General features: G+C 41.0%; 56 protein-coding genes, 7 tRNA genes and 1 pseudogene (1 of these 64 running past the window's edge). 24 read left to right on the top strand and 40 right to left on the bottom strand.

Annotated elements, in window-relative coordinates; all coding sequences use genetic code 11:
• Both cysK and H5158_RS11345 read left to right on the top strand, forming a co-directional pair.
• Window positions 1-384, top strand: partial view of a cysteine synthase A gene (cysK, locus tag H5158_RS11350; RefSeq protein ID WP_149982968.1) — the final stretch only. Its footprint begins 585 nt before the window's first position; the window shows 384 of its 969 coding nt (coding positions 586-969); the start codon falls outside the window, past its left edge; the stop codon is at window positions 382-384.
• Window positions 385-526: 142 nt separating this feature from the next.
• Entirely contained in the window at window positions 527-967 is a 441-nt protein-coding gene (locus H5158_RS11345) for a hypothetical protein (RefSeq protein ID WP_182717977.1), read from the top strand.
• A gap of 68 nt (window positions 968-1,035) precedes the next feature.
• Here the strand turns inward: H5158_RS11345 and H5158_RS11340 are convergent, their stop codons facing one another.
• Window positions 1,036-3,312, bottom strand: coding sequence for an acyl-CoA dehydrogenase (locus tag H5158_RS11340; protein ID WP_182717976.1), 2,277 nt, complete (start codon window positions 3,310-3,312; stop codon window positions 1,036-1,038).
• A 180-nt stretch (window positions 3,313-3,492) separates the two neighbouring features.
• Here H5158_RS11340 and H5158_RS11335 point away from each other — a divergent pair, with 180 nt between their 5' ends.
• Window positions 3,493-5,337: a M2 family metallopeptidase gene (locus H5158_RS11335; protein ID WP_149982965.1), complete on the top strand. Its 1,845-nt coding sequence runs from the start codon at window positions 3,493-3,495 to the stop codon at window positions 5,335-5,337.
• 84 nt (window positions 5,338-5,421) lie between these two features.
• Here H5158_RS11335 and H5158_RS11330 read toward each other — a convergent pair whose 3' ends face one another.
• The 13 genes from H5158_RS11330 to H5158_RS11270 form a co-directional block, all read right to left on the bottom strand.
• Window positions 5,422-6,216, bottom strand: coding sequence for a putative porin (locus tag H5158_RS11330; RefSeq protein WP_182740047.1), 795 nt, complete (start codon window positions 6,214-6,216; stop codon window positions 5,422-5,424).
• A 216-nt stretch (window positions 6,217-6,432) separates the two neighbouring features.
• Complete coding sequence (locus tag H5158_RS11325; protein WP_145242310.1) at window positions 6,433-6,807, bottom strand: PH domain-containing protein; 375 nt, start codon at window positions 6,805-6,807, stop codon at window positions 6,433-6,435.
• Window positions 6,807-7,721, bottom strand: a complete 915-nt coding sequence (locus H5158_RS11320; protein WP_182717974.1) for an ABC transporter ATP-binding protein — start codon at window positions 7,719-7,721, stop codon at window positions 6,807-6,809. Before H5158_RS11320 ends, H5158_RS11325 begins: the two co-directional genes overlap by 1 nt.
• The gene (locus tag H5158_RS11315) at window positions 7,718-8,536 is read right to left on the bottom strand and encodes an ABC transporter permease subunit (RefSeq protein ID WP_149982961.1); all 819 of its coding nucleotides are present in this window, start codon (window positions 8,534-8,536) and stop codon (window positions 7,718-7,720) included. The genes H5158_RS11320 and H5158_RS11315 overlap by 4 nt, the downstream gene beginning before the upstream one ends.
• 123 nt (window positions 8,537-8,659) lie before the next feature.
• Complete coding sequence (locus H5158_RS11310; RefSeq protein ID WP_182740049.1) at window positions 8,660-9,841, bottom strand: cystathionine beta-lyase; 1,182 nt, start codon at window positions 9,839-9,841, stop codon at window positions 8,660-8,662.
• Between the two features lie 45 nt (window positions 9,842-9,886).
• The gene (gene nudC, locus H5158_RS11305) at window positions 9,887-10,810 is read right to left on the bottom strand and encodes an NAD(+) diphosphatase (RefSeq protein ID WP_182740046.1); all 924 of its coding nucleotides are present in this window, start codon (window positions 10,808-10,810) and stop codon (window positions 9,887-9,889) included.
• A gap of 133 nt (window positions 10,811-10,943) precedes the next feature.
• Window positions 10,944-11,738 carry a glucosamine-6-phosphate deaminase gene (gene nagB, locus H5158_RS11300; protein WP_182740045.1) on the bottom strand — a complete coding sequence of 265 codons (795 nt, stop codon included), beginning with the start codon at window positions 11,736-11,738 and terminating at the stop codon, window positions 10,944-10,946.
• A gap of 216 nt (window positions 11,739-11,954) precedes the next feature.
• On the bottom strand, window positions 11,955-13,097 hold the full coding sequence (gene nagX, locus H5158_RS11295; protein WP_145242319.1) for a transmembrane glucosamine N-acetyltransferase NagX: 1,143 nt from the start codon (window positions 13,095-13,097) through the stop codon (window positions 11,955-11,957).
• Window positions 13,098-13,157: 60 nt separating this feature from the next.
• Window positions 13,158-14,276 carry an N-acetylglucosamine-6-phosphate deacetylase gene (gene nagA, locus H5158_RS11290; protein WP_145242321.1) on the bottom strand — a complete coding sequence of 373 codons (1,119 nt, stop codon included), beginning with the start codon at window positions 14,274-14,276 and terminating at the stop codon, window positions 13,158-13,160.
• Entirely contained in the window at window positions 14,276-15,190 is a 915-nt protein-coding gene (gene nagK / locus H5158_RS11285) for an N-acetylglucosamine kinase (protein WP_149982958.1), read from the bottom strand. Before nagK ends, nagA begins: the two co-directional genes overlap by 1 nt.
• Window positions 15,191-15,565: 375 nt before the next feature.
• The gene (locus H5158_RS11280) at window positions 15,566-15,778 is read right to left on the bottom strand and encodes a helix-turn-helix transcriptional regulator (protein WP_149982957.1); all 213 of its coding nucleotides are present in this window, start codon (window positions 15,776-15,778) and stop codon (window positions 15,566-15,568) included.
• A 1-nt stretch (window position 15,779) separates the two neighbouring features.
• Complete coding sequence (locus H5158_RS11275; RefSeq protein WP_149982956.1) at window positions 15,780-16,208, bottom strand: hypothetical protein; 429 nt, start codon at window positions 16,206-16,208, stop codon at window positions 15,780-15,782.
• Window positions 16,209-16,327: 119 nt separating this feature from the next.
• The gene (locus H5158_RS11270) at window positions 16,328-16,834 is read right to left on the bottom strand and encodes an NYN domain-containing protein (RefSeq protein WP_179959226.1); all 507 of its coding nucleotides are present in this window, start codon (window positions 16,832-16,834) and stop codon (window positions 16,328-16,330) included.
• 154 nt (window positions 16,835-16,988) lie between these two features.
• Between H5158_RS11270 and H5158_RS11265 the strand changes: the two genes are divergently transcribed.
• Together H5158_RS11265 and H5158_RS11260 are read left to right on the top strand one after the other, a co-directional pair.
• The gene (locus H5158_RS11265; protein WP_145242329.1) at window positions 16,989-17,618 is read left to right on the top strand and encodes a hypothetical protein; all 630 of its coding nucleotides are present in this window, start codon (window positions 16,989-16,991) and stop codon (window positions 17,616-17,618) included.
• Entirely contained in the window at window positions 17,615-18,361 is a 747-nt protein-coding gene (locus tag H5158_RS11260) for a DUF3307 domain-containing protein (protein ID WP_145242331.1), read from the top strand. The genes H5158_RS11265 and H5158_RS11260 overlap by 4 nt, the downstream gene beginning before the upstream one ends.
• A gap of 56 nt (window positions 18,362-18,417) precedes the next feature.
• Here the strand turns inward: H5158_RS11260 and H5158_RS11255 are convergent, their stop codons facing one another.
• Window positions 18,418-19,821 (bottom strand): DEAD/DEAH box helicase, encoded by a 1,404-nt coding sequence (locus tag H5158_RS11255; RefSeq protein WP_182740044.1) that lies wholly within the window; start codon window positions 19,819-19,821, stop codon window positions 18,418-18,420.
• Window positions 19,822-20,030: 209 nt separating this feature from the next.
• Entirely contained in the window at window positions 20,031-20,870 is an 840-nt protein-coding gene (locus H5158_RS11250) for an isopenicillin N synthase family oxygenase (protein WP_145242335.1), read from the bottom strand.
• 254 nt (window positions 20,871-21,124) lie between these two features.
• On the opposite strand from H5158_RS11250, the gene H5158_RS11245 reads away from it, so the two are divergent.
• Window positions 21,125-22,327, top strand: coding sequence for a bifunctional alpha/beta hydrolase/OsmC family protein (locus tag H5158_RS11245; RefSeq protein ID WP_182740043.1), 1,203 nt, complete (start codon window positions 21,125-21,127; stop codon window positions 22,325-22,327).
• 63 nt (window positions 22,328-22,390) lie between these two features.
• On the opposite strand, the gene H5158_RS11240 is transcribed toward H5158_RS11245, so the two are convergent.
• Together H5158_RS11240 and H5158_RS11235 are read right to left on the bottom strand one after the other, a co-directional pair.
• The gene (locus H5158_RS11240; RefSeq protein ID WP_182740042.1) at window positions 22,391-24,379 is read right to left on the bottom strand and encodes a DUF2207 domain-containing protein; all 1,989 of its coding nucleotides are present in this window, start codon (window positions 24,377-24,379) and stop codon (window positions 22,391-22,393) included.
• A gap of 46 nt (window positions 24,380-24,425) precedes the next feature.
• Complete coding sequence (locus H5158_RS11235) at window positions 24,426-25,163, bottom strand: alpha/beta hydrolase (protein ID WP_182740041.1); 738 nt, start codon at window positions 25,161-25,163, stop codon at window positions 24,426-24,428.
• Window positions 25,164-25,339: 176 nt separating this feature from the next.
• On the opposite strand from H5158_RS11235, the gene H5158_RS11230 reads away from it, so the two are divergent.
• The gene (locus H5158_RS11230; RefSeq protein WP_145242342.1) at window positions 25,340-25,663 is read left to right on the top strand and encodes a hypothetical protein; all 324 of its coding nucleotides are present in this window, start codon (window positions 25,340-25,342) and stop codon (window positions 25,661-25,663) included.
• Between the two features lie 31 nt (window positions 25,664-25,694).
• On the opposite strand, the gene H5158_RS11225 is transcribed toward H5158_RS11230, so the two are convergent.
• The 3 genes from H5158_RS11225 to aspS all read right to left on the bottom strand — a co-directional run bounded on the left by H5158_RS11225 (window position 25,695) and on the right by aspS (window position 28,403).
• The gene (locus H5158_RS11225; protein ID WP_182740040.1) at window positions 25,695-26,285 is read right to left on the bottom strand and encodes a pentapeptide repeat-containing protein; all 591 of its coding nucleotides are present in this window, start codon (window positions 26,283-26,285) and stop codon (window positions 25,695-25,697) included.
• On the bottom strand, window positions 26,278-26,511 hold the full coding sequence (locus H5158_RS11220; protein WP_182740039.1) for a hypothetical protein: 234 nt from the start codon (window positions 26,509-26,511) through the stop codon (window positions 26,278-26,280). The genes H5158_RS11225 and H5158_RS11220 overlap by 8 nt, the downstream gene beginning before the upstream one ends.
• Before the next feature lie 113 nt (window positions 26,512-26,624).
• Window positions 26,625-28,403: an aspartate--tRNA ligase gene (aspS, locus tag H5158_RS11215; protein WP_145242380.1), complete on the bottom strand. Its 1,779-nt coding sequence runs from the start codon at window positions 28,401-28,403 to the stop codon at window positions 26,625-26,627.
• A gap of 203 nt (window positions 28,404-28,606) precedes the next feature.
• Here aspS and H5158_RS11210 point away from each other — a divergent pair, with 203 nt between their 5' ends.
• Entirely contained in the window at window positions 28,607-29,455 is an 849-nt protein-coding gene (locus H5158_RS11210) for a DUF72 domain-containing protein (RefSeq protein ID WP_149982947.1), read from the top strand.
• Between the two features lie 38 nt (window positions 29,456-29,493).
• The gene (locus tag H5158_RS11205; RefSeq protein ID WP_149982946.1) at window positions 29,494-29,991 is read left to right on the top strand and encodes a M48 family metallopeptidase; all 498 of its coding nucleotides are present in this window, start codon (window positions 29,494-29,496) and stop codon (window positions 29,989-29,991) included.
• Between the two features lie 48 nt (window positions 29,992-30,039).
• Here H5158_RS11205 and H5158_RS11200 read toward each other — a convergent pair whose 3' ends face one another.
• Window positions 30,040-30,933: a LysR family transcriptional regulator gene (locus H5158_RS11200; protein ID WP_145242350.1), complete on the bottom strand. Its 894-nt coding sequence runs from the start codon at window positions 30,931-30,933 to the stop codon at window positions 30,040-30,042.
• Between the two features lie 122 nt (window positions 30,934-31,055).
• Between H5158_RS11200 and H5158_RS11195 the strand changes: the two genes are divergently transcribed.
• Window positions 31,056-32,312, top strand: a complete 1,257-nt coding sequence (locus H5158_RS11195; protein WP_182740038.1) for an adenylosuccinate synthase — start codon at window positions 31,056-31,058, stop codon at window positions 32,310-32,312.
• A 162-nt stretch (window positions 32,313-32,474) separates the two neighbouring features.
• Here the strand turns inward: H5158_RS11195 and H5158_RS11190 are convergent, their stop codons facing one another.
• Window positions 32,475-32,927, bottom strand: a complete 453-nt coding sequence (locus H5158_RS11190; RefSeq protein WP_182740037.1) for an Lrp/AsnC family transcriptional regulator — start codon at window positions 32,925-32,927, stop codon at window positions 32,475-32,477.
• Window positions 32,928-33,034: 107 nt separating this feature from the next.
• Here H5158_RS11190 and rarD point away from each other — a divergent pair, with 107 nt between their 5' ends.
• Window positions 33,035-33,934 (top strand): EamA family transporter RarD, encoded by a 900-nt coding sequence (rarD, locus tag H5158_RS11185; protein ID WP_182717959.1) that lies wholly within the window; start codon window positions 33,035-33,037, stop codon window positions 33,932-33,934.
• A 134-nt stretch (window positions 33,935-34,068) separates the two neighbouring features.
• Here the strand turns inward: rarD and H5158_RS11180 are convergent, their stop codons facing one another.
• Complete coding sequence (locus H5158_RS11180) at window positions 34,069-34,758, bottom strand: DUF3334 family protein (RefSeq protein ID WP_145242354.1); 690 nt, start codon at window positions 34,756-34,758, stop codon at window positions 34,069-34,071.
• Between the two features lie 115 nt (window positions 34,759-34,873).
• On the opposite strand from H5158_RS11180, the gene cmoA reads away from it, so the two are divergent.
• The 5 genes from cmoA to H5158_RS11155 all read left to right on the top strand — a co-directional run bounded on the left by cmoA (window position 34,874) and on the right by H5158_RS11155 (window position 39,239).
• On the top strand, window positions 34,874-35,599 hold the full coding sequence (gene cmoA / locus H5158_RS11175; protein ID WP_145242356.1) for a carboxy-S-adenosyl-L-methionine synthase CmoA: 726 nt from the start codon (window positions 34,874-34,876) through the stop codon (window positions 35,597-35,599).
• 20 nt (window positions 35,600-35,619) lie between these two features.
• A complete protein-coding gene (gene cmoB, locus H5158_RS11170; protein WP_182717957.1) occupies window positions 35,620-36,588 on the top strand; it encodes a tRNA 5-methoxyuridine(34)/uridine 5-oxyacetic acid(34) synthase CmoB in 969 nt (322 codons plus the stop codon).
• A gap of 200 nt (window positions 36,589-36,788) precedes the next feature.
• Window positions 36,789-37,841, top strand: coding sequence for a phosphoribosylformylglycinamidine cyclo-ligase (purM, locus tag H5158_RS11165; RefSeq protein ID WP_145242360.1), 1,053 nt, complete (start codon window positions 36,789-36,791; stop codon window positions 37,839-37,841).
• The gene (gene purN, locus H5158_RS11160; protein WP_145242362.1) at window positions 37,841-38,488 is read left to right on the top strand and encodes a phosphoribosylglycinamide formyltransferase; all 648 of its coding nucleotides are present in this window, start codon (window positions 37,841-37,843) and stop codon (window positions 38,486-38,488) included. The genes purM and purN overlap by 1 nt, the downstream gene beginning before the upstream one ends.
• The gene (locus H5158_RS11155; RefSeq protein WP_404699423.1) at window positions 38,442-39,239 is read left to right on the top strand and encodes a DUF3108 domain-containing protein; all 798 of its coding nucleotides are present in this window, start codon (window positions 38,442-38,444) and stop codon (window positions 39,237-39,239) included. The genes purN and H5158_RS11155 overlap by 47 nt, the downstream gene beginning before the upstream one ends.
• 103 nt (window positions 39,240-39,342) lie before the next feature.
• Here H5158_RS11155 and H5158_RS11150 read toward each other — a convergent pair whose 3' ends face one another.
• Window positions 39,343-40,107 carry a class II glutamine amidotransferase gene (locus H5158_RS11150; protein ID WP_149982940.1) on the bottom strand — a complete coding sequence of 255 codons (765 nt, stop codon included), beginning with the start codon at window positions 40,105-40,107 and terminating at the stop codon, window positions 39,343-39,345.
• Window positions 40,108-40,406: 299 nt separating this feature from the next.
• Between H5158_RS11150 and fadE the strand changes: the two genes are divergently transcribed.
• A complete protein-coding gene (gene fadE / locus H5158_RS11145; RefSeq protein ID WP_149982939.1) occupies window positions 40,407-42,863 on the top strand; it encodes an acyl-CoA dehydrogenase FadE in 2,457 nt (818 codons plus the stop codon).
• A gap of 4 nt (window positions 42,864-42,867) precedes the next feature.
• Here the strand turns inward: fadE and H5158_RS11140 are convergent, their stop codons facing one another.
• The gene (locus H5158_RS11140; protein WP_182740035.1) at window positions 42,868-43,983 is read right to left on the bottom strand and encodes a DUF6136 family protein; all 1,116 of its coding nucleotides are present in this window, start codon (window positions 43,981-43,983) and stop codon (window positions 42,868-42,870) included.
• Window positions 43,980-44,570, bottom strand: a complete 591-nt coding sequence (locus tag H5158_RS11135) for an ATP-binding cassette domain-containing protein (RefSeq protein WP_182740034.1) — start codon at window positions 44,568-44,570, stop codon at window positions 43,980-43,982. The genes H5158_RS11140 and H5158_RS11135 overlap by 4 nt, the downstream gene beginning before the upstream one ends.
• A gap of 174 nt (window positions 44,571-44,744) precedes the next feature.
• Between H5158_RS11135 and H5158_RS11130 the strand changes: the two genes are divergently transcribed.
• A complete protein-coding gene (locus H5158_RS11130; RefSeq protein ID WP_182740033.1) occupies window positions 44,745-46,691 on the top strand; it encodes a S9 family peptidase in 1,947 nt (648 codons plus the stop codon).
• A gap of 173 nt (window positions 46,692-46,864) precedes the next feature.
• Here H5158_RS11130 and H5158_RS11125 read toward each other — a convergent pair.
• The 9 genes from H5158_RS11125 to dnaQ form a co-directional block, all read right to left on the bottom strand.
• Window positions 46,865-46,941 (bottom strand) — tRNA-Asp (locus tag H5158_RS11125).
• 54 nt (window positions 46,942-46,995) lie between these two features.
• Window positions 46,996-47,072: transfer RNA gene (locus H5158_RS11120), tRNA-Asp, on the bottom strand.
• A gap of 37 nt (window positions 47,073-47,109) precedes the next feature.
• Window positions 47,110-47,186: transfer RNA gene (locus H5158_RS11115), tRNA-Asp, on the bottom strand.
• Window positions 47,187-47,224: 38 nt separating this feature from the next.
• A tRNA-Asp gene (locus H5158_RS11110) sits at window positions 47,225-47,301 on the bottom strand.
• Window positions 47,302-47,332: 31 nt separating this feature from the next.
• Window positions 47,333-47,409: transfer RNA gene (locus tag H5158_RS11105), tRNA-Asp, on the bottom strand.
• Between the two features lie 41 nt (window positions 47,410-47,450).
• Window positions 47,451-47,527: transfer RNA gene (locus H5158_RS11100), tRNA-Asp, on the bottom strand.
• A 27-nt stretch (window positions 47,528-47,554) separates the two neighbouring features.
• Window positions 47,555-47,631: transfer RNA gene (locus tag H5158_RS11095), tRNA-Asp, on the bottom strand.
• A gap of 98 nt (window positions 47,632-47,729) precedes the next feature.
• Window positions 47,730-49,073, bottom strand: coding sequence for a TIGR03503 family protein (locus H5158_RS11090; protein WP_409076820.1), 1,344 nt, complete (start codon window positions 49,071-49,073; stop codon window positions 47,730-47,732).
• 41 nt (window positions 49,074-49,114) lie between these two features.
• The gene (dnaQ, locus tag H5158_RS11085) at window positions 49,115-49,828 is read right to left on the bottom strand and encodes a DNA polymerase III subunit epsilon (protein WP_149982934.1); all 714 of its coding nucleotides are present in this window, start codon (window positions 49,826-49,828) and stop codon (window positions 49,115-49,117) included.
• Window positions 49,829-49,896: 68 nt separating this feature from the next.
• On the opposite strand from dnaQ, the gene rnhA reads away from it, so the two are divergent.
• Window positions 49,897-50,364, top strand: a complete 468-nt coding sequence (rnhA, locus tag H5158_RS11080; protein ID WP_145241653.1) for a ribonuclease HI — start codon at window positions 49,897-49,899, stop codon at window positions 50,362-50,364.
• A gap of 85 nt (window positions 50,365-50,449) precedes the next feature.
• Window positions 50,450-51,313 carry an MBL fold metallo-hydrolase gene (locus H5158_RS11075; RefSeq protein ID WP_182740031.1) on the top strand — a complete coding sequence of 288 codons (864 nt, stop codon included), beginning with the start codon at window positions 50,450-50,452 and terminating at the stop codon, window positions 51,311-51,313.
• Here the strand turns inward: H5158_RS11075 and H5158_RS11070 are convergent.
• Entirely contained in the window at window positions 51,284-52,042 is a 759-nt protein-coding gene (locus H5158_RS11070; RefSeq protein WP_145241649.1) for a class I SAM-dependent methyltransferase, read from the bottom strand. The genes H5158_RS11075 and H5158_RS11070 overlap by 30 nt on opposite strands.
• Window positions 52,043-52,094: 52 nt before the next feature.
• On the opposite strand from H5158_RS11070, the gene gloB reads away from it, so the two are divergent.
• Both gloB and H5158_RS11060 read left to right on the top strand, forming a co-directional pair.
• Window positions 52,095-52,880 carry a hydroxyacylglutathione hydrolase gene (gene gloB / locus H5158_RS11065; protein WP_182740030.1) on the top strand — a complete coding sequence of 262 codons (786 nt, stop codon included), beginning with the start codon at window positions 52,095-52,097 and terminating at the stop codon, window positions 52,878-52,880.
• 135 nt (window positions 52,881-53,015) lie between these two features.
• A complete protein-coding gene (locus H5158_RS11060; RefSeq protein ID WP_182740029.1) occupies window positions 53,016-54,599 on the top strand; it encodes a LysM peptidoglycan-binding domain-containing protein in 1,584 nt (527 codons plus the stop codon).
• A gap of 50 nt (window positions 54,600-54,649) precedes the next feature.
• Here H5158_RS11060 and H5158_RS11055 read toward each other — a convergent pair whose 3' ends face one another.
• The 3 genes and pseudogenes from H5158_RS11055 to H5158_RS23365 form a co-directional block, all read right to left on the bottom strand.
• A complete protein-coding gene (locus H5158_RS11055; RefSeq protein WP_149982930.1) occupies window positions 54,650-55,099 on the bottom strand; it encodes a flavodoxin in 450 nt (149 codons plus the stop codon).
• A complete protein-coding gene (truC, locus tag H5158_RS11050) occupies window positions 55,099-55,863 on the bottom strand; it encodes a tRNA pseudouridine(65) synthase TruC (protein ID WP_310736236.1) in 765 nt (254 codons plus the stop codon). The genes H5158_RS11055 and truC overlap by 1 nt, the downstream gene beginning before the upstream one ends.
• Window positions 55,864-55,893: 30 nt before the next feature.
• Window positions 55,894-56,181, bottom strand: a pseudogene (locus H5158_RS23365) (YqcC family protein); the annotation flags it as partial.
• Between the two features lie 103 nt (window positions 56,182-56,284).
• On the opposite strand from H5158_RS23365, the gene H5158_RS11045 reads away from it, so the two are divergent.
• A complete protein-coding gene (locus H5158_RS11045) occupies window positions 56,285-57,313 on the top strand; it encodes a DUF3549 family protein (RefSeq protein ID WP_182740028.1) in 1,029 nt (342 codons plus the stop codon).
• Entirely contained in the window at window positions 57,314-57,613 is a 300-nt protein-coding gene (locus H5158_RS11040; RefSeq protein ID WP_169019573.1) for a DUF3301 domain-containing protein, read from the top strand. It abuts the gene before it with no gap.
• Window positions 57,614-57,671 lie beyond the last annotated feature (58 nt).

Raw genomic sequence — 57,671 nt, 5'->3', positions numbered from 1 at the left:
AATGTAAAATCAATCGCTGTTGAACCAACTAATTCGCCAGTGATCAGCCAAACACTCGCGGGTGAAGAAATTAAACCTGGGCCACATAAAATTCAAGGTATTGGCGCAGGCTTTATTCCTGGTAATTTAGATCTATCAATGATCGATGGTGTAGAGCAAGTGTCTAATGAAGAATGTATAGCAATGGCTCATGAGCTGATGAAAAAAGAAGGTATATTAGTTGGTATTTCATCTGGCGCTGCGGTTGTTGCGGCAAAACGCATTGCTGAGTTACCTGAAAATGCAGGTAAAAATGTCGTAGTAATTTTACCTAGTGCAACTGAACGTTATTTATCAAGCCCACTTTTTGCTGAAGAGTTTTCAGAGCAAGAGCTGGTTCAATAAGTTTAAATAGCTTTTGAAAAAGGATGCAAACTGCATCCTTTTTTATTATTTATTGCATTCACATCACTAATTCTTACCGTAAACTTTACATCTGTCGTATTTCGTCACACACTAAATCATCACTAATAAATCTATTTATCTAATGAAATCATTTATAACTCTTTGCACTGCTACATTTTTACTGCTGTTAAGCGGCTGTGGAAATGAAGATTCACCAAAAGGTGAAAAAAATACCCCAGGAAATAGCGCAGCACTATTTTTTGATACACTTTATAACGAACAGGATCTGAGCAAAGCCACTACCATGGCCACACCTAAAATGGCGCGGATCATGAACTCTTATGGCACCTCAAAACAATTTGCCCGCAATTTAGTCAACATGCAATACGATGATGTAGTAATTGAAGTTGATATGACTAATATGAGTTTAAGAGAACAGTATGGCGATACAGCCAATATCAACCTTATTTTCACAGGCCACTTCAATGGTAATAAAGTTGATGATATGCGCAGCGTAAAAATGGTGCGTAAAAAAGGCAATTGGTATGTTGATAAAATCAATGCCGATCCTTTTGCACGCTAACGCTTTATATTAAATATTTAAATAGCTTAACAAGCCTTGCTCGCAGCAAGGCTTGTTAGTTTTCGCTATTACAGTTCACCTGGCTGATAATTATCTACCGCAATAGCCTGTTTGCGTAGGTTATTTGCAGCATGTAGCTTTTCGCCTTGCTCATCAGTTATTAACTGTTTTTCAAGCGCACTGTCGATTGCAGTTGCTATATCAGCATTACGGTTAAGTGTGCCGTCACGTTGCCATTTCTTCAATCGTTTGAAGGCGGAGCTGGTATCATGCATCGCCATAAACGCATTCTCCATCACACCAGTACCCGCTTTATCATCCACATAACATAAATGAGTTAAGCGGTTTCTAAATACCCCAGGTTGGGTCATATGCTCACAAATTGTTTGTGCAAGTTCATCACTTGGGCGCTGATAATGATTACCAAGCGGAAATACAATACGTTTTAAAATGAAGTTAATAACTGGGTTTGAAAAGTTTTTGAAAAAACCGTCAAATGCTTGGCCAATTTCAAACAGTGACAATTCAACCGCATATTTTACGAACGGAAGATCAGCTTGTTGACGCCCCTCGTCTTCAAAACGTTTTAATACACAAGATGCTAAGTATAAGTGGCTTAAGACATCCCCTAAACGCGCTGAAATCATCTCTTTACGTTTAAGCTCACCACCAAGTACTAACATTGCCACATCAGTGCTAAAGGCAAGTCCTCGGCTCATACGCCCTAACTGCTTATAATATGAAGCAGTCTCACCGCAAACGGGCGATTTTGCAAAATAGCTTCGCGTTAATCCATGTATAAAAGCCATACTCGCATTAGTAGCGGCAAATAAAATATGCTGCAGTAATAATGAATCAAATTCTTTTAACGCAAGATCGTCATCTTCCATTGCTGCGGCTTCCATTTCTTTGAGTACAAATGGGTGGCAACGAGTTGCACCTTGACCGAAGATCATCAGATTACGGGTTAAAATATTCGCCCCTTCAACAGTAATTGATACTGGAATGCCCATATAACCGTGCGCTAAATAGTTATTTGGCCCCACTTGGATCCCCTTACCCGAATGAATGTCCATAGCATCATTCATTACCGTACGGCCCATCTCTGTCATATGATATTTGGCAATCGCAGTCACCACTGATGGGCTTAATTTTAAATCAATGGCTCCGGCAGTCATTAAGCGGCATGATTCAAGACTATAGGTTAGTCCACCAATGCGAGCCAGCGCCTCTTGCACGCCTTCAAACTGCCCGATAGAAACACCAAATTGTTGACGTACCATTGCATAGGCCGATGTCATACGGGCACATAAATGCCCTGTTGCACTGCTCAATGCTGGTAATGAAATACCGCGCCCGGCACTTAAGCACTCAACCAACATCCGCCAACCTCGTCCAGCCCCTTTTTGACCGCCAATGATCCAATCAAGAGGAATAAATACATCTTTACCGTAGGTTGTGCCATTCATAAACGCCATATTCAATGGATAATGGCGCTCACCCGTTTCCACACCAGGGTGATCTGTTGGGATCAGCGCACAGGTTATACCTAGCTCTTTATGTTTACCAAGTAATCCATCGGGATCATACATTTTAAAAGCAAGTCCAAGAACCGTTGCTACGGGTGCAAGCGTAATGTAGCGTTTTGACCAATTTAATCGTAAGCCTACAACTTCTTGGCCTTCAAACTCACCCTTACACACTACGCCAGAGTCAGGAATACTGCCAGCATCAGAGCCTGCTTCAGGGCCTGTTAGAGCAAAACACGGCACATCATCCCCTTTCGCAAGTGAAGGTAACCAGCGCTCTTGCTGCTCTTTTGTACCATAATGTAATAGTAATTCACCAGGGCCTAAACTGTTGGGCACCATCACGGTGACTGCAGCTGTTAAGCTTTTAGTGGCGATTTTAGCTACGATGGTTGAGTTTGCAATTGCTGAAAACTGGCGTCCGCCAAATTTCTCGGGAATGATCAGCGCAAAGAAACCTTGGGTCTTTAGGTAATCCCATACTTCTTTTGGCAAGTCTTTATCTTTTTGCACAATATGATAGTCATCAAGCATTGCCAACAGTGTGTCCACTTCATTGTCTAAAAATATTCGCTCTTTTTCGCTCAACTCTGGCTTTGGGTAGCTGTGAAGTAGTTGCCAATCAGGATTGCCACTAAATAGTTCTCCATCCCACCACACGTCGCCCGCTTCCATCGCTTCACGCTCAGTTTGCGAAAGCGGCGGTAATACCTTTTTAAACATTTTAAATGTCGGGCGACTGACGAGATTTAAGCGGATATCTTTAACCGCAAAAATAACTATCACCAACACCAGTAACAAAATAAACACTGACATGGAAACTATCCTTATTAATTAATAAAACAGATTGACTTAATTATGACCGATCCTTTAATAAATACAATGCCACTGTAAACTCGCATTGCCTGAGCTAAAGAGTCGGTTATTGATAAACTTTGCCTAACACATAGACGCTGCTATCATCCTACCCGATAAATAACAAATATAAGGGTTAACATGACTACTCCACATTTTAAGCTCAGTTTGAGCGCAATAATGGTTGCCAGCACATTAGCATTAAGCGGCTGTAACCAAGAAGCCACTAACACAGTAACTCAAGCTGCAAGCCCTGCGCCGGTAACTGCAAAAGACGCGCAAGCCTTTTTAGATACGACAGAGCAAGAGCTCAGTGCTTTATATCTAGAATCAAGTCGCGCGGAATGGATATACGCTAACTTTATAACGCATGATACATCAGCCCTATCAGCTGAAGTAAATCGTAAAATGACCGAAGCGGTGGTTCGCCTTGCTAACGAAGCTGCACAGTTTGACTCTCTCGAACTTGATTATGACGCACGTCGTAAACTCGACAAATTAAAATTGGCACTGACTTTACCTGCCCCACAAGATGCAGAAAAAACAGCAAAACTATCACAGCTTGTGGCTGAACTTGGCGGTATATATGGTAAAGGTAAATATTGTAAAGACGATGGCAGCTGTTTAAGCCTAGGTGATATGACTGCAACAATGGCCACCAGCCGTGATTACAACGAACTGCTTGATTTATGGCAAGGTTGGCGCCAGGTATCAAAACCAATGCGTCCACTGTATGAACAACAAGTTGTATTAACCAATGAAGGCGCTAAAGAGCTTGGTTATGCAGACACTGGTGCAATGTGGCGTAGTAAGTATGATATGCCAGCAGATGATTTTGCCAAAGAACTTGATCGTATTTGGGGGCAAGTAAAACCATTATATGATTCGCTGCATTGTCATGTTCGTGCCAAGTTAGGTGAAAAATACGGTGAAGACAAAGTACCTCAAGACCAACCTATCCCAGCGCATTTATTAGGTAATATGTGGGCGCAATCGTGGGGCAACATTTACGATGTAGTCGCACCTGAAAATGCCGATCCTGGTTATGATGTAACCGCATTATTAGCCGAGCATAACTACGATGAACTTAAAATGGTACGCGGCGCTGAAAAATTTTTCACCTCAATGGGATTTGCACCTTTACCTGACACCTTTTACCAACGTTCGTTATTCACTAAACCTGCCGATCGTGATGTACAGTGCCATGCTTCAGCGTGGAATATAGATAGTAAAGACGACTTACGCATTAAAATGTGTATTCAGCGTACTGGTGAAGAATTCTCAGTTATTCACCATGAGTTAGGTCACAACTTCTACCAACGCGCTTACAATACCCAACCGCTTTATTATCAAGAAAGTGCTAACGACGGTTTCCACGAAGCCATTGGCGATACCATTGCGCTTTCGGTAACACCTGGTTACTTAAAAGAAATTGGTTTATTAGAGCAAGTGCCTGATGAATCGAAAGACATTGGCTTATTAATGAAGATGGCGCTGGATAAAGTTGCCTTTATTCCATTTGGTTTACTTGTGGACCAATGGCGTTGGCAAGTATTTTCAGGTGCAGTAACCCCTGAAAACTACAATAAGGCATGGTGGGAATTACGTGAAAAGTACCAAGGTGTAAAAGCACCTATCGCACGAAGCGAAGCTGACTTTGATCCAGGTGCAAAATATCATGTGCCAGGTAATACACCTTATACACGTTACTTCTTAGCGCATATTTTACAGTTTGATTTCCACCGTAGTTTATGTGAAATAGCAGGTAACAAAGAAGCCATTCATCGCTGCTCAGTATACAACTCTAAAGAAGCAGGTGAAAAACTCAATGCTATGCTAGAAATGGGTTCAAGCCGCCCTTGGCAAGAAGCATTAGCCACCGTAACAGGTAAACCTGAAATGGATGCAACAGCCCTACTTGATTACTTTGCGCCACTGCAAAAATATCTTGATGAGCAAAATAAAGGCCGTCAATGTGGTTGGTAAGTTAACTAGTTAAATAGCAAAATGCAAAAGCCCGCTCAATTGAGCGGGCTTTTTTAGTATTGCAGTACTAAATTTACAGTTTGATTAGAACTGTAAGCTTACATTTGCAAAGTAAGCGTCATAACCAGAATCATCCCAGTTATTACCGTAACCCGCTTTTAAGCCAACATTTTTGTTGAAGAAATGTTGAGCACCAAAAGTGTAATCATCGTTTTTATTAAATGTAACAAACGCTGATGTCGCTTTAGTGAAGTAGTAATTAGAACCTAATTCCCATGAACTACCACTGTCGTCAGTATCTGAAATAGTACCTTCAACTGTTAGGTAGTTACCTTGCTTAAGGTCCATGAAATATTTTGCATTCACTGCACGGTAATCAAACTCATCGTCTGATGTTAAAGTGAAGCCGATGTAATCTGTGCTGTTTAATTGGTGGTTATATGCTAAATCGAACATAAACACATTATCAGCATCTTCAACATCAATAAACGTTGCTTTTAATAATAAATTTGGATTAAAAAAGTAACCTGCTGATACATTAAATACGTCTTTGCTTGAAACAGAATCAACATCAAGGTTGCTATATTGAGCACCTACCACAAAATTTTCAACAAAGTACTCACCACCGATAGTTGTTACATCGCTAAAGTCATTATCAATGTATGAACCATATACGTTGGTTTGCTTGTTAATATACTCAAATTGATCGTAAGGACCTAATGTTGCTTTTGGTGAGAAGTAATATTTTGAATCAACACTAACTGTGTCGTTGCCATCGGTATCCATATATCCTAAATGGCTGATTGACTGATAGTTATCCGCAGCAGTCGCGGCACTAGAAAGAAGAATACTCGAAATAATAACTGCTAATTTTTTCATAAAAAGATTTCCCTATTTTACATTGTTTTATTGCTACAAGGTTTAACGTTTAACCGGTTGGTTAAGACGGGGCACATCCTAACGCGAGTAAACTGAATTGAAACTTAACTAAGTGCTTGTATTTTATTATAAAAATGTAAGTGGATGTAAGGAAGTGTAAAAAAAAGGTAGCGAATAGGAATGTTAATCGCTACCGTTTTAAAAGCTCAATTATGATCAAAGCGCGTACTGGCTGATTATCCGGTACACATCATTGATATTATCACCCGATTTAAAGTCTTTGCTGATCGGTGTTGGATCAGAGCCAACCCAAATTTTTAATTCAGCATCTAAATCAAAATGACCTGCACTTTCTTTACTAAACTTAGTAATTTTTGAATAAGCAATACTGATCATCTCTATTTTTGAGCCAGTGACCCCCTGCTTATCCAACAAAATTAAACGTTTGTTAGTAAAAATAAACATGTCACGTACCACTTTATAGGCCTTTTCAACTTGTTCACCTTCAATCAGTGTATTTGCCAATACTTTTTCTAAATCATTGTCATCAATTTCACTGGCATTACCCATTAAACCACTTAATAAACCCATTATATTTGCTCCTGTTTAAATATTTGATTTTCTAATGTATGGCCGTTTACCAATTGGCGATACCGCCAACCTTGCTGATAACAATGTTGCAGTATGGTGATATCAAATGGTGTCGCCGTTTTTTGGTACTCGATAACATATTCTTTAGCTTGGCTCATATACACTTTAGACACTTCTGCTAAAGCTTGTATTTTCTCTTCAACATCCGGGTAATGCTCGCTCAATAACAATGTAATAAATCCAGACTCTAGTTCGCTATTATCACTGTGCGTTGGATGCTCTGTGAGCTTACCTTTATCAAGGTGCAGTACATGTGAACATAAGCGTTCTAGTTCAGTTAAATCATGCGAACTTAAAATAAAGGTAGCCTCACTGCTAAGATTCGCAACCACTTCGCGTACTTCGCGAGCATGAATAGGATCAAGCCCAGCGGTTGCTTCATCCAGCATGACTATTTGTGGTTTCCCGATCAGCGCTTGACCTATGGTGACACGTTTACGCATTCCATGTGATAAATCATCAGAACGCTGTTTAGCAACGTCAGCTAGTCCGACTAACTCAAGTACGCGGATCGCTTCTGCTTGGCTTTGCTTATTTGACAGCCCTTGTAGCTGGCCATAAAACGCCAGTTGGTGAGCGATACTAAAGCGCGGATCAAGTTGAGCATCTTGCGGTAACGCACTGAGCTTGCCAAACAATTCACTACTGCCGGGGTTATGCCCAATAATATTGAGCGTGCCTTTTGTTGGTAAAATATAACCGCATAACAAACTAAACAAGGTGGTTTTACCAGCACCATTTGGCCCAACCAATGCTACTGGCGCGCCTTGCTGGATCTCAAAACTTACCTGATCAAGGGCTAATTTATTACCATACTGCTTAGTTAAACCCTTCGCGTGTATTAGTGTGCTCATAGAGAACTCCTTGCAAAAATACGCTGAGCAATCGCTAGCATCACGGTAGTTTGTATTAACGCAATGCCAATGCTATTAAATATTCCTGCGTTTTGTCCTGCCATTTGATCAAGTTGTACGCCAGGGAAAACATAATCAAGCATTGCCAAAACGGGGATTTGCCAGCTTAAAATACTGACCACAATATTCCCGCCAGCAAAAAATAATACGGCAAGCACCACAGTTAAACGCGCTGAGCGTGCAAAAGTATTTAACAACGTCATTAGTGCTATAAAGGGCAAAACAGCAATTAATAAATAACAGAACAAAATAAAGCTGCGACTTATGCCACTGACTAATAATGCTGGATCTCTAAATACCATAACTGCAACTGAAGCTACCAAGGTAACAAGTATTAATGCTGCTAAAATAAATACCTGTCCTAAAAAGCGGCCAAATAACATTTCATTTCGGGTAGCTCTAAGAGATAAAAAGCGTAGTGTTCCTCGTTGTTTATCACCAACAAGTTGGTCGCTACATAAAAACAAGCAGAAACTAGGAAAGCTATACAATGCAATTAACCAATACATTGCTAATTCAGCTTCAGGCCAATCGAGTAATTTACTCAGTCCAATAGCACCAAATACTTGTTGTGCTAAATCGGCTATTTGGGGCGAACTAATTAAGCTGACCGCTTGACCTATCGGATAGCGTAAAATCAATAACCAACAAATCGAAAATGCGGCAACAGCAAGTAAGCCGCGCTTGGTTAAAAATAATCTCACTAGTTCAAACTGGGCAATCTTTAATAATCGCTGAGGGTGGAGTTGCGTCACAGATATTCCTTATTAATCTATATACAGCTTACACTAAGGGCAAACGTGTTGAATTACTAGCAAAAAAAAGCCCGTATTAATACGAGCTTTGTAACAAATAATGTAGTCTTACTGATCCGCAAGCTACAAATTCTGCTGGTATATGTCGAGTGCTTGGCTTAAATCAGCGATCAAATCGTCCGCATCTTCAAGGCCTATATGTAAGCGGATCACTGGCCCTTGCGTCCAACCAGTTACTGAGCGTAAACCTTTCATAGTTAAGTTGGCAGTCACTAAACTCTCAAAGCCTCCCCACGAGAAGCCCATTTTAAAATGCTCTAAACTATCTAAAAAGGCATCAATCGCGCTTTGGTTCCCTTGTTTCATAACAAAAGAAAATAAGCCATTACTACCATCAAAATCACGCTTAAAAAACTCATGACCCGGACACGTTGCAAATGCTGGATGACGAATATGGTCAACCAATGGATGCTGCTCTAACCACTTCGCAACTTCAATCGCGGCTTTTTCATGCTGATTTAAACGTACCGCCATAGTGCGCAGGCCTCTTAACGCTAAATAGGCGTCATCAGCCGACGTACATTGACCAAGTAAATATGAATTTTCTCTTAGTGTCGGCCAGTATTTTTTATTGGCCACTGCCACACCCATCATCACGTCCGAATGACCCACAATGTATTTAGTTGCCGCTTGAATACTAATATCCACCCCGTGTTCAAGTGGGCGATAATGCAAGCCATTACCATAGGTGTTATCAAGCATGGTCATTACCTCATGCTCATTGGCAACTGCAACCATGGCTGGTACATCTTGAATTTCCATGGTGATAGAACCTGGCGACTCTAAAAACAGCACTTTGGTGTTGTCTTTGATCAGCGCTTTAATATCTGCTCCAATTGTTGGAGGATAATAAGTCGTCTCAACGCCAAAGCCAGCTAAAATTTTATCGCAAAAATCACGCGTTGGTTCATAAGCATTATCTACCATTAAGATATGATCGCCCGCTTTCAAAAAAGCCAATAGTGTGCTGCTAATGGCCGCTGCACCACATGGATAAAGCGCACATCCCTCACCACCTTCAAGCTCAGTGATCGCCTCTTGTAATGCAAAATGTGTAGTAGTACCACGACGACCATAAAAAAGTGTTTTATCGCCACGTTTTTTTGCCGCTTCTTTAAGCTCTGCCACTGAATCAAAAACAACTGTCGATGCACGTTGCACTACGGGGTTAACCACCCCATGAGTATATGCTTTTTTACGTCCGGTACTTACTAACAGCGTACTTTTATTGCTTTTTGTCGTCATCATTAATCCTTAAAATATTTCGTTAGAACATACTCTGCACTATGCTTAATCTTGCAAATTACACCAATAGTCGATTAAATAGCGCGAGATAGAATCAGCTTTTGGTAGCTTTAAATGCTCCCCCTCTTCGTGCCAATTGCCAAATAGAGCAAGCTCTTCACGGCTAAACCACCGCGCATCGTCTAGTTCGTCTTTATCAACCTGGATATCTTCCGTAACAGCTTCAGCGATAAAGCCCAGCATAATCGATGATGGAAATGGCCACGGCTGCGAGGCAATATACTTAACATTTTCAACCACAATGCCCGCTTCTTCCATCACTTCACGCGCCACCGCTTGCTCTAAGCTTTCGCCCGGATCAACAAAACCAGCTAAAGACGAATACATACCTGCTGCCCACACAGCTTGGCGACCAAGTAAACAGCGTTCAACACCATCAGCAAATGTACGAGTAACCACCATGATCACGGCCGGATCAGTTCGCGGAAACGTTTGGTGTTTACACCCATCATTACTACATAAACGTGAATGACCAGCTTCAACAAGCTCGTTTTCGCTGCCACAACGTCCACAAAAACGATGAGTTGCATGCCAGTAACACAAACCTCGTGCCAGTGCAGCCATTGAGCCTTGCGCGATTTCCACTTGCACCCCAAAGCGGCGAATATCAACAAACTCAGCGTCACCTATCAGCTGACTTAAGACGGCTTCGTCTAGCTTGCTTACATCAAGTGCGAAATGACTGGTTTGCTGCTCATCTAAACCTAAAAAAATCGCTTCGTTTAATGCTAAGTGACCCACATCACTAAAGCTTAAAAAAGTCACAGCAATATTATTTATATCAAATAAAGTGTGATTGTTATTCACCAATAACCAACGGCTTTGCTCATTTATTTGTGCTGCCACCCATTGTTGCTCTTTACGTAGGTTTGATGCACGGTTTAAAGGCATCTGGCTGTAATTAAGCATGCTTATCCTTTTTACTATTTAGATGGCTAAAACTACCATAACACTTACTTAAACCCAATTATTACTCACTGACAAATAGGCAAAAAAAAAGCCCTTACGGACTTTTTTAAACACACAATAAATTCTGTCGTAATTACAATGTAGCTAAATGAGCCTGTAATTTTTGATTTTCAGCTTCAATATGCTGATAAAATTCTAAATCGGCTAATTTACTTGCCGCCGCTTGATCAATTACAATCACTGCATCTTGATGAAGCTGTAGTGCCGACGCTGGACATGCAGCCATCAGTGGCCCTTCAATCATAGCGCGTACCGCATCCGCTTTATTTTCACCCGTTGCAAGTAATACGACTTTTTTCGCCTCTAAAATCGTACCAATTCCCATCGTAATTGATAACTGTGGCTGATATTCATCAGCAGCAAAAAAACGGGCATTATCATCTACCGTTGCTTTTGTGAGTGTTTTTACGCGAGTACGTGAACGCAGACCTGATGAAGGCTCATTAAAGCCGATGTGACCATTACGTCCGATGCCTAATAACTGTACATCAACACCGCCTGCTGCAACTATTTTGTCTTCGTATTCTTTGCATGCTGTAATTGGGTTTAGGGCATCCCCTGGCGGTACAAAGGTATTATCTTTGTTTATATCAATATGGCTAAACAATTGCTCATTCATAAAGTGGCGGTAACTTTGTGGATGATCGCCCGTTAAACCTAAGTATTCATCTAAATTAAACGTTGTTGCTTGTGAAAATGAAATCTCACCCGCTTTATTTTTAGCGATTAATTCTTGATATAACGCAACTGGCGTAGAGCCCGTTGCTAAACCGAGCACTGACGTTGGTTTTTTTTGTAATTGTGTTGCGAAAATATTTGCGCCATATGCTGCTACGGCTGCTGCATCATTTAAAATTACTATTTGCATATTAATTTGCTCAGTTATTAAATTAGTTGATGAAAAAATGGGATCTAAGTCCCAACCCCATGTGCAATCGGATTGGGCCTTAGATCAAACCAAACAGGGATACACTATTTGGTCAATACCATTATGACAACGCTGTCATTATTACCATTCAATTTTAGTTTGTAAAGTAAAAGTGAATAAAAATATACCTTTTTTACTGTGCTGTACATTAGCCAGCTAAACACTGACAAATATTTTGCGCTTATACATCCAATGTAATAAAAGCATTTGCACCAGCAAAAGCGCAACCACGCCAATCAGTGGCTGCCAATCGGTAGCTGCTGCTGCAATAAAGCCACCAAACACGCTATGGCTTATAAACTCCCAATTCACTAAGCTTGATGCCAAATAAATAATGATTGAGTTAGCACCAATAATCACAAACGGATAAGCTAATTTTTGGCCATTGAGAATATCAACCACTGCATAAAACACAGCCAGTAATATTGCGCTCCACCCGACTGTGACTAAAACAAATGAACTGGTCCATAATTCTTTATTAACTGGAAACTGTAAATCCCAAAGCCAACCTAAGCAAACACTCACAACACCTGCAACAAATAATATGCCTGCTGTTTGCCACTCGCCAACCTTACTTGCTCTGGCGATTAGTTGTCCTGCAAATACCCCAAACATGGCATTCACAATAGCTGGTAGACTCGATAACACGCCCTCGGGGTCGACGGCTCTATTTTGATAACTAATACCGGGTAAAAAATGCGAATCAAACCATGCATTCCAACTCCCCTGTGCACTTAAATCACCAGCGTTACCACCTGGTACAGGAATAAAACACATCAAGATCCAATACCCTAGCAGGAGAGCGATTGCTGTAAAAAGCTGTGTGCGAATACTGGTATGCCACACTAGCATTGCACAGAAAAACCATGCAATCGCTATTCGACCAAGTACACTCGCATAGCGTATTTCATCGAAGGCAAGCGGAATACCTGTGCCCCAACCATGGTTATACATCACCCCTAACCCGCACAATAGCAATAACCGCTTTAACGCTTTAGCATAAAAAACTTTTCGCTCTTGCCATGGCAGGTGATCGATGCGTTTTGGTGCTAAGCCCATCGCCACACCTGATAAAAAGATAAATAACGGAAAAATCAAATCGTAAAATGTAAATCCATGCCATGCACTGTGTAGCGTATGCGCTTCAAATACCTGCCAACCAGTCCAACCGGTTAAAACAAATAAAGCGGCAAAAATAGATTGCCCACCTAAAATCCAAAACATATCCATGCCACGTAAAGCATCAAGAGATGCTAAGCGCTTTTTACTCGGCTTTGTGTCTGTATGTGCTGTTGTCATTATTTTTACTCTTAAATAAAAAGCCCCGCGATACAACTGCGGGGTTTTTACAGGGAAACGTTACACTGCATTACCTGCAATATAAGTGGCTTTTACAAACTGATGTTCATCGAGCACCACAAAGTCTGCATCAAAGCCATCAAGTAAACGTCCCTTTTTCTTGAGGTTTAAATATTCTGCTGGATACAGTGCAGCCATGCGTAAACTTTCACTGAGGCTTACATCCAATGTATTAATGGTATTACGCACTGCACTGGCCATGTCTAATACACTGCCTGCTAATTCGCCCGTACTTGAGTTTAATCTATCCCCAGTACGAATTACTTTGCGCCCGTCAAAAAAATCAAATTCCATATCATCGGTACCCACTGGTGGCATTGCGTCAGTGACTAACATAATTTTGCCGCGCTGTTTGGTGCGAATAGCTAATTGTGCAGACAATGGATGTACATGATGCCCATCAACAATTAAGCCACACCAGCTGTTATCATGCCAAAGCGCAGCGCCAACCACGCCTGGTTCACGCGATGTAAACGGCGACATCGCGTTATATAAATGTGTAAACCCATCGGCGCCAGCATTGAGTGCCGCCATTGTCGTTGTATAGTCAGCATTAGTGTGACCTAGTGATACTTTTACACCACACGCCACTAAGCGCTCAATATCAGCAATGCTGACATTTTCTGGCGCTAAGGTAACCATTTTGATACCTAAATCTTGACGCGCATAAATGGCAAATTCTTGTTCGCTAATTGGGCGAATAAACTGCTCACTGTGTGTGCCTTTTTTTGGAAAAGACAAATGCGGACCTTCAAAGTGAATACCTAATACACCCGCGACCCCTTCGCATATTGCTTTTGCTGTTGCATCAGCAGCTGCTTGCATGGTTTCAACTTTATCGGTGATAAGTGTTGGCATCAGTGCCGTTGTACCAAATTGACCATGCGCTTTTGCGATACGATCTAAGCATTGTGTGCTTTGCTCAGCATTAAAAAATGCCCCGCCACCGCCATTAACTTGTACATCGATAAAGCCTGGCGCAACTAAACCATCTAGCTCAATAACACTGCCTGTGGTGGAAGTTTCAAGATGAAAAACGCCATTTTCAACGCTGAATAATGCATTATCTAGAAATTTTTCAGCCGTGAATAAACGTGTCGCGCGATAGAAGGTTTTCATTACAGTGCTACCTTTTGGTCTTGCTCTAATACTGATTGCTGTGCAAAATAAATTGCGCCCATTTCAGGCGGTTGCTTTGGTACTTCAACGAGTTTTGCAATTGCTGGGTCAAGCCATTGATTTAAAGGCTCTGCAAGACCACCGATCATAGATAAACGCGGAGGATTGTTCTCTAATAAACGATGCGCTAACTGACTCACGTATTGCGCTCCGTCTTTTACAATGGCTAAAGCGATTTGATCGCCTTGGTGTGCTGCATCAAATACATAGCGAGCAAGTTTTGCATAGCTACTTGACGGTTGTCCGGCCATTTGCTCTGCAATGCCCATTGCTGTGGTGACATTAAAATGCTCTTTAACCACTGGCGTCATTATCGTGTGAGGACCTAAACCATCTAGCTCCATTAACACCGCTTTAATTGCCTCTAAGCCCATCCATGCGCCACTGCCTTTATCGCCAAGTGCAAAACCATGACCGCCGTAATTCACCGACTGCCCTTTTACATATGAAAAACCACATGAACCAGTACCCGTGATTATCACAGCACCATCACCGCCTTCATGAGCCCCGATACACGCCGTATGTAAGTCAGTAGTTAAAAACATTTGTTTAAATGGGTGCTCCCACTCTGTTATTTTTTCATATAAGTTCGGTAAATTAACACCCGCCAATCCTAAACCGGCATACACTTGATGAATAGACTCTAATGGCAAACCTGCATCGCGCATCGCCAATTGTGTAGATACCATTATTGACTCTAATGTGCGCTCCAACCCATGTAATGGATTCGCAGGGCCACCTAAACCTGTTCCTAATACCCCGTTTTGCACAGAGTATATAGTTGCACGGCACTTAGTTCCGCCACCGTCGATACCAATATACAATTGGTCCTCATTCGCACTCTTAGCCATCATTTAACGACCTCTAACCTTCGTTTTATATTTGTATTAATCGCATGTTTTTTTATTATCTTAATGCGATTCACCCTCAACCAATGTTGAATTAATGTTACACAACAAATGACAGCGTTGTCATTAAGTTTTTTATAAAAAATCTCACATATCCCACATTTATCTCTAATTAACTGAATTAAATAAATAATTAATATCAATTAAATTAGTGTCGACTATCTTTTAACGTAATAATAAGGTTTAAAAATGACATTATTACCTAAAAAAAACAAAAATGGTGATTTATAACACTATTTTCATAACTTAAATGGCCAAAAAACATAAATAAAAATGCAGAATATGCATCCAGCTTACCAAAAATAATAATTTAGTAAAGATTCACTGTCGATATTGGAATATTTTTTCTAGTGGTAGATTAAAAACAATCGCGATCTTAAAAGCGACCTCCAGCGACGGTGAATACCTTGCCGCTTCAATTGCGGCAATTGTTTGACGCGTCACCCCAACGACTTCAGCTAATTGCTGCTGCGTCATTTCATTATGCTGAAACCGTAATGCACGGATCGTGTTAGTAATCGCTAATTTTGCCATTCTAACCTCTATATAATAGCCAAGCTTCGGCCCCAGCGCCGATTATCTCGCTCACCAACGCTGCGATTACTAACTGGTGAACCGGACTAATTGCAAACCCAAAATGTGGGTCAATCAGCATTGCAAACACCGCGTTCACAACGCCTAATTGTAAAATAAGTAGTGCAACACTTTTTGCTTTTAAGGCAATAGCCTGTTCGCGTTCATCTTTCGCTTGATCCGCATATTTAGTATTAAATATCGCTAAGATAATGTGCATCACAATAAGCATTACAACGGTTTGTATCGTAAGTGATATCAACAAGCCACTTGCTAATAACGGATCCATCTGAGCTTCTGGCGTCATTGATAATACTGACTGCAAGTAATTAAACAACACAACCATCGTTATGCACATCTCAAGTAACCGCGATTTTTGTGTATAACTCATATCACCCCCTTATAATAATAAATTTGATGTTAAGTATACTTAACATTAATGACTATAAGAGTGGGCTCACATCATGTCAAATATTTTTAACATGATGTTATGTTTTTAATACATTAGTTTCAAAGTAACAGGGAATCATCAATGCAAAAAAACTGTGCCGCACTTTGTTTTAATGCATCAGCCGTCAGTCTATCAGCGCCATAGACGTCACACGGTACATTATAATGATGCTGTAAATGACCCAGTAATAAGGCAAAATCCCCGTCGCCGGAGAGTAAAATAACTTTGTCGAGGTTTTTACCTTGTTCTAGCATGTCGATGGTGATGCCGACGTCCCAATCGCCTTTTGCGCTGCCATCTTTACGCTGAATAAATGGTTTTAGCTTTACCTCAAAACCAATCGCACGAAGAATATTTTGAAATTGAGATTGCTTTTCGTCCCCGCGATAAATTGCATATGCAATCGCGCAGTCTATATCATAGTCATCACTGATTTTTGCCCAAAAGGCATTGTAATCAAAGTTTTTTCGGTAGCTCTCTCGACAGGTGTAATAAATATTTTGGACATCGACAAAAATCCCCACTCTCGGCTTTTTCGCCGTTGTACTATGTATTTCTTGACTCATGCGTTATCCCTTTTAAATTAATCACGCTACTGTAGCATACCCTGATTAATTTCAAGCCCTTGCATTTAGCTTTCAAGTAACCTAAATTAGTTACATTGAAGCATGTAACCAAAATTGGTTACTTTTCTTTATGTAACTTAAATCAAGGACATTTATGATTGCGGTGATCAGCGGTGATGTGATCAAATCACAACATATTCCAAAGCACGACTACGATGCGATGCTCTACCAGCTCGACCAAAGTTTGCGAGCAATTACTCAACGCCATCTAGGACAAAGTATTATTTATCGAGGCGATGCTTTTCAGGTGCAAATAAATCAACCACCCCAAGTATGCCGTGTCGCAGTGCTGCTTTACTTACATCTTAAAGCCACCGGCTATGAAATTCGCCAAAGCCTTGCCATTGGTGAAATAGATAATGCTAGAGCCGATATTAAAACAGCAACAGGCTCTGCATTTACATTATCGGGGCGCGGTCTTGACGAAATCCATAACCAACGCTTTACTCTTAGCAGTATTGATGAACTCAAAAATGATGGCTTAACCCTTAATCTAGCTTTTATTGACGTGCTCCTGAGCAAAATGACACACAAACAAGCGAATGCCTTATATGTCTATTTAACCGCAGAAAACAATCAACATAGTGAACTTGCTAAACAATTAAAAACCAGTCGTGAGAATGTGACCAAGTTACTTAATCTTGCACATTATCAGTTGATCGAGCGTTTTTTAGACTATGCAGAGCAGGCCATTGCTAATGCCGTGATAGGAGTAAAAAAATGAGTTTTATGTTGTTATTAGTTGCATTATTTATCGGTCATATTATAGCTGATTTTTATTGGCAGCCAATGAGTTGGGTTAATAACCGTAATACACGTCACTTTCGTGCTAAAAAACTGTACTTGCATGTGCTAGTGCACGGTCTAACTACGGCAGCAATTGTCAGCTGGTGGGAGTTTAGTTTTGGCTGGCAAGAGCTCTCGCGTATCGGTATTGCCACAGCTATTGTTATCGTGACCCACTACTTAATTGATTTAGCAAAATCATATTCAAACAAAGGAGTTGTGCCATTTATCATTGATCAACTTGCTCATCTTGTCGTGATACTACTACTGACTGTGTGGTTGAGCGACAACAGTGAATTTATTACCAGCATTTGGCAATGGCTGATAACCCCCACTACATTATGGGTGCTATGTGGCTATTTACTGGTATTGAGTCCCAGTGCTGTGTTCATTCGTATGATGTTAGAGCGTCTCACTACCGGGTTTAGCTCCACAGGAAGTTTACCAGCAGCGGGGCAAAGTATTGGCATGCTTGAGCGAGTATTAATGCTTACATTTATTTTGCTAGATCAGTTGGCTGGCGTTGGCTTTTTATTAGCAGCAAAATCGGTATTTCGCTTTGGCGACTTACGTGCCAGTAAAGATAAAAAACTCACCGAATATGTTATGCTCGGTACACTTTTAAGTGTCACCGTCACCTTATTTATTGGCTTAGCAGTTAATTATCTTAAAGCATTATAGAAATAAAAAGCATAAAAAAACGCGCCAGCTTAGGCGCGTTTTTTATCAAAATATTATTACGTGTTACTCACGCCATCATTACCAGAGCGACGACGTTGACCACTGCCACCAACAGATTGACGCTTAGCCCATGGGTTTTGTGTTTGCTCACCAGCGGCTTTAGCAGCAGGTTTTTTACCTGAGCCACCACGGCGTGGGCCGATGCCATTACCGCCGTTATTATTTGGCTTTTTGCTATCAGACTTAGGTTTAGAAAAAGGCTGACCCGCTTTTTTAGGCTTTTTAGGTTTGATAGGTCGTGCATCAAGCTCTCTTTCAGGCACTCCTTTTGTTGGCTCAAAACCAGCTTCTTTTGCACGTGGGATCAATTCACCGATAAAACGTTCAATACCGTATAAGTCATCAGCATCTTCCGGTGTTACAAATGAAATTGCGTCGCCAGATGCACCCGCACGGCCGGTACGACCAATACGATGCACATAATCTTCATACACATTAGGCAAATCATAGTTAACTACATGTGGCAGTTCAACAATGTCTAAACCACGGGCAACAATATCCGTTGCCACAAGTACGCGTACTTCGCCACTTTTAAAGCCTTCAAGCGCTTTAACACGCGCGCCTTGAGATTTATTACCATGAATTGCAGCGCCAACAATATCATCGCGCTCTAACTGCTTTACTAAACGGTTTGCACCATGTTTAGTGCGGCTAAATACCAACACTTGTTGCCAATCATTAGTACGAATTAAATGACTTAACAAGGCGGTTTTACGTGCTTTATCTACCGCATAAACGCATTGGGTAACACTTTTTGCCGTGGTATTTTTTGCAGCGACTGAAATTTCGACCGGATCATTAATAAGCCCTTTCGCAAGCGCTCTAATATCGTCTGAGAACGTCGCTGAGAACATCAAGTTTTGACGTTTAGCCGGTAACTTGCTGATGATACGTTTAATGTCATGAATAAAGCCCATATCAAGCATACGGTCAGCTTCATCAAGCACCAACACTTCGAGGTTATCGAACTTCAAGGCATTTTGGTTATGCAAATCCATTAAACGACCCGGAGTAGCAACTAAAATATCTACGCCTTTGCGTAAACGCATCATTTGCGGATTAATTTTAACACCACCGTACACAACAAAAGAACTGATATTAGAATGCTTAGCATACTCTTCAACGTTCTCGCTTACTTGTAATGCCAGCTCACGGGTTGGGGTTAAAATTAAAGCACGAACTTGGTTAACCTTGGCTTTTTGGCCTGTTGATAAGCGCTCAATTAACGGTAAAGTGAAACCCGCTGTTTTACCTGTACCAGTTTGCGCTGCAGCCATAACATCACGACCTTCAATGATCGCTGGAATGGCTTGAGCCTGAATTGGTGTTGGCGTTTCATAGCCCTTTTCTAAAACCGCATTAACTAAAGACTGTGATAAACCTAACCCATCAAAACTCATATTTTCTCTCAATAATTTTAAGGCCCAATCGGCCAATGGCGCATTATACCGATCGTACGCAATAATGCATGGTATATTCACGTTTGAAATAGCGTCAGCCAAATTTAACTAGCCACATCACACTATAACTCACTAAAAAAACACAACCTTAAAAAACAAAAAAGCGGCACTGTGGCCGCTGTTGAAAAGCTATCATCACTTGAGTGATGCTATTTAACACCTAACTCACGCAGACGCTCTTGTAAGTAACTGTCAGCAGTATAACGCGCTGATAACACCACATCTGGACGCGGGTGCAAAAATAACGGCAAAGAAATACGTGACTTAGATGACGCTTTGCCAGTAGGGTTAATAACACGGTGAATAGTCGACGGGAAATAACCACCTGACGCTTCTTGCAACATGTCGCCAATGTTAATAATTAAACTGCCAAAATCGCATGGCACATCTAACCAACCGCCATCTGTTTTTTGTACTTGCAAGCCTGGCTCATTTGAAGCAGGTAATACCGTTAATAAATTAATATCACCATGTGCAGCAGCACGAATAGCGCCAGGTTCTTCATCACCTGTCATCGGCGGGTAATGTAATATACGTAATAATGTTTGCTCTGAATCAGCAATCATATCTTTTAAATCGATTGAAAACTTAGCACGCACATCCGCTGGTGCTTCAGCTTGCACCCAGCTTAACAATGTCGCAGCAAACTCATTGGCTAAACGATAATATTCGCGAATATCTGCTTCTAACTGCGCTGGTACACGGCCTTTTGGATAAACATGAAAATATTCTTTAATATCTTTAACTGTAAAGCCTTTTGCAACTTCTGATACCGAAGGCGGAAAGTAGCCATCTTGAGTGTCTTTAGAGAATAAGAATTCATGTTTTTGTTCAGAATTAAAAAAATCCTGCCAATTTTTATAAATTGATTCAACAAGAGACTGTGGAATTGGGTGGTTTTTTAATACACCAAAGCCCGTATTTCTAAGAGACTCAACAAATTGAGCGGCCGCATCGCTCGCTTTATAATCAACGGTAGGTAATTGCATGTTCGTATCCAATGAATTAAGTTGTTAAAAGCCTTTGCTAATCATAGCAGTTGCTCCATTGTAGCGCTTCGCGAGCATAATAAAACGGGCAAAAAAACATAAGGACTTATGTCCTCTTTAGCTGGGTGAGCGTTTATTACTTGATGCAAATCAAAATGTTGCTATTGTGGATAAAACGCCAAAACAACTGTAATTATAAACGCACTTTAATGGTCTATTCTTCACTAACCTCTTTCATTAAGCAAAGGTAACCTATGCGCCAAAAAATTTCGTTCAAAAGTGGTGATTTAACACTCGCCGGTCAGCTTGAAACACCCGCCAGTGATATTAAATTTTATGCCTTGTTTGCCCATTGTTTTACCTGTGGTAAAGATATAGCCGCAGCAAGTCGAATTAGCCGAGCACTCACTCAACAAGGTATTGCGGTATTACGCTTTGATTTTACTGGCCTTGGTAATAGCGACGGTGATTTTGCCAACAGTAATTTCTCATCAAATATCCAAGATTTAATTGCCGCGGCAGATCACTTACGTGAACACTTTAAAGCGCCACAATTATTAATCGGTCATAGTTTAGGGGGCGCAGCGGTACTAGCAGCTGCCGAACACATTGCTGAAGTACAAGCCATTACCACCATAGGCGCACCATCAGATGCGCAACATGTAGCGCATAACTTTGCCGCTCATCTTGATGAAATTAATAGCAAGGGCGAAGCCAAGGTAAATTTAGCAGGGCGAGAATTTACCATTAAAAAACAGTTTGTGGACGACATTGCCAATTACGACCACAGCCATATCAGTAAATTAAAACGTGCTTTATTAGTTATGCACTCCCCTATTGATGCCACAGTAAATATCTCTGAAGCTGAAAAGATTTACGCCGCGGCTAAACATCCAAAAAGCTTTATTAGTCTGGATAACGCCGACCACTTACTCACTAACAAAGACGATGCTGACTACGCAGCAGACGTTATAGCATCATGGGCAAAACGTTATGTGGATTTTGATAAAAACCAGTACAGTGCCAAACTTAGCAGCGGCAATGTATTAGTTGAAGAGAAAGATCATGTCTTTACTCAGCATGTAAGTACCAAGGATCATACTTGGCTGGCTGATGAACCACTAAGTGTTGGCGGTAATAATTTAGGCCCAGACCCTTATCATCACTTACTTGCTGGACTTGGTGCATGCACCGCAATGACTTTACGTATGTATGCAAGTCGTAAAAACTTGCCACTTGAACACGTAAAGATAGAACTGGACCACAGCCGTGATTATCACGCCGATTGCGATAACTGCGAGCAAACCGACAAACTCGAAGCCATCACCCGTAAAATCACCTTAGTAGGCGATTTGAGTGACGCTCAGCGCCAGCGCCTATTAGAAATTGCCGACAAATGCCCTGTGCATAAAACCCTGCATAACAACCCACTGATTGTAAGTGAGCTGGTTGATTAACAACAAACTTCCCGCTTAGGCATTTGATTTATACACCTGAAATTTGGTATTTTTATCATTTGCCTACCAACCACCTCCGCCACCTCCACCTCCTCCTCCGCCAGAAAAACCGCCACTACTGGAGAAGCCTGAACTCGACATAGAGGATGAAACACTTGAGTTTCCCAAAGCTGAATAACTCATTCCATCTACACAATTAAGAAATTCTGTCTGGTCAGAAAAACCACCTGAAAACCACATCGGTGTATATCTATAAGGATTGAGAGATTCTGAAATTTTCTTCTTTTTACGTCTTTTTTGTTTTCTAAATTGTCCTCTTTTAAACCTAAGAACATTATCAAATCGAGCACACCATTCATCATGCAAATCCAGCGAAATTGCATACGGTAAAAATTTCTCATATTCAGTTTCAGTGAGCAAGAGATCGTCTTCAGGCAGTTTTTTAGCGGATATATATTTTCGTATTTGCATTGAACTTACCAGTAATGGCTTCCCGTATTGGGAGGGGCCGCGATTTAAAGATAATGCAGTTATACTAAGTAACAATAAAAAAGCCATCGAGATCGACAACAAGGGTACAAAACTACAAAGAAGCCACATCCAAGGAAGCCAAGTAATACATATAAGTAAGCACTTTTTTTCCCACTGTGGCTCAACATTCTCATCAGTGTCCTCAAAAATACTTTCGTAAATAGCCAACCATATAATGCACACGGGAGCAGTCATAAGAATAACAAGCGGCCCCCACAGAATATCAGTCCAATCTGAAACGCCAAATATCAATTGCAAGCTAACAAATACCGACGACAGAGCAACAGTAAAAAGTGTGTATTTAATATTCCACGTAAAAATACTTGTCGCTTTTAAGTCTTTGCTAATCGCACTAGAAAAAAGTTTAAAGAGTTCTCGATTTTTCTTTCTATTTTCACGGCTAACTTGGTAACTCCCACCCTGTTTAATAACCCAATCGAGAATACATTGTTCATTTTTTGGTAAAGGAGTGTTTGGTAGGTTTGTCTTAAGTGATAATGTTAATGTATGGGTATAAAATGAACCTTCTTTAATACCACTATCAGAGGGGAGGTATTCATATTTTATGCCTAGATAGCCTTTAATAGCTAAGTGAGTGCTGGCAGAAGTTAAATCTCTCATTGTACTATTTGAAAAAATTGCGTGGTTTAATATGTAATTAATTATTGCAGGGCTAATTTCACTGGGCACATCAGTAATATCTGGAGTATCGACATTTTCATCTGGATATATACCAACCTTACGCCAAGACCAATAAACAAAACCACCCACCGTACCCGAAAACGTGATAAGCAAAATCCACTCTAAAAAATCCAGTAAAAATATAAAATAAAATACCGAAGGTTGATCTATTATATCTTTAGGAAGCGCGAGAACAATTGTCATCCCCTCCCCTAAACCTAAGTCTTGCGTAGCAGTAAACCTAAATTGATTTTGTACTGGATTATCAACAATATAATTATCTTCTTTCTCTGTGTAAGAGCCGGTATAGGCTTTGTACTTTAGGACGCTGGTTTGTTCTGGTAGGTTAACTACAACCATTGACTTCTCTATTGAAGTTGCCCATTGATGAGGAATGGCATTAAAATATAACTCATCATAATTTTCAAAAAACCGAATTTCATCTGATAGTTGATAAGTAATAATAAAGCTAGCAGGCCCATAATCTAACTCTTTTTTAGGATCACCTACTTTTATGATTGCGTTGCCATTTGAAATGGTTGCTTGATAAGGTATTGATGTATTATTTAACTGAGCACTTAGCATCTTGAAGCCAGCTAAATATTCACCACCATAACGGCCCTCAAGTAATAATGGGATTCGTCTATAAATACCATGCTTGAATATATAACCACCGGCCGTTATATCAAACTGCTCAGTGACTATTAGATTGCCATTGGGTTTTACATCAATTGTTACATGTAATCCAGCTGTTGAATCAGCCTCCCTTGCTTCTGCATAAGAAGGCATCAACATAATTAAAAGTAAAAAAATTATGCTTCCTTGCAAAAAATATTTCATTGTTAGTTTGATCCTTTTAAACAACACTTATCTTTTCATTAGATGCTTAATATAATAAAAACTCTTTTATATTTTTTTTCATTTCATTTATTAAATCAGCAGGCCCACCATCATACATATCATTATGGCGTGAGTTCTCTATCGAAATCTGCGTAACCGGATACTGTGCTAATTCATCTTCATTGAGTAATACCTGATTATCCGCAGGGTAATCACTGCCACGTAACGTTAAAACCCGAATGTTTTTATTGCGAGGTAACAACATACGCCGATGATCAAGCGTGATAATTTGACTCACTTGCTTGGGATAAATCGCCGCGTAAAGCGCAGCTATATCACCGCCATTAGAATGACCAAATAACGTTAACCGCGTAAAATCATACTCTGGGTAGCGAGAGCTCAACTCGGTCACTAAAAATTTTAGAGTGACCACACCACGATGCCAGTTTTCCATACGAGTGGCCATATAAGGTGGCGTGCGGTTGAGCGCAGGATCGCTGTCTAATTCATGGGCTACAGCAATGGTTAAATAGCCCTTAGCTGTAAATATATCAGCCGCAAACTGATAGTCAGTATGCGCAATACCATATCCGGCATTAATAAATACCACAGGGCATTTTGTTTGTTGGCTACAATGCTCGTTATATGCTGGTAATGAAATACTGATCGGGATCGCGCGGTCACGCGCTTTATCAACAATCATTTCGCTGTTTGTTGCGGAACTGGCGACGGCACTGACTATGAGAAAAAAGAAGCTCACAAGGTACTTAAAAGGTAGTGGCATTAATTTGCTCGACTTATTTTATTTAAATTATAAAGTACTTTAAGCTTTTGAATATTAATTGCAATAAAACGAGGTACCTAAAACAGCAGAAGAGTTTTAAAGAAAAAAATAATTATTATAAATTTATGCGATAATAGTCGTATTGTCCTAACGTCTATTTAGAAAAGAACCTATCCATGAAATCATACAACAGCATCGAACAGCGTATCGATATTTTACAAAGCAGAATTGAAGCGTATCAAGATGAAATCGAAACGCTAGAAACAGAGCCAAAAAATAATAACGAGCGTATTATTTTCAAATTTATCGAAACAGGCAGCACCGGCAAGACTAAAGATTTTGTGCGTGAATTAGGCATAAAATCACCACGCGATAGTTTGTATTCATCAGGTGATGTATCAAAACTCATCAAAGATGGCGCCAGTGATATTTCCCCTGCATTACTTGAAATTGCCCGCGCACTTGCCAGCGCACGAAATAAAAATGGCCCTGCCTGCTAATTAAGCAATTAGATTAGCCGTGTCATAACGGCTAATCCACCAGCTCGATATCTAGACCGCTGAGTAAGTTTAACGCTGCAAAGCGCTCAAACTTAGCCCGACTGACATTATTATTTTTAATATCAATATTAAAATACATCGCACCGACAAAGTTTACTTTACTCAAGTTTGTTTGCTGAAACAGACTATCTCTAAAATCAGTGTTACTAAAATCACTGGTAGCTAAATTAGCCTGTCTAAAATCAACATCTTTGGCAAAACAGTCAGTCATGATCAAGCCTTTTAACTGTAACTCATAAAACGAGCTATGACTAAGTTGGCAATTTTTAAAATTCACCGATGAAGTAAGTGCCAATTGTGGCCAATTTACCTGCGCCCATTGAATACTGTTGAGCTTACAATCAACAAAGCTGACTTCTTCTAACGAACTATAACCCCAATTTAAATCGCTTAAATTACAGTTAATAAATTCGCACTCAATAAAACGACAATTACTAAATTGACTATGACTAAAATCACATTCAATAAACTGGCACTGTTCAAATTCAATGTCACTAAAGTGCTGCGTGCTGGCAACACATTTTGAAAATTGCTGATCGAAATAATCGAACTCTTTAAACACTCGAATGCTTAACCTCTAAATCGTTTTTCAAAGCAAGAACTGCGATATAGATCAACCCAAAAATAGGAATAATCGCTAATAGCCCACCAATTACAGTAACAATAACCGGTGTTGTTGTTTTTCTTTTACCAAGGCGATAACTTATCCACGTAAAAAATGGGATGCATACTATAACTATAAATACCAAAGCCAAAAACCCACCAAGCAAAGTCGCACTAATATTCATTTACTATCCTTAATATATTTTTATTAAACGATTTTGATTACACCATAAAAAAACCCTTAAGCCTACACTTAAGGGTTTTAAATCAATTGCAAGATTAAGTGCTAATTCATCACTTATTCTGCTGATTTTTCAGCTTTTTCAACAACACTAATAGCAAGCTCTGTAAGCGAATCTGCATTTGCTTTACTTGGTGCGTTAGTTAACAAACACGACGCTTGGGTAGTTTTAGGGAAAGCAATCACGTCACGAATATTATCAGTACCACACAGCAACATTGCTAAACGGTCTAAACCGAACGCTAAACCAGCATGTGGTGGCGTACCGTATTTTAACGCTTCAAGTAAGAAACCAAACTTGTCTTGCTGCTCTTGTGCATCAATACCTAGGATTCTAAACGCTGCTTCTTGCATATCTGTATTATGAATACGTACCGAACCACCACCTACTTCGTAGCCATTTAGTACCATATCGTATGCATCTGAAATAGCCGCTGCTGGGTTTGCTTCAAGTTCGCTTGCATTTACATCTTTTGGTGCTGTAAATGGGTGATGAACAGCATGCAATGTACCTTCGTCGTCTTCTTCAAACATTGGGAAGTCAACAACCCAAAGTGGAGCCCAGCTATTTAGATTAGTGATCTCTAAATCAAGGCCAATCTTAATACGTAGCGCGCCCATAGCTTCGTTTACTGTGTTGCGTTTATCAGCACCGAATAAAATGATGTCGCCAGTTTGTGCGTTAGTGCGTGCAAGAAGTTCGTTGATCACCTCTTCATTTAAGAACTTAGCGATTGGCGATTGCACGCCTTCAGCGCCTGCACCGCGGTCGTTTACTTTCATCCACGCAAGCCCTTTCGCGCCATAAATACCGATGAATTTAGTGTAGTCATCTAGTTGCTTACGCGAAAGTGATGCACCGCCTGGTACTGTTAATACAGCAACACGGCCTTTTTCATCATTGGCAGGACCAGAAAAAACTTTAAACTCGACGTCTTTTACTAAATCGGCAACGTCAATTAATGTCATTGGGTTACGTAAATCTGGCTTATCAGAACCATACAGGCTCATTGCCTCAGCGTAAGGCATGATTGGGAACTCGCCTAAATCCACGTCTAGCAATTGCTGCCACATTTCGCGGATCATTTTTTCTGTGATACCACGTACCTGAGCAGAGCTCATGAACGAGGTCTCTATATCGATTTGAGTAAACTCAGGCTGACGGTCAGCACGTAAATCTTCATCACGGAAACATTTAACAATTTGGTAGTAACGGTCAAAACCCGACATCATCAACAATTGCTTGAACAACTGCGGAGACTGCGGTAATGCGTAAAAACTGCCTTTGTGAACACGGCTAGGTACTAAATAATCGCGCGCTCCTTCTGGGGTAGCTTTTGTAAGTACTGGCGTTTCGATATCTAAGAAATTATTTTCATCTAAGAAACGACGCACAAAGCTGCTAGCTTTAGCGCGTAGTTTAATACGGTCACTCATTTCTAAACGGCGAAGGTCTAAGTAACGGTATTTTAAGCGACGCTCTTCAGAGTTTACCTGATTAAAATCAAGTGGTAATGGCTCTGAACGGTTGATGATAGTAAGGCCTGTGCCTAAAATTTCAACTTCACCAGTTGCCATATCTTTGTTGATTTGGCTGTCAGGACGTGCGCGAACTACACCTTTTAATTGTACGCAAAATTCTTGACGTAATGTATTCGCGGTATCCATTAAGCCTTCAACTTCAGGATCGAATACAACTTGTACTAAACCTTCTCTATCGCGTAAATCGACAAAGATAAGTCCACCAAGGTCACGTCGTTTGTTGATCCAACCACATAGTTCAACTTCTTGATCTACGTGAGTTTTATTTAGCTGTCCGCAGTATATAGAGCGCATAGTTTTCCTGTCAGTGTAAAGACGAATAGCCGCTTCCCCTAAGAATTGCTGTTTTTGAGGGAGAATAAGCCACTATTTATAAATCATTTTAGGGGGAGCATTATACCCAAGTTACTTGAAAATGCGAGCTCGACAGCAGCTACTATGCTTTCAATTTATAGATTTGATATACTAACCAAAACACACAATCAGTTAACCGTTTTATGTTGTATTTAGGGTGTCCGCAGTGGTCAAGTACCGCGTGGAAAGGCAATTTATTATCAAGTCACTGCAAAAATGCCGATATGTTGCACGAATACGCACAGGTGTTTAATTCAGTCGAAGGCAATACCAGCTTTTATGCCGATCCTAGTGTTGAATCATTAAATCGCTGGCGTGATGCTGTCGGCAATGACTTTAAATTTACTTTTAAATTCCATCGACGCTTTAGTCATGAATTACAGCTTACTCATATCGATGACGAACTCACTGCATGGTTTAATTTATTCGAGCCAATATTGTCTCATGTTGGGCAGATCATGTTGCAGCTACCAAGTAGTTTTAGCCCCAAACAACTGCCGTTATTAGCACAGTTTATTGCCAAGCTACCGACAGGTTTAAACTACGGCGTTGAAGTTCGCCACCCCGAATTTTTTAAGAAAGGCGCAGCCGAAATTGCCTTTAATCAGCTATTAATAGCAAACAATGTCAACCGTATCTCAATGGACACCCGCGCATTATTTGCAGTTAAGCCAAACACTGAAGCACTCATCGATGCCCAACAAAAAAAGCCCCATTTACCCGTGCATGCCATTGCAACAGGCAATCAACCTATGGCCCGCTTTGTGATTGCCGATTTAGATCATGACTATAAAAGCTATTACCAACCGTGGCTTAAAAAAGTAAAACAATGGCTTGATGAGGGTAAGCACCCGTATGTATTTTTTCATACTGCAGATAACCGCCAAGCACCATTATTAGCACGCGAGTTTTGCCAAGATTTAGGTTACCAGCACCCCGTGCTAAACCCTTTCACTGGTGAAAAAGAAGCCAGTCAAGCCAGCCTTTTTTGACTCGCGTTGAAAATTAATTAACTACAAAGAAGTATTGAATGAGTGATTTTAAACGCTATTTTAGCGGCTATCCAGAGCAAATTGTAACGCAAGTAATGCAGCTTATTGAAAATGATAAACACGGCGCGTATTTAACTAAAAAATACCCAAGCTCCCATAATATTACCAGTGACAAGTCGTTATACGCATACGCCACTGAGCTTAAAAAGCGCTATTTAAAAAATGCGCCACCGTTTGGCCGCGCCGCGTTTAAAAAACAAGGCGATATGGTCACTAACGCGCTAGGTACTCATACGTATCGTATGCAAGGTAAAACCCGCAAGCACGATTTAGCCATCAACAGTGATTTACTGCGTGCACCAGAGGAATTACTCAAAGCTTTAGTAGTACACGAGCTCGCCCACTTTAAGGAAAAAGACCACAACAAAAGCTTTTACGCCCTGTGCTGCCACATGGAGCCAAGCTACCATCAACTCGAATTAGATTTACGGATTTTTTGTGTACTAGTAGCTGAAGGTAAAAACCCTTACACATAAAAATAACTGAATCAAAAAGTACATAGCCGTACAGTTAACATATAAATACTATGCAAGATGAGTACGGGAGATTTCTTCATTTACCCAATGTAGTAATTGCTTTATCGCTTTTGAAAGTACCTGATTTTGCCTCACTATATAACCTAAACTGGTAGTTGGAAATTGCGGTAATGCGGTCACTGTAGTAGTTAGATTTGCTTTACTGCGCAGGGAAAACTCTGGCACGATGGCAACGCCAAACCCCGCTTCAGCCCAATCAATTTGCGCATCGACACTGCCCACTTCCATCACCCGGTAATTTGGTAAGTTTAAAGATGGCAAGGCACTATCGAGCAAGTCTCGGGTTCGCGTATCATGGCCGAGTAAGATTAATGTTGGCGGCTCAGTCAATGTAACATTGTTATCGTTTTTGGCTTGCTGCCATAACTTTAAATGATTACCTAATGCACACCATTTTATCTGCTGTAATTGCGTAAAATGCAGCGGCTCACTTTCTTTTTGGGCAATCACAAACCCTAAATCGGCTTCAGCACTTTTAACCAATGCTGACGCTTGCGAAGACGTTGTATTGAGCAAAGTAAAGTCAATCCCAGGAAACTGGCGCTTAAAAAGCTGAAAAGGCTCAATCAACAATAAACGAGAAATTATATCACTGGCGGCAATTGTCAGTGTGCCTTGGCTGAGATCATTAATCGCATTTAAGTCAGATTGGCAAACCTGTAATTCCCATAAGGTTTTTTGTCCAGACTCTAATAGCCGTAAACCCGCTTGGGTCAAACTAAAAGGATTACGTTCTATCAGTTTAACCCGTGTCGTTTTTTCTAACTGCTTAATATGCAAGCTAACATTTGGCTGTGTCATATGCAGCGCATTGGCTGTTTTACCAAAGTGCTTTAACTCAGCCAATGTGACAAAAGTTTTTAACCAGTGAATATCTAGCATCTTTATGACCTTAATGGTGTGAAATCGATATGAAATTCTTATCAAGATAATAATTATAATTAATTTCTCTTATTTTAATAGAGCGCATACCATATTCGTTCAATCAATTTGGAGATTAAACTATGCCGTCAATTGTTGTTGTAGGTGCAAACTGGGGTGATGAAGGCAAAGGCCGTATCGTCGATTTTCTAGCTGAGAACGCATCTGCTAGCATTCGCTTTCAAGGTGGTAATAACGCCGGACATACCGTTGTGAATGACTTTGGTACGTTTAAACTACACCAATTACCAAGCGGTATTTTTAATCCTGATTGTATTGCAGTACTAGGCCCAGGCATGGTGATAAGCCCTGGCGCATTAAGCGAAGAAATAGCCGAAGTTAACGCCGCCGGTGTTGATGTAAAATTATGTATTTCTGATCGTGCAACGTTATGCTTACCATTACACGCCCTTGAAGATACCCTCGAAGAAGTGCGCTTAGGCGATGCTGCTTACGGCTCTACTCGTCAAGGAATTGCACCTGCATACGGCGACCGAGTAATGAAAAAAGGCATTTTAGTTGGCTGGTTAAATCAGCCAGACGTTTTATTAGAGCGTATTCAATTTATGCTGGATTGGAAAATGCCACAGCTAAAAGCCCTTTACCCAAGCTGTGATTTTTCACAAACAGCTGAACAAATGACTGAGTGGTTATTAGCTGTCAGCGCTCCTTGGCGTGAATTTATTTGTAATGTAACGGAGCCTTTAAAAGCACTGCAAAAGCAAGATGCCAACTTATTGTTTGAAGCGCAACTAGGCGCAGGCCGCGATTTAGTTTACGGCGAATACCCGTATACTACATCATCAAACGTGACTGCTGCCTATGCAGGAATTGGCAGCGGGCTGCCAGCTTTGCGCCCTGAGCGTGTTATCGCTGTGGCTAAATCATTTAGCTCATCTGTTGGTACAGGTACACTCGTTACCGCCATGGCAGAGCAAGACAATTTTCGTGAAAGCGCGAACGAATATGGCGCAGTGACTGGCCGCCCACGTGATATGGGTTATTTTGATGCAGTTGCCACCCGTAACGGTGTTGAATTACAAGCAGCCACTGAAATCGCTTTAACCAAAATTGATTGCCTATCTGGCATGAAAGATTTAAAAATCTGCGTTGGTTATGCAGGCGATCACAGCGAAAACCCTATTTGGCCACAAACAGCGGCTTTAACGCCAATCTATGAAAGCATGTCAGCGTGGGATGAAGATATTACCGGTTGTCGTACCTTCGACAGTCTGCCTGCTGCAGCGCAGCATTATGTAGAACGCATCGAAGCACTGATGGGAGTACCTGTAAGTATGGTGTCTGTAGGCCCTGAGCGTGAGCAAATGATTATCCGCTAAACACTCAATTGCTATAACCCAAGTGGTTTTATAAACCACTTGGGTTATACGCTAGGCAATTGCAGATTTTCATCCACTATCTGAACAAAAATATTTTGAGTCAGTTATTCAAAAATATTAATCATTCCATCATAAAATAATTGATTGTCACCACAAGTGTATTTAAAGCACATTTAAACTCGATTTAACGCGTTCTAGTACAACGGTGGTTCTAAATGATTTGATATTATCGTTCTCATGAAAAAACTTATCACAAATCTCTTGAAAGCGCTGCATATTAGGCACAACTAATATCAGTACAAAATCAGCTGCACCCGTAACATAATAGCATTGCTGCACTTCAGGACCTGAAAAACGTTGCTTTAGTAGCTCAAGCTCAGAAATATGTGTCCTGTTAACCTCCACTTCTACTAAAATAGTGATAACTTGATTTAGCTTATCTGGGTCTAAAATCGCCACATTTGATACAATATAACCACTTCCCCTGAGTTTATGGATACGGCGCTGCACCGAGGCGGTTGATAGATGTACCGCTTCAGCCAGTTTTCGAAGTGGAGTTTGGCAATCTTTCTGGACTAATTCTAAAAGCGCATAGTCATAGCGATCTAGTTTCATAATATCTCAAGGTGATAAATTTTCTCGCAAACAGTACTTTTTTAGAGCCCATTTATCAATGGTATTGAAATAAAATATACACACCTAATCTCTTCTATATACCGACTATGCAAAACTCTACTAAAACTTCATTGGGAGTTACTTTAAATATAATTTCATCAGCACTTTTTGCACTAATGTTTGCTTACACTTCACTGTTAAATGAACTTCAAGGTCAAGAAACATATGGTTGGCGAGTTTTATTTACGGTGCCATTTTTAACTGTTTTTATTCTACTAAAAGGTTACTGGCCACTAGTACTGGGCATATATACGAGGGTGCGATATGAAAAGTATTTTTGGCTAACACGGCTCCTTTCATCTTTTTTAGTTGGTGTACAATTATGGCTATTCATGTGGGCACCCGTAAATGGATATGGTTTAGCGGTTTCATTAGGCTACTTTATCATGCCAATTACTATGGTAATTATCGGACGGCTTGCTTTTCAAGAGCGTTTAACCCCGCATCAAAAAGTAGCATGTTTATTTGCTCTCATAGCTATTTTAAATCTATTAATTGTTTCTCAATCATTTTTGTGGCCGGTTTGGGTTGTATGCATAGGTTACCCTATTTATTTTTGGCTACGAAAAAAAACCAACACTAATAACATTGGTTGCACATGGGTTGATATGCTCTTGAGCCTTCCTATAGCCTGTTATTTTATCTTTGCCAATGGACAAGTTGTCACGGAGTTAACCGTAAATTTAACATTGCTTTATTTAGTAGTAGGCCTTGGGGGGATTAGTGCTCTAGCGCTTTCGTTTCAATCCCTATCTGCCCCCTATTTAAATTTAAGCCTTTTTGGTTTACTCGTTTATGTTGAGCCTGTGCTGCTATTAATAGTGGCGATTCTTTTAGGCGAGACTATCAACCAAAAGGATTGGCTTACGTACATAGCTATTTTGCTTGCGGTCGTCACATTAATTCTTGAAGGTATAAGAAAGTTACATTTAACTCATTATCGCTAACATTGCTTACTTCTTATATTGCAACGAGGTTTATCAGTAATCCCTTAAGGCCCGCACCACAAACCAAAAAGCGCAAGGTAAACTCGCGCTTTTGTTGTGTTATTTAAAGCTTAAAGTTTTAAAGCTTCGTAGCTTTATAAACCAAGTTCTGCCATAAAGTCGTCATCTAAATCACTTGCTTTAGCAGCATCATCAGCAGCTTTTTGTTTTTCTGCTTTATGCTTTGCTTCGTTTTCAATGATGTCATCTGGGTCAATAGCTTCAGCAATATCAAAATCGTGCAATTTGATAAACTCAGTTTTATCCATTGCTAATTCTAAATAAAAGATATTTTGTTTACTGGTGGTAAATGTCACGCGCCGTGCTTGCGGTCTATCCATCGTAGTATCGACCGAAATCTGTACTTGCTTGTTGATGGCCATCATCTTCGGTTGATTTTGGGTAATTGAAGTATGTAACTGCTCGCGTACCTTTGAAGTAAAATCACCAACGATTTGGTTCATCAATTCACCGAGTACATTTGATACATCGTCAGATAAATGACTGTGAGCGAGTTCTTCTTCAGGCATCCCCATATTACGCATGTAATCATGATAAATCTCCATCGCCGCTTGCGAGGTGAAATTAGTAATTACCAGTCCTGTAAATCCGCCATCAAATAATACAAAACAACCGATATCAGGACGCATACAGGTGCGGGTTATTTTTTGTACCATTGCTGAGTAGCTAATACTATTACCACTTGCCGATGACAATACACTCGTTACAGAATGACAAAGAGTTGCCAATATATCATCTGTGCTGATCACTTTACTTTTGCTCATAAACTTCTCTTTTTCTACTTGTTATTCATTATTCTAGCCAAGCTACTGAAATTATCACTGACTATCCAGCATAAAATGCTAAAATAGCCCTATTATTTTTCAAGAGACTGTTTGTGTGAACATAAAAGACAGCATTTATGCCACTGAGCAAGCGGTTAAAGACTTTAGCTTTGACCAACATGTAGTAGAAGTTTTCCCAGATATGATCCAGCGCTCAGTTCCGGGTTATGCAACCATTGTTAGTACGATGGGTAAATTGGCCGGTGAATATGCGCAAAGCAATTCAAACCTTTATGATTTGGGCTGTTCCCTTGGCGCAGTAACATTAAGCATGCGCCGTAATATCCGCACTGATAATTGCCATATTATTGCCGTTGATAATTCACAAGCCATGGTTGAGCGCTGTAAATTACATTTGCACGGCTTTCGCTCAGAAGTGCCTGTTACAGTGACGCTTGGTGATATTAATGAGCTAAATATTGAAAACGCGTCAGTGGTCGCCATGAACTTTACTTTACAGTTTATTCCACCCGCACAGCGCCAAGCCGTGCTTGAAAAAATATACGCGAATTTAAAACCCGGTGGTGTATTACTGTTAAGCGAAAAAATCAAAGGCGAGAACGAGCAATGCGATAACTTGCTAATTGACTTGCACCACGATTTTAAACGCCACAATGGTTATTCTGAATTAGAAATTAGCCAAAAACGTACCGCCATTGAGAATGTAATGCGCCCAGATACTTTAAATGCTCACCTTTCTCGACTTACCGATATTGGCTTTAGCCAAACCCAAGTGTGGTATCAATGTTTTAATTTTTGCTCACTGGTAGCAATCAAGTAACAAATATAAAGAGTAATTCAATGTCTCAATGGTTTAACCAATTTTACGCCGCAATCGCACAAAGCCCGCTAAGTCACTGGCTGGAAACGCTACCTAGCCAATTAAAACACTGGCAATTAGAGGCCAGTCACGGTGATTTACCAAAATGGCAGAAAGTGTTAAAAAACTTGCCTGAAGTGGCGACCAAACACGTCAATATTATCGACAAAGTTGAAATTGGTGCCCCTGGCGAAATGACCGACGGCGAACAAAAACAAGTTACACACTTATTAAAACGAATGATGCCATGGCGTAAAGGCCCTTTCAGCCTACACGGTATTGAAATTGATACTGAATGGCGCAGCGATTGGAAGTGGGACCGTTTATTACCGCATATTGAGCCGCTAAAAGGCCGCACGGTTTTAGACATCGGCTGTGGCTCTGGCTATCACTTATGGCGGATGCGCGGTGAAGGCGCTGAGTTTGTGGTTGGCATTGATCCGTCTGATTTATTTTTATGTCAGTTTCAAGCCATCAAACACTTTAACCCAGATGAAAACGTGCATTTATTACCGCTAGGTGTTGAAGCCCTGCCTGAGTTAAAAGCCTTTGATACGGTGTTTTCGATGGGTGTGCTTTATCATCGTCGTTCCCCTATCGACTTTTTAGCACAATTAAAAGCGCAGCTTCGCCCAGGTGGTGAATTAGTGCTTGAAACCTTAGTCATTGAAGGCGATGAAAACACAGTACTAGTGCCCACTGACCGCTATGCGAAGATGCGTAACGTGTGGTTTATTCCGAGCACGGCAGCGCTAAAACTCTGGATGGAACGTGTTGGTTTTAAAGATGTGCAAGTGAAAGACTGCGCTATTACAACGCTTGAAGAACAACGTAAATCAGATTGGATGGAAAACGAGTCCCTGATCGACTTTTTAGATCCAAACGATACTAGTAAAACCATTGAAGGTTACCCAGCGCCGTTGCGTGCAATTTTGACTGCAAAGGCTTAATACTAAAGGAACTCGGTTTTAGGTGCTAGGAACTACCTAGCACCTGCTACCTAAATCTATTGTGTCATTATACGGACAAGTGTCCTTGTCAATAATAGTAAACTCATATTTGAACTAGCCGCGCCCTTGCAATTGTTGTAAAATACGCGCGTTTCTAAGCATACACATGCAAAACCATGCAACTTTTTTGAGGAAATCCTGTGAGCGAACAAAAACAGTCTCTAAGTTATAAAGACGCGGGCGTAGATATCGATGCCGGTAACGCACTTGTTGAGCGTATTAAAGGCGTAGTTAAAAAAACCCGTCGTCCTGAAGTTATGGGCGGAATTGGTGGCTTTGGCGCACTTTGCGAAATCCCAGCTGGTTATAAGCAACCAGTACTTGTTGCAGGCACTGATGGTGTTGGTACTAAGTTACGCTTAGCTATCGACCTTAAAAAACACGATACTGTAGGTATCGATTTAGTTGCAATGTGTGTAAATGACCTTATCGTTCAAGGTGCTGAGCCATTATTTTTCCTAGATTATTATGCAACAGGCAAACTTGATGTTGATACTGCCGCAGACGTAGTAACAGGCATTGGTAAAGGCTGTGAGATCTCTGGTTGTGCATTAATTGGTGGCGAAACTGCTGAAATGCCAGGTATGTACGAAGGCGAAGATTACGACATGGCTGGTTTTTGTACTGGCGTAGTTGAAAAAGCAAATATCATCGATGGCACAAAAGTAGCTGCTGGTGATCAACTAATCGCGCTTGCATCAAGCGGCCCGCATTCAAATGGCTTCTCATTAATTCGTAAAGTACTTGAAGTATCAAATGCTGATACAAGTGCTGAATTTGAAGGTAAAACATTAGGCGAAACTCTGCTTGAACCAACACGTATTTACGTTAAACCATTACTTGAGCTGTTCAAGCAAGTAGATGTTCATGCTCTTTCGCATATTACTGGCGGCGGTTTTTGGGAAAATATCCCACGCGTATTACCAGAGTCTGCAAAAGCAGTAGTTAAAGGTGATAGCTGGCAGTGGCCTGGTATTTTCAATTGGTTACAAGAAAACGGTAACATCACCACCCACGAAATGTACCGCACATTTAACTGTGGTGTAGGTATGGTATTGGTTGTGCCAGCTGACAAACTTGAGCAAAGCTTAAGCATCTTAAAAGAGCTTGGCGAAAATGCTTGGCACCTTGGTGAGATCCATGATGCTAAAGCTGGCGAAGAGCAAGTAGAAATCCTAGGCGGCCGTGATTAATGGCCCCTGCTCGTCTAGTAGTCTTAATTTCAGGTAGTGGCTCTAATTTACAAGCCATCATTGACGCCTGTAATAACGGCGAGATAAATGCAAACATAGCGGCTGTAATTAGTAATAAAGCAGACGCTTATGGCCTTGAGCGAGCAAAGCAAGCGGGCATTGCAACAGCAGTGCTCAGCCATAAAGATTTTGACTCGCGCGAAGCCTACGATGCGCAATTAATGAACGTTATTGATTCTTTTGCACCAAATCTAGTTGTATTAGCTGGGTTTATGCGTATTCTTACTCCTAACTTAGTGCAAAAATTTAAAGGAAAAATGTTGAACATTCATCCTTCTTTGTTGCCTAAGTATCAGGGGCTGAATACCCACCAAAGAGCAATTGATGCAAAAGATGACATTCATGGCGTAAGTGTGCACTTTGTTACTGAAGAATTAGACGGTGGTCCTGTCATTCTTCAAGCCAAAGTACCCGTGCTGGCAGATGATACTGCTGACACATTAGCAAAACGCGTGCATGCACAAGAGCATATAATTTACCCTTTGGTGGTCAAGTGGTTCAGTGAACAACGACTTACTATGGAAGCAGATTATGCAGTTCTTGACAAAAAACAACTTCCTGCACACGGCGCGCACTACCCAGAATAAAAAACTAAGTGCCTTGCTATTCTGTGCGGGCACTTTATTACTTCCTACTAGTTTAATTGCTGGTGAACTTACTCAATTTGAAGCTAACTATGATATTTTGCGCAAAGGCGAAAACCATGGTCAAGGCGTCCGCACATTAAAAAAACTAGCAGATAACAGTTACCAAGTTAGCTACCACAGTGACATTGAGTGGATGATATTCTCAGATTCACGCAAAGAAACATCAAATTTTACTTTCAGCGACAAAAAAATCACGCCTGAAAGTTATAGCATGATCCGCACAGGCACAGGCCCGGATAAAGAATATACACTGCAATTTGACCACACTAAAAAACTCGTAAACAGCAGTGAAAGTAAATACCCCATTGAGTGTGAGTGGTCTGAGCAATTTCAAGACTCAATTTCATACCAAGTACAAGTGCGCGAAGAATTAAAAATGGGTAAAACCAGCTTTTCGTATCCGTTAGTTGATAAAAAAGGCAACTGCCGTGAGTATAACTTTGAGGTCGTTGGTAAAGAGACTATTTCCCTACCAATCGGTAATATCGAAGCGATCAAAGTAAAACGCTTATATGATAATGATAAACGCCAAGCGCTTGCATGGTTCGCCCCTGAAATGGATTACATGCTAGTCAGGATGTGGAAAGGCGAAAAAGGCGTAGAACAATTTGAAGTGCAACTTAACTCGTTCACGGTAACCAACCCAGTTGCATTACCTGAAGAAGTTAAAAACGAAATAACACCAGAATAAATTGCTTTCAAGATGCAAGACGAAAGGCTCAAGTGTGACGATCATAACTTGGGCTTTTCAGCTTATAACCACATTAATTAAGTTCAAACGTTAAAACTGACGGCTAAATTAACTCACCCATTTTAAACAACGCAAATTCACCTGGTTCCATTTTTTGCCAACGCTCATCGTTGGTCAGTGGCCGAGTAGCGATCACCGTTACGACATCATTTGGCGTAGTTTCTTGTTGAAAATCTACCACCATATCTGCATCAATTAACGTAGCCTTACCGAACGGCGCACGGCGGGTGATCCAATGCAAATTATTAGTACAATACGCTAACACATACACACCATCAGTCAGCAACATATTAAACACACCTTTTTCACGTAAAGTGTGTGCAAGCTTTGCCGCATAACGAAACACTGACGCCATATTAGCTGGACGTTTAGGGTATTTTTCACGAATTTGATCGAGTAACCAACAAAACGCCAGTTCACTGTCGGTATTACCCACTGGCCGATAATATTCAGGTTTTAAATCATGATAATTCGAAAGCTGACCATTATGCGCGTAGGTCAGCTCCCTGCCCCACAACTCACGGGTAAAAGGATGCGTATTTTCAAGACAGACACGGCCACGATTACCTTGGCGAATATGGCTAATCACCGAGACACTTTTAATGGGATAGGCCTTTACTAACTTGGCAATTTCAGACTGACAGCTAGGCTCAGGATCTTTAAAAGTACGACACCCCTTCCCTTCATAAAAAGTAATGCCCCAGCCATCTTTATGCGGACCTGTGTTACCACCGCGCTCTAACAGCCCTGAAAAACTAAAACAAATATCTGTAGGCACATTCGCCGACATGCCAAGCAACTCACACATAAAATAAATTAACCTTTCAAAAATTTTTATACTTTTAAAATACTGCTTTTTAAAAAGCGTAAACCCGTAACTTAGGCCTTAGCGGCATTGTTAAACATAAGCAAGGGCAAGGCAAGCAAGAAAACAGCTTAATTTTTTCTCAAATAAATCATACTGACGAATCACACATTTATCCGTATGCTGATGTGCACAGATTACAAAATAACAGTCACTGATATTTTCACTAAGCTACTTGATAATTATTCACTCTAGCGCTACTCTAACTAAAGGTGGTCTGACCTCTATTAAGGATTGAATACATGACACTCATATTTACACTTGGTTTAATCGTGCTGCTCAGCATCGCGAGTTACCACAGAGCGAGCTGGAATACTGCCCTTGGCGTTTCCATCGCAACACTTGTCATTGGTACCTTTGCAGGTGCATTTGGCGCAATTAGCTGGTTGATCTTCTTGATCATTGCAGTGCCATTGTCTGTTACTGGCATTCGTCAGCAATATATTATTAAACCTATTTTTGCCATGTTTAAAAAAGTTACTCCAACTATGTCTGAAACTGAAAAATCAGCCATTGATGCGGGTACAACATGGTGGGAAGCCGATCTTTTTTGCGGCCGTCCTGATTGGAACAAATTACACCAATACCCAATGCCTAAATTGACAATCGAAGAGCAAGCCTTTATCGATGGTCCAGTTGAGGTGGTATGTAGTATGTTGGACGACTGGGAAGCAACTCATGAGTTAACCGATTTACCACAAGATGTTTGGCAATACCTAAAAGATAATAAATTCTTTGCCATGATCATTAAAAAAGAATATGGCGGCCTGCAATTTTCTGCCTTTGCACAATCGTGTGTACTGCAAAAGTTAACCAGTAAATCTACCCTGCTTTCATCAATTGTAGGCGTTCCTAATTCATTAGGTCCGGGCGAATTGTTACAGCACTATGGTACTAAAGAACAAAAAGATCATTACTTACCTCGCCTTGCTAGTGGTCAAGAGATCCCATGCTTTGCCTTAACTTCACCAGAAGCAGGCTCTGATGCCAGCGCCATTCCAGATTATGGTGTGGTATGTAAAGGTATGTGGGAAGGCGAAGAAGTCATTGGTCTTAGCCTAACATGGAACAAACGTTATATTACGCTAGCGCCTGTTGCGACAGTATTAGGTCTGGCGTTTAAACTACAAGACCCAGATGGTCTACTAAGCGATGTTAAAGAGCCAGGTATTACTTGTGCACTTATTCCTACAGACATGCCAGGTGTTGAAATTGGTCGTCGTCATTTCCCGCTAAATGTACCATTTCAGAATGGTCCTACTCGTGGTAAAGACATTTTCGTACCGCTTGATTACATTATTGGTGGACCAGAAATGGCCGGCCAAGGCTGGCGCATGCTGGTTGAATGTTTATCGGTTGGTCGTGCTATTACATTGCCGTCAAACTCAACGGGTGGTATTAAAACAATTGCACTTGCAAGTGGTGCATACAGCCGTATTCGTCGTCAATTCCGTTTACCTATTGGCCAAATGGAAGGTGTTGAAGAGTCACTAGCAAAACTAGCAGGTTATGCGTACAGCTCAGATGCGGCTGTTAGCATGTCAACTGGTGCGGTTGATTTAGGCGAAAAGCCATCGGTTGTTTCGGCAATCATTAAATACCATTTGACCGAGCAAATGCGTGATTCAACCAATCATGCAATGGATGTTCACGGCGGTAAAGGTATTATGCTTGGGCCAAATAACTATTTAGGTCGTGGCTATCAAGGTGCACCAATTGCCATCACTGTTGAAGGTGCAAATATCTTGACCCGTAATATGATTATTTACGGTCAAGGTGCCATTCGCTGCCATCCATTTGTACTGACTGAATTGGGTGCCTGCGCAATCGAAGATCGTGAAGAAGCGCTAGCGGTATTTGATAAAGCGTTAATGGGCCACATCGGCTTTACTATGTCTAACCTTGTACGTACTAAGTGGATGAGCTTTACCGGAGCCCGTTTTGCAACTACGCCATTTAAAGACGAAACAGCTGAGTTTTACCGTACTGCGTCACGCTTTAGTGCGTCACTTGCATTGATGTCTGACATTAGCATGGCTGTATTTGGTGGCTCACTAAAACGTAAAGAGCGTATTTCCGCTCGTTTAGGTGATTTGCTTAGTTACCTTTATTTAGTGTCTGCAACGCTGAAACGTTATAACGATGAAGGCCGTAAAAAAGAAGATTTACCGCTTGTACAATGGAGCTGTCAAGATCACCTTTACCACTGTCAACGTGCACTTGCTGATTTAATTAACAATATGCCATCAGCTCCGCTTCGTGCAGCACTTAAGTTGATGTTGTTCCCGTTCGGTCGTCCAGTTCGTAAACCGACTGATAAACTTGAGCATAAATTAGCACAAATTTTACAAGTACCTAGCGAAACACGTAACCGTTTAGCAAGCTACGTATACTTAACAAATGAACCACTTAACTTAGTTGGTCGTCAAGAGCAAACGCTTAAAGACGTGCTAGCTGTTGAACCTTTATTTGATAAGGTATGTCGTGAAAAAGGCGTTAAACTGCCTTTCTTCCAGCTTGATAAAGTTGCTCAGATGGGACTTGAAGCGGGTATTTTAACGCAAGCAGAGGCTGATCAGCTAGCAAGCGTTGAAAAAGCACGTTTAGATGTTATTAACGTTGACGACTTTGACCCTGCAGATTTATTAGCAGGCAAAGCTGCACGTAATAACACGGCAAAAAAGGCGAATGCTGCTTAACATATTAAGTTAACACAGCCAACAGCCCGCCTGTTGTGATCATCCAAACCAGCGCATAATGCGCTGGTTTTTTTTGTGCTATATATAATTGTAATGTACCCCAGCCAACACTCAGGCTCAGTAATAGCCACTCTATTTGAGCGACAAACAACAGATAGCTGCTAAGTGTTATCAAAAAGAACAAGCAACTTGGCATAAATTGGCTGATAAAAAACAGCCGCGATTGGTTATTTGCTTGAAAAAATAGCTGGTACTTATCATGTAGCTTGCCACAATCAAATTGCAGTGAGCTGGTAAACAACACCATAAAAGCGGCGGCTATCACACTAAATATAGCCTCTAAATCAGCACGCTCATTGAGCAAAGTAGTGATTGCCATAAATACACACAACAATAAAGCCACTCGCCATACTAGTACCCTGCTATGTTGCATAAAAAAGCTCAGCCAAAAAGTAGATAATGCATTGACCGATAACCGGTCGCTCAGCGAAAATGCTGGCAACAACATGCTCAGCGCAAATAATATAATAAAGCCACAGTGATAGGCTAACGGCGCTATATTAATCGGTAGCAAGACTAAAATAGCAGTAAATACTAAGCCATATATTAATGCTCTTGGCTTGTACAAACACAGTACACCGAGGCTAAACTGCTGTAACATAAACAGCACAAAATGGGGTGCTCGTAGCCACTGTGAATAGTTTAAATCCAGCGCAATTACAGCACTTGCTAGCAACCAGCCATTGCTTAAAAGCAATAGTTTTATATCCATTAACTTAAGCCAGTTTGACCTTACAATAGTGCGTTGAAAGAGCCGCTGCTGACTATTTTGAATGGCTGATTTCATTGCACTGAGCATCACGCTTTGCAGTAATAGATACAGCCACGCCATTTGAGCGCCATATTGCGGCGCATCTATGCTGTCGATGATTTTGCCCAGACCTAAAAATAACAGCAAAATCATTCCAAGCATGGCTGAGCCAAGTACCACTAAAAATAATAAGCCGAAGTTTTTAAGTTGCTGTAGTAGTTGTGCCAGCTCAATTTTATAGGCCTGATAACGATACTGCATAAATGAGCGATATTGTGCAATCTCAAGCTTAATACCTAGCTTGCTCATAAGGGGACACACTCAAAGCCATGCTCGATAAACGGCGCCGGCTCATGGCAAGTGATAATGATTTGCCCATGCGCTTTATCTGCTAAATAATTATCTAGTAAACCAAGTAAATATATAATGCTGGCTTGATCAAGTGCCGTACTGGGCTCATCTAGTAACAAATACGGCGCACCGCGCATTAACGCTAAAATTAATTGGCACTTTTTTTGATTACCCGATGACAACGCATCAAAACGAGTCGATAAAAAATCTGAAAAATTAAAGCCGCTGATAAGCGCTGTCGGCCAATCGCAGCCTAAACTGCTAACCGTTAAATTGATAATTTGTTTCGCGGTTAAAAACTCAGGCAGCGCGATGCGATCACTGGCAATTGCTACCTGTTTATAAGGCTCAGACAACACCTTGCCTGCAAATAATATCTGTCCACTTTGTGGTTGCTCAAGTCCAGCAAGCATCATTAGCAGCGTGGTTTTACCTTGACCGTTCGGCGCTTCAATACATACCCTCGGTGATGTAAAGCTGATGCGATAATCTTTATATAGGATGTTTTGGGCAAATTGCTTGTGTAAACCACTAACTTCAATCATCACTTTCCTTTTATATGAGTGAGTATTATAACGTAGGCTGTATTTTTAACGATACAGGCTTTGTAACACTTTGTTGCAGTTAAAATCAGCTAAAAACTTGCGTTAAAATAGGGTTAGGGCAACACTAAAACCGGTAAAAATATGATTAGATAACAATAAACCAAGGAATGTACTATGAACAAAAAATTGCAATTTGCCGCACTCGCCTGTGCAATCAGTATTGCCTTGAGCGGTTGTAGCCAATCAACCTCAACAACAGCCGTCACCACAGTACAGTCGCAGCAAACTCAGCAAGTTAGCACCTATAATGCTAAAACCTTCTTTGATACCACCGCAATTATGGGCAGTAGCTTTTCACCCAATGGCGATAAAGTACTGGTAAGCTCTGATGAAAGTGGTATTTACAGCTTGTATGAAGTAGATGCAAAAACAGGCAACAAAACCCGCTTAACCAATTTTCAGGATAGCACCTACCCTGTCCGTTACTTCCCAAATGATGAAAGGGTCCTCTTTACCAAAGATTCTGGCGGCAATGAGCGCTTTCACGTCTACGTCCGTGAACTTGACGGGTCAATAACAGATTTAACCCCCGGCGATGAAACCCGCGCAAGCTTTGCAGGATTTACAGAAGATAGCAGCGAGTTTTTTATTACTAGTAACCAGCGCGATGCTAAATTTATGGACTTATACCGCGTTGATAGTAAAACCTATAAAATCACCCCTGTTTATCAAAATACGCTTGGTTTAGATGTCGGAGCAATCAGCCCCGATGGCCGCTATATCGCACTATCTAAAAATAACACCAATAAAGACAGCGACACATTTATTCTCGATACCTATAAAAAGACCCTCAAACCACAGCTAATTTCAAAACACAATACACCAGCTCAATACACGCCTGAAACCTTCTCTGTTGATAGTAAATACTTATACTACTCAACGGATGCTAAAGGCGAGTTTTCACAAGTGTGGCGTTATGAGTTGGCCTCAGAGGAGCATAGCCCTGTATTAAAAGATAATTGGGATGTCAGCTTCATTTATTTTTCTAAATCAGGGCGTTATCAAGTCAGCGGTGTCAATGCCGATGCCAGCACTAAAGTCACGGTGATTGATACCCAGTCAGACCAAGAGATTGCGATGCCTCAGTTACCCACAGGTAACTTACGTGGTGTTAACTTTTCTGCAGATGAAAAAAGCATGGCGTTTTACTTAAATTCAGATACCTCGCCAAGTAACCTGTTTGTCTGGCAAGTGGGTAGTGATAAGGCACAGCAATTAAGTAATACTTTAAGCAAAGAGATAGATCAAAATGATTTAGTTGAAAGTACCATAGTGCGCTTTAAAAGCTTTGACGGTTTAGAGATACCCAGCGTACTTTATAAACCCAAGCAAGCCAATAGCAATAATAAAGTGCCAGCGCTAATTTGGGTGCACGGTGGTCCAGGTGGCCAAAGCCGCACTGGTTACAGTGCAATGCAACAACACTTAGTCAATCATGGCTATGCTATTTTTGCGGTTAATAACCGTGGCAGTTCAGGCTATGGTAAAACCTTTTTTCATTTAGATGATAAAAAACACGGCACCGACGACTTACAAGACATTGTTTACGGTAAAAAGCACTTACAAAGTTTAGATTGGGTCGATGCAGAAAAAATCGGTATCATAGGTGGCAGCTACGGTGGCTTCATGACCGCAGCAGCGCTTGCTTTTGAGCCTGAAGAATTCAAAGTGGGCATTAATATTTTTGGTGTCACCAACTGGGTAAGAACGCTCAACTCAATTCCACCGTGGTGGGAAAGCTTTAAAAAAGCGTTGTACGATGAAATGGGCGACCCTGCAACGGACGGCGAGCGTCATCGTGCAATCTCACCGCTATTCCATGCTAAGAATATCACCAAACCATTAATGGTTATTCAAGGCGCCAACGATCCGCGCGTATTACAGATAGAAAGTGATGAATTAGTTGCCGCAGTGAAAGCCAATGGCGTACCGGTCGAATATGTATTATTTGACGATGAAGGTCATGGTTTTAGCAAAAAAGAAAACCGTATCAGTGCCTCCAACGCGTATCTAAACTTTTTAGATACCTACTTAAAAGAACGCTTTGGCCCACAAGGCTAATATTAAAGCTGACTAGAAGTTTAATTATAAGCCTGTAATTCTGATCAAGATTGCAGGTTTTATTATGTTCTTTGTCAAGTTCAGATAAGATAACTGATAGCTGATAGCAAAAGGTGTTTTATGCAAAGATTTATATAAGGATTTTATAAGCTTGTTATTGAGGAAATAACAAGTGGCGGAGTGGACGGGACTCGAACCCGCGACCCCCGGCGTGACAGGCCGGTATTCTAACCAACTGAACTACCACTCCGCAGTGGTATGTGCATGGGGTAATGCACTTACTAATTTTATTACTGATATCAAGTGGCGGAGTGGACGGGACTCGAACCCGCGACCCCCGGCGTGACAGGCCGGTATTCTAACCAACTGAACTACCACTCCGCAGAGATATCATTATACTTGTTATTACTTAATTTGTTGGCGGAGTGGACGGGACTCGAACCCGCGACCCCCGGCGTGACAGGCCGGTATTCTAACCAACTGAACTACCACTCCAGCATACAAATTTTGTAATATAACATTTTTTAAATAGTTGGCGGAGTGGACGGGACTCGAACCCGCGACCCCCGGCGTGACAGGCCGGTATTCTAACCAACTGAACTACCACTCCAGCGCATATTTAAACTGTTATTTTTTCTTATTGGCGGAGTGGACGGGACTCGAACCCGCGACCCCCGGCGTGACAGGCCGGTATTCTAACCAACTGAACTACCACTCCATAATAAGAATATGTTTTACAACCATATGTTGTGTAAGTGTTGGCGGAGTGGACGGGACTCGAACCCGCGACCCCCGGCGTGACAGGCCGGTATTCTAACCAACTGAACTACCACTCCAGCGTGTACTTACAAATTGTCGAAAATTGGCGGAGTGGACGGGACTCGAACCCGCGACCCCCGGCGTGACAGGCCGGTATTCTAACCAACTGAACTACCACTCCACATTTTCGTTGCTGTCTGAGTCTCCCCTGACAGCGGCGTGAATAATACGAACCAACCCCTACTTCGTCAAGGGCTTTTTTGTTTTTTTACAGGTTTTTTAGTCATCTGACATCGAAAGGTTTAAAATTTCACCGGATCTATCACTTTTTGAACCATTTTTGTCGAGTTCTTTTTTTTCATTACTTTGCGGCTCATTTTCAACTGCTGTTTTTTTCTTCAAAAATGGTAAGTTGATTTTCGGCATGATTGATTTTTTCTGCACAAATACACGAATTGCTAACCAACCCAACAGCAAAACCAGTAAATTCCCGCCAACAATTAAACTAATAAATGTAATTGTTGCCATTGATTCGGCTTCCTTAGCAACTCTTTCTATTTCTTGTTGCTGTGCTGGGGTAATAATTGGTGCTGGTAATTCAGGCACCACTTCAATTGGCCGCTCGATTTCAAATTTATAGGTCGGTAAAGTTGCCATAAATTCACGGCCATTCACATTAGTGCCAAAAACAGACAGTTCAACACTGTATCGCCCCCAATCATAATTTTTAATCGTCAGCTGGCGGGTCAAACTGTTTTTAGCATCAAGCGTAAACATTTGCTCTTCATTATTAGGGTAATAAATTTTACCTTGGATCAATACCGTCTCTGGTTGCACTATTTGGTTATCGAGGGTAATAGTTAAATGATGTTCTTGCAGGTCATCTTCGGCTAAGGCGATTTCATAACTAAAGGGGGGTTCTTTAACTTCGATAAGATCTTGCACCACGGTGCGCTTTAATAATGGGGTTTCAATATATAGCTCTGGTCGCCATTGTCCGGCTGGGAAAACTAATTTAAATTCACCGGTAAAAATACCATCTTTAGGGCGCTCATCGAAACCACGGCCATCGTCTTTAAATTCAGCAACACTCTGAGTGCCAGCGCCAAAGTTTGCAAAGTCACTGTTATTGGTGCTAATAAAGTCAACATTTAAACTGACCACATCCCGAAACAAGCCCACTTGAATCGGCTCACCATCATTTAGTATTTGCCCTGTAATTTTAACTGTTTCGCCACGAAACAGTAATGGGGGTAATGGTTCGGCTTGTAATTCTACTTCTCCTAACACCACAATCCGGCTTTTCGGCAAAATACTACCAACGACCTGCCAAGGCCCAGGCATTGGCTGCTTAATAGTAATCAGATCATAACTTAGCTCATCAAACCATTGTAGGTTGTCATCTTTTCTCGCCGAGGTTGCATAATATTTACTGCCATCGGGTTTTACCAATACCACTGCTGGTGCACCGGGCTTGCGAAAAAATAATAAGGTGATTTCGTCAACTTTATAATCAATACGAAAACGATTTTCCAGTAAAGGAATTTCATTTTGCCGCCTATCGCGCTGCAGTAAGGTTATTTTATCTTCATTTGTTGCACTGCTGGTGTTTGGTAACATCATAACCAAACACACAACTAACATTATGCTTCTCATGTTTTGCCTTATTCGGCGCGCCATATACATTGACCACCGGCTTCGTTGACTATATTTAATCGCTCTTCGTGAGCGAGTTGCTCATCATTATTGGCTTGTAAGACCACCAGCGGTGGACGGTTTGAATCTAAACGACGCAGTTCTTTTTGTTGTTGCTCACTGCCTTGATTTTTATTTTGATTAAGATTGAGCTTTACCTGCCCCCCCGTCATCGCTAAATAAACGTCAGCTAAGATCTCAGAATCCAGTAGTGCGCCGTGTAAGGTACGCTTAGCGTTATCTACATCATAACGCCGGCATAACGCATCTAAGTTATTCTTCTGTCCTGGATGCAAGTCACGCGCCATTTTGAGGGTGTCGAGAACTTGGCAGTAATCATGGGTTTTTTGATAACCTTGATTGAGCAACGCAAATTCATTATCCATATGACCGACATCGAACGGCGCATTATGAATTACCAGCTCCGCCCCTTTAATATAGTCGAGAAACTCTTGAGCTATTTGATGGAATAACGGTTTATCACGTAAAAACTCATTAGTGATACCATGAACATCAATGGCTTCTTCGTCACTTTTGCGCTGTGGGTTGATATAAACGTGAAAGTTATTGCCGGTTAAACGACGATTCACTAATTCCACACAGCCAATTTCAATAATACGATGCCCTTGTTTAGGGTCGATGCCGGTGGTTTCTGTATCTAAAACTATTTGTCTACGTGCCATATCGAATTTAGCCTGACTCTGGTATCTTTCTATAATCACTTTATTGTACATAAGATCAAGGGAAAACAGTGCAAAAAACCGTAGAGATTTACACCGATGGCTCATGTTTAGGTAATCCGGGCCCCGGCGGTTATGGTATTTTTATGTTTTATAATGACCACGAAAAAAAATTAAGCCAAGGCTATACCCTCACCACCAATAATCGAATGGAAATGCTCGCAGCAATTGTTGCTCTTGAGAGTTTAAACCGCCCGTGTGAGATAAATCTCACCACCGACAGCCAATACGTGAAACAAGGTATTGAATCATGGCTTGCTAACTGGAAGAAGCGAGGCTGGAAAACGGCTGCTAAAAAACCAGTTAAAAATGTCGATTTATGGCAGCGTCTTGATGCAGCCTGCGCCCGTCATAATGTGACTTGGAAGTGGGTAAAAGGTCATAGCGGCAATAAATACAATGAAATTGTTGATGATTTGGCGCGTGATGCCGCTGGCAGTAAAGATTTATTAGTCGATGAAGGTTACAACCCTGAGTAATATTAGTAGGTAATTCATCATAAACCATTTAATAACTTAGTTATATGATATAAGATTTGGATATATTAAATAATGGAGTTGTTAAATGGCTATCTCGATCGAGTCTTTTTTTCATCAGCAAAGTGCTACCTTTACTTATTTAGTGTCTTGCCAAACCACTAAATCTGCCATGTTGATCGATGTCCCTGCTGACTTTGATGCTGCTAGCGGTACGTTAAGTTTTCAAACCGCCGACGAGATCATTGCCCATATAAACGATAACCAACTTATTCTTGAGTGGGTTTTAGAAAGCCATGCCCATGCAGATCACATTACTGCCGCCAGTTATATAAAGCAGCAACTTGCGACATATCATCCTTGCAAGTTAGCAACCGGTAAAAAAATAATACAAGTGCAGGTGCATTTTAGCCGCCTGTATAATATTGATATGCCATGTGATGGCAGCCCATTTGAACAGCTATTTACTGATAACGAGCATTTTGCACTGGGCGCACACAAGGTTACTGTATTAGCGACACCAGGTCATACTCCAGACAGTGTGTGTTATTTAATTGAAGGCAACTTGTTTGTTGGTGACACATTTTTTATGCCCGATAGCGGTACTGCACGCTGTGATTTCCCAGGTGGCAGTGCCAAAACGCTTTATCAGTCACTGCAACGTATTTTAGCCCTGCCCGATGAAACTATTTTATGGATGTGCCACGACTATCAGCCGGGTGATCGCCCGCTTGCCAACAAAACATCGGTACTCGAGCAGCGCACCAGTAATATTCATCTACAAGCCTCTGAGCAAGATTACATAACAACCCGTAGCGCCCGTGATGCAACACTCAGTGCGCCTAAATTATTGCACCCAGCAATACAAATGAATATTCGCGCAGGCCAATTACCAAAAGCACAGCAAAACAGTCAGCGTTATTTAACGCTTCCGCTCACAGTGTTGCTTTGAGGTTTGCCGTAAACCCGCTCCTTTTACTGGAGCAAACTGTGGACGAGCGTGCCATTTAGGCTTTATGGGTGTCAAAGGCGCAACTCGTTTACGAGCGACCAACATATACACACTTCCCATGGGTTTTAGATATTGCTTGGTAAAACGTCGCCATGGCGCAAACCGCGATAAACGGTTGCCTCGTGCTAATGACGAATAAATAAAACGTTCATCACTGACTATTTCAAAACCTAATAGGTTAAGCCAATCTTTTACTCGTGCGGGAGTGAAAAAGCGTCCCGTCCATGGCAACTTTTGACCGCTAAAGGGCAACAATTGCGCCAGTCCACATAAACTAAATGGGTTAAACCCGGTGATCACCATATAGCCACCTGGTATTAAGGTGCGGTGTGCTTCACGTAATATATGATGCGGATCGGTGTGATACTCTAAGCAATGGCTTAATATACAGGCATCAACACTGTGCTCGTAAAAAGGGAGTTCATCTATATCGGCAACAACACCTGTAAATGGTCCTGACTCTGCTACGCAGACTTGGTGTTTAATGGTGCTTTTACTGGTATTAAGTTCGCCACTGAGATTACCGAGTTTTAACATGTGATAGCCAAACATTCGCGGTAACCACTTGGCCATTTTACGTTCTATATCACTACGTAAATAGTCACCATGAGGAAACTCTTGCCACGACAGTGGTTTGGGTCCTTCTTGAAAACTAAGGGCTGGTTTCATACGCTGAGCTCGTTATACTGTTTGATATCGTCACTTTATAGAGCAATGTCACATGGTGCAAGTCAAAGCAATTAAAGCCTTTTCTGATAATTACATTTGGTGCCTTAGCGACCCTACAAGTTCGCAAGCATGGGTAGTTGACCCAGGTCAAGCTGAACCAGTGTTAACTTATTTAAACCAAGCAGGTTTGACCTTAGCGGGTATTTTAGTTACCCATCATCATTATGATCATACTGATGGCGTAGCCGCTTTATGTGAAAAATTTGCGGGTATTGATGTATACGGCCCACACAATAGTCCATTTAAAGGGATCACAAAACCATTAATGGACGCGGATAAGATAACCGTACTTGGGACAGAATTTTCCATCATAACAACACCTGGACATACCTTAGATCATATTTGTTACCTTAACCCTAATTTAGCATTTACTGGCGACACTCTTTTTAGCGGTGGCTGTGGGCGTTTATTTGAAGGAACCGCTGAGCAGATGCAGCACTCTTTTGATAAATTAAAAAAATTACCACCTGAATGTGAAATTTATTGTACCCATGAATACACGCAGGCAAATTTAGCTTTTGCGCTGGCGGTAGAACCTAGCAACCGCGATTTAATTGAGTACGCACAGTGGGTAGATATTCAGCGTCAAAATAATCAAATTACCTTACCAAGTACACTCGCATTAGAGCTAAAAATAAACCCATTTATGCGAACTGATATTACTGGAATACTAAAGCGCTTACCTGAAACATATAATCCGAGTACAAAAAACACCTTACAAAATAATGAACCTTGGCAAAACTTTGCAGGTCTTAGAATCTGGAAAGACCATTTTTAAAAAACAATCTAATAATAATCAAGCAATTAAATTTTTAGATAGTTGATTATTACGATTTTAGATAGTCAAAAAGTGGCAATGTTATCTCATTACAGGTAGTATTCGCCGAGTTTTTTACCTGATGCATTGGTATTTATGAATAAATCCCCCCTTGTTTTAGCCTTAGCACTAGTGCTAAGTGGATGTCAAACATTAACATCAACACAATCTGATGACCTAGTTGCTAATCACCCAGAACAATCGCAACTTGAAGGCGCAAGCCCAAATGATATTAGCGAAGCGTTGATGATCAATGCGCAATATCACCAAGTAAATAATGTAGATGAAGCACCTATTTTTGATGATGTATGGGAGCGTATTCGTTATCAACTATCGATTGAAGTCCCGCAAAATCGCCCTGTCGTCACTGAGCGTAATTACTACGCAAGACACCAAGCTTATTTAGACCGTATTTCAAAACGTGCTGAGCCTTATCTACATTTTATTGTAGAAGAAATTGAAAAACGCGATATGCCAATCGAAATTGCATTGCTGCCGATTGTTGAAAGTGCCTTTGATCCATTTGGCTACTCATACCGCAGTGCATCAGGTATTTGGCAATTTATGCCACAAACTGGTGAGCGTTTTGATTTAAAGCAAAACTGGTGGTACGACGGTCGTCGTGACATTGTACAATCAACCCGTGCGGCGCTTGATTATCTATCTTATTTACATAAAACCTTAGAGGGTGATTGGCTCAACGCCATCGCGGCCTATAACTCAGGTGAAGGGCGTTTATTACGCGCCATAAAAAAGAACCGTAAAAAGCACTTGCCTACTGATTTTTGGTCTCTTGATTTACCCAGTGAAACCACCACCTACGTACCAAAACTATTAGCATTATCAGACTTATTAAAACGCCAAGATGACTTTGGGATAAAGTGGAACCCGATTATCAATGCACAAGTTGTTGAAGCGGTTGATGTAGGTTCACAAATTGATTTAGCACTGGCCGCGGATATGGCTGATATTAGCCTGACTGAATTATATCGTTTAAATCCAGGTTTTAATCGCTGGGCAACGGATCCAAATGGTCCTCACTTTTTATTATTACCAACAGATAAAGTTGAGCAGTTTCAACAATTATTAGCTAAAACAGCGATGAAAGATCGTCTGCGTTGGCAACAATATATTGTCGCAAGCGGTGACAGTTTATCGGTGATTGCGAAAAAGTTTGCCACCAGCACCAGTGCTATCAAATCACTCAATAAACTAAAGTCAAATACCATTCGTATTGGTCAGCAATTATTAGTGCCGTTAAGTGACGGTGCAATCAATAGTAAACACTTACCAAAGCAAATGCGTATGGCGGTGAATAACAATAGTCAAAAGAAGCTCTCGCATACAGTTAAAAATGGCGATACTTTATGGGATATAAGCCGAGAGTACGATGTAACCATTAATGAACTCGCTAGCTGGAATAAACTTAAAAAGAATAGTGTGTTACGTTTAGGACAAAAGTTAACGGTTTATCAGAGCCCTAAGACCCCTCAGGCGGCGTTAGCCAGTACCAATCGAACAATCACCTATAAAGTTCGCCGTGGTGACTCTCTGGCTCGCATCGCAGCTAAGTTTAATTTAACAGTCAACGATATTATCAAATGGAATGACTTATCAGGACAAAAATACTTACAACCAGGACAAAAGTTAAAGCTTAAAGTGGATGTGAAAAGCACCTAAACGAAGTTATACAGATAATAAAAAAGAGCGTTTTCGCTCTTTTTTATTATCTACTGAGGTAACTTAGCTAACCACTCTTGGAGCCATGGCTGAGTTACTGGCCAAGGTTCAAAATCTTCACAGGCATCGATTTCTAAACGATGACCGATAGGTTGTGCTTGTAAGTCACGAAATAACTCATCAAAACTTCGCCCTGCGCCACAAAACGTATCACCATAACTTCGGTCGCCCATGGCGATAATACCGTATGGCTTAGCAGTTAACATAGGAAAAGTGCTATTCAACTCGTTAAAAAAACCAGCAAGGTTGTCAGGAATATCACCTTGTCCGGTGGTCGAGGTGATCACTAAAATATGTGTGGCTTGCTGAATATCTGCAATGGTTGGTTGATCAACTAAATTTACGCTGTGCCCTGCTTGTTCTATTGCGTCAATAACGTCGTCACTTAAACGCTCGGCACCACCATAAACACTGCCTACAAATATGCTAATAGTTGCCATTAATAATCCTTCTCTTGATGTGGCCAGCCAAGCTGTTGACAAATAGTGAGCATTGCTTCACCTAGCGGCGCTTTAATATTGATTTGTTGTTGAGTATAAGGGTGCACAAAATTAAGCTCAGTTGCAAATAACATTAATCGACGTAATGCAAAATGCTCTCTAAAAAATTGGTTATGCTGATTATCACCATGATTAACATCACCAATAATAGGCAGTGATAAATGTTTTAAGTGACGGCGGATTTGATGCTTACGACCAGTTTTAGGAAAGCACTCCACCAGCGAATAGCGCACTGTTGGGTATTTATCAATTGGTATCGGTAACATTGCTTGCTGCAAGCAGTTAAACTGAGTTTGTGCCTCTTGTGGGGCTTTATTTTGATCAGCAAACTTATCCGCAATTTTATCCAGCTGTTCTTTTAGTGGTTTATCTAAAAACACCGACTCCGGAGCAAAACCACGCACTAACGCGAGATAACGTTTCGAGATTTGATTATCAATAAATAACTGATTAATGTCCCGTGCAGCTTCAGAGCTCAATGCAAACAGTAACACACCTGATGTTGGCCTATCTAAACGATGCACAGGGAACACATGCTGGCCAATTTGATCGCGCAGCATCTGCATCGCAAATTGTGTTTCGTGTTTATCTAAAAATGATCGGTGTACTAATAAACCAGAAGGCTTATTAATTGCGATATAGTTTTCATCACGGTACAAAATTTCAAGCTCGCCAAACTCAACGGGGGCTGGACGTTCATTCACTATTACTTCTCTTCCTAATAACTTATCAAGCTGAGCTAATAATTGCATCACAGCTGCACCACCATTTTTTTGCGCTAACATGAGTTCAGCCATTGGCGCGATGGCAAAATTACTCGGTAACGGCTGTTGTTGAGCGACTAACATTTGCATTTTTTCAATAAATACAAATTGTAACCACTGCTCAAACGCCATAGTATCGTGACAAAATGGCACTGTTGAGTTTAACGCTTGCGGATCAATTGGAGTATTTTGCCAAAGTTGATGCTGTTTTAATAAGTCTTCGAGTTGCGTTAAGTAAGTTTGGGTCTGTTGGTACATAACCACCCTTGTTGATTATCATTGCTTGATTATACCCTGTTCCAACATGGCCTGCTATGGCGTATAATTTAACGAATTTTGCAGTAAAAATCAGTGGATCATTATGACCGAGCAGATCGCAACCTTAGGGCAATTACTTGATGGCGCAGGCACAAATTGGCGCGTTTTTGATATTGGCAGACATATTACCAAGCTAGATAAAAAGCAATTTTTAGCCATTGAGCAAGCACAGATCCCCTATCCTTTCCCGCTCGCAGGCCATGCATGGTTAGCTATTCAGTTTTGGGATAGCAAAGCCAGTAGCGAGCCCTACGTGTGGTTTTTAAAGTTTCCAGTTGATGAGCAAAGCAAACTGGTATGCGCCAGTCGCGATCACTTTGCCAATATGGTAATAGAAGCACTTGGCAATGATTTGACCGGCGAGCAAGCTGACGGGAAGCTTGATAATAACCCGTATGTGTTTACACCTAACGCAAATAAACTAGCTGCATTTAATGCACAGTTAAAAGTGTTATTAAAACAACCTGCCTCACAATATTATGAGTACACCCAACTGTATTTTAGTGGCAAACTAGGGTTTGATAATTGGCAAAGTGTGGCAGTACAGGGTATTGCTGATTTTGCATTACGCTTAGATAGCGATAAAAATCTAGCGTCATTACAACAAGCCTGGGAGCAACTGCCAGCTGAAGTATTACAACCGCTCAGCGCAATGCTTGAACATGTTGAAATACCGTCGATATTTAGTCAACAATTGTTAAGCTACGCCCAGCAAGCCATTGCGCAAAAAGATACCTTAGCACTGTGTTGTGCCCTACGTGCAATGTCAAAAGCACAAGCGCAAACACTTACGGCACAATTAGTGGATACTATTTTAGATTCAGAAATTGCCACAGAATCGGATGTTTTACTGACCATAGCAGGACGTTGTTTTAACTTGCTCACTGATCCTGAGCGGTTACATATTTTTATGGACAATTGCGCCCATCATCAGCAAATTGAAGAGCTTTTCCCAAGTATTTTTGCTGACTTAGTTGCAATACCGAGTATTCGACCACACTTATTAGGTTTACTTCGTAAAGAAAATCGCAGCGAAACCCTCGCGCGAGCAATTGGAAGGTTATTCTCGTAAATGGCAAGTTTATGGACATTCATTATCATTGGTAGTGTAATTTATTTGTTTTGGCTTAATCGTAAAGTTGCTGAAGCTGCCAACGCACATGCAAAACGTCAAAGCGACCAGCTACAAGTGCAATTAATGAGTGTCGCCTGCACTAAACGCCGCTTTGGCCTTTTAAAAAGCGGCAAACCTGGTATCAAAAGCGAGTTTATTTTTGAATTTTCCAGTGATGGTGAAAGCGTTTATCAAGGGGTGTTATTTATGGAAAATGAAATGCTGAAAAGCGTTTTAGTGCCGCCACATAAGATTTAGTAGTGAGTTAGTGAGTTAGTGAGTTAGCAAGTTTGCGAGTTAGAAAGTTAGAAAGTTA

Origin of the sequence: Pseudoalteromonas sp. SR45-6, from assembly GCF_014163545.1 — a bacterium.
GTDB lineage: Bacteria > Pseudomonadota > Gammaproteobacteria > Enterobacterales > Alteromonadaceae > Pseudoalteromonas > Pseudoalteromonas rhizosphaerae.
This window is presented reverse-complemented; position numbering and strand designations above follow the sequence as displayed.

Bases quoted from the DNA above. Each gene is read 5' to 3' on its own strand.
- H5158_RS11280 (WP_149982957.1), bottom strand. From the start codon at position 15,778: ATGGCAAAATTAGCGATTACTAACACGATCCGTGCATTACGGTTTCAG.
- gloB (WP_182740030.1), top strand. From the start codon at position 52,095: ATGGTGCAAGTCAAAGCAATTAAAGCCTTTTCTGATAATTACATTTGG.
- H5158_RS11200 (WP_145242350.1), bottom strand. From the start codon at position 30,933: ATGCTAGATATTCACTGGTTAAAAACTTTTGTCACATTGGCTGAGTTA.
- H5158_RS11045 (WP_182740028.1), top strand. From the start codon at position 56,285: ATGACCGAGCAGATCGCAACCTTAGGGCAATTACTTGATGGCGCAGGC.
- H5158_RS11230 (WP_145242342.1), top strand. From the start codon at position 25,340: ATGAAATCATACAACAGCATCGAACAGCGTATCGATATTTTACAAAGC.
- H5158_RS11275 (WP_149982956.1), bottom strand. From the start codon at position 16,208: ATGAGTTATACACAAAAATCGCGGTTACTTGAGATGTGCATAACGATG.
- H5158_RS11210 (WP_149982947.1), top strand. From the start codon at position 28,607: ATGTTGTATTTAGGGTGTCCGCAGTGGTCAAGTACCGCGTGGAAAGGC.
- H5158_RS11340 (WP_182717976.1), bottom strand. From the start codon at position 3,312: ATGTCAGTGTTTATTTTGTTACTGGTGTTGGTGATAGTTATTTTTGCG.
- nagB (WP_182740045.1), bottom strand. From the start codon at position 11,738: ATGCAAATAGTAATTTTAAATGATGCAGCAGCCGTAGCAGCATATGGC.
- nagA (WP_145242321.1), bottom strand. From the start codon at position 14,276: ATGAAAACCTTCTATCGCGCGACACGTTTATTCACGGCTGAAAAATTT.
- H5158_RS11250 (WP_145242335.1), bottom strand. From the start codon at position 20,870: ATGCAATTACCTACCGTTGATTATAAAGCGAGCGATGCGGCCGCTCAA.
- H5158_RS11090 (WP_409076820.1), bottom strand. From the start codon at position 49,073: ATGATGTTACCAAACACCAGCAGTGCAACAAATGAAGATAAAATAACC.
- purN (WP_145242362.1), top strand. From the start codon at position 37,841: ATGGCCCCTGCTCGTCTAGTAGTCTTAATTTCAGGTAGTGGCTCTAAT.
- cmoB (WP_182717957.1), top strand. From the start codon at position 35,620: ATGTCTCAATGGTTTAACCAATTTTACGCCGCAATCGCACAAAGCCCG.
- H5158_RS11270 (WP_179959226.1), bottom strand. From the start codon at position 16,834: ATGAGTCAAGAAATACATAGTACAACGGCGAAAAAGCCGAGAGTGGGG.
- H5158_RS11150 (WP_149982940.1), bottom strand. From the start codon at position 40,107: ATGTGTGAGTTGCTTGGCATGTCGGCGAATGTGCCTACAGATATTTGT.
- dnaQ (WP_149982934.1), bottom strand. From the start codon at position 49,828: ATGGCACGTAGACAAATAGTTTTAGATACAGAAACCACCGGCATCGAC.
- H5158_RS11195 (WP_182740038.1), top strand. From the start codon at position 31,056: ATGCCGTCAATTGTTGTTGTAGGTGCAAACTGGGGTGATGAAGGCAAA.
- H5158_RS11040 (WP_169019573.1), top strand. From the start codon at position 57,314: ATGGCAAGTTTATGGACATTCATTATCATTGGTAGTGTAATTTATTTG.
- H5158_RS11240 (WP_182740042.1), bottom strand. From the start codon at position 24,379: ATGAAATATTTTTTGCAAGGAAGCATAATTTTTTTACTTTTAATTATG.
- H5158_RS11060 (WP_182740029.1), top strand. From the start codon at position 53,016: ATGAATAAATCCCCCCTTGTTTTAGCCTTAGCACTAGTGCTAAGTGGA.
- H5158_RS11245 (WP_182740043.1), top strand. From the start codon at position 21,125: ATGCGCCAAAAAATTTCGTTCAAAAGTGGTGATTTAACACTCGCCGGT.
- H5158_RS11075 (WP_182740031.1), top strand. From the start codon at position 50,450: ATGGCTATCTCGATCGAGTCTTTTTTTCATCAGCAAAGTGCTACCTTT.
- H5158_RS11180 (WP_145242354.1), bottom strand. From the start codon at position 34,758: ATGAGCAAAAGTAAAGTGATCAGCACAGATGATATATTGGCAACTCTT.
- H5158_RS11325 (WP_145242310.1), bottom strand. From the start codon at position 6,807: ATGGGTTTATTAAGTGGTTTAATGGGTAATGCCAGTGAAATTGATGAC.
- H5158_RS11255 (WP_182740044.1), bottom strand. From the start codon at position 19,821: ATGAGTTTTGATGGGTTAGGTTTATCACAGTCTTTAGTTAATGCGGTT.
- aspS (WP_145242380.1), bottom strand. From the start codon at position 28,403: ATGCGCTCTATATACTGCGGACAGCTAAATAAAACTCACGTAGATCAA.
- H5158_RS11235 (WP_182740041.1), bottom strand. From the start codon at position 25,163: ATGCCACTACCTTTTAAGTACCTTGTGAGCTTCTTTTTTCTCATAGTC.
- H5158_RS11220 (WP_182740039.1), bottom strand. From the start codon at position 26,511: ATGAATATTAGTGCGACTTTGCTTGGTGGGTTTTTGGCTTTGGTATTT.
- fadE (WP_149982939.1), top strand. From the start codon at position 40,407: ATGACACTCATATTTACACTTGGTTTAATCGTGCTGCTCAGCATCGCG.
- nagK (WP_149982958.1), bottom strand. From the start codon at position 15,190: ATGATGGCTAAGAGTGCGAATGAGGACCAATTGTATATTGGTATCGAC.
- nudC (WP_182740046.1), bottom strand. From the start codon at position 10,810: ATGCTTAATTACAGCCAGATGCCTTTAAACCGTGCATCAAACCTACGT.
- H5158_RS11345 (WP_182717977.1), top strand. From the start codon at position 527: ATGAAATCATTTATAACTCTTTGCACTGCTACATTTTTACTGCTGTTA.
- H5158_RS11265 (WP_145242329.1), top strand. From the start codon at position 16,989: ATGATTGCGGTGATCAGCGGTGATGTGATCAAATCACAACATATTCCA.
- H5158_RS11205 (WP_149982946.1), top strand. From the start codon at position 29,494: ATGAGTGATTTTAAACGCTATTTTAGCGGCTATCCAGAGCAAATTGTA.
- H5158_RS11140 (WP_182740035.1), bottom strand. From the start codon at position 43,983: ATGAGCAAGCTAGGTATTAAGCTTGAGATTGCACAATATCGCTCATTT.
- H5158_RS11055 (WP_149982930.1), bottom strand. From the start codon at position 55,099: ATGGCAACTATTAGCATATTTGTAGGCAGTGTTTATGGTGGTGCCGAG.
- H5158_RS11330 (WP_182740047.1), bottom strand. From the start codon at position 6,216: ATGAAAAAATTAGCAGTTATTATTTCGAGTATTCTTCTTTCTAGTGCC.
- H5158_RS11070 (WP_145241649.1), bottom strand. From the start codon at position 52,042: ATGAAACCAGCCCTTAGTTTTCAAGAAGGACCCAAACCACTGTCGTGG.
- H5158_RS11335 (WP_149982965.1), top strand. From the start codon at position 3,493: ATGACTACTCCACATTTTAAGCTCAGTTTGAGCGCAATAATGGTTGCC.
- H5158_RS11190 (WP_182740037.1), bottom strand. From the start codon at position 32,927: ATGAAACTAGATCGCTATGACTATGCGCTTTTAGAATTAGTCCAGAAA.
- H5158_RS11260 (WP_145242331.1), top strand. From the start codon at position 17,615: ATGAGTTTTATGTTGTTATTAGTTGCATTATTTATCGGTCATATTATA.
- H5158_RS11135 (WP_182740034.1), bottom strand. From the start codon at position 44,570: ATGATTGAAGTTAGTGGTTTACACAAGCAATTTGCCCAAAACATCCTA.
- H5158_RS11130 (WP_182740033.1), top strand. From the start codon at position 44,745: ATGAACAAAAAATTGCAATTTGCCGCACTCGCCTGTGCAATCAGTATT.
- H5158_RS11310 (WP_182740049.1), bottom strand. From the start codon at position 9,841: ATGACGACAAAAAGCAATAAAAGTACGCTGTTAGTAAGTACCGGACGT.
- H5158_RS11320 (WP_182717974.1), bottom strand. From the start codon at position 7,721: ATGAGCACACTAATACACGCGAAGGGTTTAACTAAGCAGTATGGTAAT.
- rarD (WP_182717959.1), top strand. From the start codon at position 33,035: ATGCAAAACTCTACTAAAACTTCATTGGGAGTTACTTTAAATATAATT.
- nagX (WP_145242319.1), bottom strand. From the start codon at position 13,097: ATGACAACAGCACATACAGACACAAAGCCGAGTAAAAAGCGCTTAGCA.